This is a genomic window from Chelatococcus sp. GCM10030263 (genome assembly GCF_042666455.1).
Classification (GTDB): Bacteria; Pseudomonadota; Alphaproteobacteria; order Rhizobiales; family Beijerinckiaceae; genus Chelatococcus.
On the sequence record NZ_JBHTDB010000009.1, the window covers coordinates 282,487 to 335,862 of the forward strand.

A 53,376-nucleotide genomic window follows, 5' to 3' on the forward strand; every position below is an offset into this window, starting at 1 on the left:
AGCCGAATGGCTGATCAACAGCGTCGTCACGCCGGAAGTTCCTTCATTGCTCGATCTTGCAGCGGCGGAGCGTGCTGTCTATGCCACGCTTCTTCGCATTTACGGATAACAAGGAGCAATTACCGAGACTTTTCATTGAGTCGACTCCTGCCGCGCGGCTAATCCAATCTTGGAAAAATTATGTGCGTGATTCGCCTTTTCCACGGATCGCTGATCGGGGGCTGCCGACGTCATGCGTTTCAAGATCTTTTTTGCTCTAGCCTTGGCCGCGGCCGCCTTGAGTGGTTGCAACTTTAAACCGGTTCCGGATCCTGCGGTCTCCAGTCGCGATACGGAATGGATGGCGCTCATGCCGAAGGCGCCGGTCGATCCTCTCTTTGCGCGCTATGAGATCGACGACCCGACGGGCGAGCCGCCCGGCACCATCGTCATCAAGCAGAAGGAGCGGCAGCTCTACTACGTCCTGCCGAACAAGCGCGCGATCCGCTACGGCGTCGCCGTCGGCGACGAAGCCTACGGCTGGACGGGAACAGCCACTGTCGCCCGCAAGGCCGAGTGGCCCAACTGGAACCCGCCGGCCGAGATGAAAGCGCGCTGGCCCCATGTCCACTTCACGGCAGGCGGCCCCAACAATCCGCTCGGTGCTCGGGCCCTCTATCTCTATGACGACAAGGGGCACGATACGCTCTACCGCATCCACGGCACGAACGAGCCGGAGAAGATCGGGCAAGCTGTCTCATCCGGTTGCATCCGCATGCGCAACCTGGATGTCATAGACCTCTATAATCGTGTTCCGGCCGGCACCCGCGTGATCGTGATGTAGATCGCGCGGCGCCCGCGGCCGGGCGGCAGAATGCCGCCTCGCCGTCAGGGCGCAAAGCGCGAAGCCGGCCGGTGGTTCACAGTCGATCGCTTCGCCTCGATAGCATTCGAAGCGCCTGCGGGTCGTCCGACGGACGCCGCAGCGGCCACCGCCGGGATTCCGATGGAGCGGAAACCGGGCGTGCAGGAACTCGCCTGCGGCTGATGTCGGTCCTTCTCATGTCGTTCTGTCATAGCCAAACCTCCCACGGATCCATCCTCGACGGCCCACGCCGCCGATACACTTGATGGTCGCATAGCAAACCAGACAACCCCTTGACGGAGTTGCGGCAATCTGGTGGCAAACCTTTAGGCCCCAGGCTTTTTGTCTCTCGTGGATAATAAATTCTTATCGTGCTGCGGCTTGGCCATGCAGGATGCGGTGGCCCCGGCGGTTCGGCCTCGATCGCGTCAATTGTTCACGTCCCAGCTACCACGATCGGCTATAAAGGCCTGAGATCACACAAGGCCTTCTGGAGGCGAGAACAGGGCATGCGGCGCGTGAGGATCGAGGAGCCGGTGACGCGGGCGGCCGTTGCAAGCCGCAGGCTCGGCTGGTTCGCCCTGATGATGATGGTCATCGGGATCACCCTTCTGCGATCCGGCAAGATCGGCCTTCAGGATGCACTTGCGGTTCTTGCCGTCGCGCCCATCATTGCGCTCCTTGCCGTCCTTCTAGCCGTCGCCGCTTTCATGTGGATCTGGCGGGATGGATGCAGCGGGCTGCGCCAGGCCGTGGTTGGTCTCATGCTCGGGCTCCTCGTCCTCGCGGCGCCCGGCTTTCTCGTCTATGAGGGCGTTCACCAGCGCCGGCCCCACGACGTCACGACGGATCCGACCGATCCGCCGGCTTTTTCCCGCTCCCGCGCCGCACTGGAAGCCCGCCAGGGCATCGTGCCGTCCCAAAGCGCGAATGCCGTTCGGCCCGTTGCCTCATCGGACGACGTGCCGATCGAGCCGCTCGATCTTGATATGTCGCCGGTTGAGGCTCAGGAGGCCGCATTGCGCGTCGCACACGCGCTCGGCTGGAATGTCTTAGAAACCGTGCCGGCCGGTGGACGCCGCGGTATCGGCCATATCGACGCCGTCGATCACGCGCCTTGGCTCAACCTGCCGATCGACGTCACCGTGCGGCTGAAACCTCTGCCGCGCGGCGTGCGCGTCGATGTGCGAGCCGTTGTGCGTCACAGCGTGCAGGGCTTTGCGCTCGCTGCCGCGGAAAGCCCCGTCAGCCGTTTTTTGGATGGGCTCGCCGAAGAAGCGGAGCAGGCGGATGCCGGCCCAGCGAGCTGATGTCAACGGATGGTCAGCTTGAATTCGGGCGGTACAGCGCCGTGAGCGTCGGGGCGCCTTCGGCTAGGACGAGCCCGCGGGCCAGCAGATCCTCGATATGCGCGAAGACGGAGAGGGCCGCAGCCGGCCGCAGCGCCGGATTGAGCGTTTTGTAGAGCGCTGCGACGATGGCGGCGATGCTGCTGTCGCCGGCCTCGATCCGCCCGAGAATGGCGGCTTCCCTTTGTCGGCGATGCTGGATGAGCCCACGCAGGAAGCTCTGCGGATCGCGAACCGGCCCGCCGTGTCCGGGCCAGTAAATGGCGTCCGTGCGCGCCTGCAGGCGCGCGAGGGACGCCATATAGGCTGCCATCGAACCGTCCGGTGGAGCAACGACGGTCGTCGACCAGGCCATGACATGATCACCGGACAAAAGCGCCTTCGTTTCGGCCAGGGCGAAGGCGAGGTGATTGGCCGTGTGGCCCGGCGTGGCCACCGCCGTCAGCGTCCAATCCGGACCAGTGACCATATCGCCATCGGCCATCTCGACATCGGGGCGATAGTCTCGATCGACCCCCGATTCGGACGGCCGGCTTTCTCCTTCGAGCCATGACCGAAACGGCCGGTGCGGTCCGCAACCGACGATCGGTGCGCCTGTCGCTTCGCGGATGGCGACAGCCGCCGGCGAATGATCGCGATGGGTATGGGTGACTACGATATGCGTCACCCTCTCCCGATCGACGGCTTCAAGCAGTGCCGCGATATGCGCGTGAATGGCCGGCCCGGGATCGACGATCGCCACCTGTCCTCGGCCGACGATATAGCTGCAGGTGCCCTTGAACGTGAAAGGGCTGGGATTGGGAGCGACGATCCGGCGCAACTGCGGCGCGACCTCGTCGACGATGCCCGGATTGATCTCGATCTCCCCCTCGAAGGGTATGTCGCTCACGCTCGCATTCCTTGAGCTACTCACTGATTAGCCCGGCCGTGCACCATAGCAACAGCCGCTGGCGGGGTGAATTCTTCATTGCACGAACAAATGGTTAATTCTCGCGCCGGCTGCAACGCCTGTTGCATCCCTCGCCACGCGATCATGTTCCGTGTGGGTCCATGGTTCGTCAACTAGCGGTTGAAATTGCGGCCATTTGGGACGGAGGAGACCGGTGTCTTCGCCACCAGCGGTCGGCCGGGCGAGGATGAACGATGTCCAAAATGATGAAATTCGCCGGTTGCGTTGCGCTGATTCTGGGGACGGTCTACGCGGTGGTCATGGCGCTCGACGCGAGTTCCATGGACGCACAGGCTCAGAAGGCGGACGCCGACACGCCGGCAGCGCCAGTCAAGAAGCCGCCAAGACCGAAGCCGGCGGTGGCGAAGAAGCCACCGGCCAAGCCAAAACCTCCTGAAGCAGCGGAAGAGCAAGCTGCCCCGGCAGAAAGCCCGGCGCCAAGCAGCGTGGAGGCGGCGGCTCAGGCTCAGCCGAAGATTCCACTCTACGCCCAGCACGCGTTGCAGGCCGGCGCGCAGACCTGTGCGCCGATCGTCAACCATCTCGGCAATATCGCGGCGGACACGGACTACGGCGTCCAGTCCGTATGGAATCGGGAAGAGCCAAACCAGCACATGTTCTGGCAGCTGTTGGGGATGCACTATAAAGGTCGGCCGGGGCTCGACAAGGCGAGCAGTATTCTGATCGCCGCCCCCGTGACGCCCCAGAGTTGCGAAGGCGTTCTCGTCCAGGTCATCCCGAGTTCCCGCAGTTGCGGTGCCATCGAAGAGAGCTTGAGTAAGGAAGGGGGCAAGCCTGTCGACATTCTCGGGGGCGTGCACAACCTGCTTTCGGTGCGCGGTGAAAGGGTCATGCTTCTGCCCTCGGGACGCTCCTGCGTGATCGTCAGCATGACGGGAGCGCAGTCGCAGCCCACGTCGCAATAGTGTCGTGCCTGTACGTCTCTGCGGACTTTTTTCTAAGGGGCGCCCTGTCGGGCGCCCCGCCTTTTTTGGCTCGGCGCAAGAGAGTGCGGCGATCGGGGATCGGCCTTTCTGCGCAGAAAGCGCGCAGCGCCTGAGTCAAGAACAAAATCTATATCAACCGGCGCATAATTTGATTCCATTCGCGCTATGGTTGTGCGAATTTCAACGCGTTCCGTAGACGTATCTCCCACAACTCCAAAGGACAGAATTGGCACTCGCGCGCAATCATCGCGCGTGCCGATGCTGATCCCTTGGCTCGATAAGATTAATTTCATATTGACAAGATTACGTGACATATTCGTATCGGTTTAAATGTCTACTTATAATATCTCACAAAACATAATCTTCGGGGGTAAATTGCGATGTCTGCCATCTTCTGTGCCGTATTTGCATTGCTGTGAATGCCATCACTGTCCAGATTTTCTGCTCTCTCTCGCAATCAGCGAAGTGGCGTAGCAGGGCATGTCATGACAAATCAGGAAACAACCAGCGAATTAGGAAAAATAATAAATAGAAACTATTCTGAGTACGATAAGCCCTTCCGTGACGAGTTTTGCAATGATCTGCTCAGATCATCGTTCGAACCGCAGGAGGAGGGCCGGTTCTCAGCAAAAACCCAGGCGGCAATCTTCGATGATGGGCGTGTCATCAGCGCGACGTTGACGACTGGTGTCATCAAGCGAAATGCAAAGCTTGTCGCTTCGGAAGCCACGAACCTCATTGCCATCAATGTCGTTCGCGGCCAGGCGAGGCTCACCTGCGATGGCCGAATGATGATGATCGACCCGTTGTCGGTCGCTGTCGTTCATGCCGATTGTCCCTTCAACCTGGAAATTTTGCCGGGAACTGGGGAGACCACCATATCGTGGATCGAGCTCGCAAGCGTCGTGGATCTTCGTTCGATGATCCGCAGCAAGTCCGTGACGGTGAGTTCCAACGCGCTTAGCGAGTACATGACGTTCTTTGTGGAATTCTTTTTGAAATATGGTCACGGTGAAATATCACGTTATCTCGACCTTTCCATTCGCCAGAGCGTCGTCGAAATGTTGCGTGCCTTTCTGCGGGATCAGGTTGCCCGCGAGGACGGCAGCAACAAGGCGCGATTGGCAAACGAGATTATCGACTACATCAAGCAAAATCTCGAGTCCCATGATTTAGGGGCCGCGAAGATCTCGCGGAATTTCAATATTTCCCAGCGTAAATTGTACAAAATTTTCGAGGATTCGGGTTTATCGCTGCGCGACACGATCCTTCACTATCGGCTCGAAGCGGCTCGCAAGGAACTCGCTTCGACCACCGAAAAGAAGATCATCAATATCGCTTTCGACAGTGGTTTCAACGACGTTTCCACTTTCTACCGCAACTTCAAGCGCAAATACGGCTATTCGCCGCGTCATACGCCTTGAGGAGCACAACCGGCTGACGGGGGCGTTTGCCGCCTCCGGCGCTGTCCAGAACTGCGGGAGCCCGGTCGCGACAGCGTCCGGGCTCGCCTTTATGGATCGCCTGACAAGCTTGATCGGCTCAGCCGCCCTTCACCGCGCCGGCCGTCAGGCCGGCGACGATCTGGCGTTGGGCGAAGACCGTGAGCAGCAGCACCGGCAGGGTGACGATCAGCGCCGCCGCGGCGAGGGGGCCCCAGCTCAGTTGCTCGAAGGAAATCATATTGTAGACGGCGACCGGCAGGGTACGCGTCTCGCGCCCGGCGAGCACGATGCCGAAGACGAAATTGTTCCAGGAGAAGATGACCGCGAGAATGAAGGCCACCGTCACGCCCGGCTTGGCGATGGGCAGCGCCACGTGGCGGAACACCTGCCAGCGCGAGGCGCCGTCGATGGTGGCTGCTTCTTCCAGCTCCGGCGGCGTCGTCTCGAAATAGCCGATCATGATCCAGATGATGATCGGCACGGTGATGACGAGGTGGATGATGATCTGCGGCCAGAGCGTGCCCATGAGGCCGAGCCACTGAAACAGCAGGAAGAGCGGAATGAGGTAGGAAAGCCCGGGCGTCATGCGCGCGATCAGGATGATGATGGCCGAGCGGGTCGCCTTCATCCGCGCGATGCCATAGCCCGCCGGCACGCCGACGATGAGCCCGAGCAGCGTTGCCGTGCCGGTCACGATCAGGCTGTTCATGAAGAACCGCGGAAACCGGTTTGATTCAAACACCGCGGCATAGTTCTGCCAGGCGAAATGCTCGGGGATGAGGATGGGCGGATAGGCGGCGTTGTCGACCTCGTATTTGAGCGACAGCGACAGCATCCAGACGAAGAACAGGACCGCCGGCGAGACGATGATGACGACGGCCAGCATCAGAAGAGTGCGATCGAGAAGCGAGCGGATGTTCACAGCGCGCCTCCCACATCCGTCCATTTCGTGCGGTTGCGCAGCATGAGGAGGAGTGCCGCCAGCGCGACGACCAGGGCGAAGAACACGACCGCGATCGCCGAGCCATAGCCGATGTCGTAATAGGCGAAGGCGACGCTGTAGAGATAGAGATTGATGGTCTCCGAAGCGGTGCCGGGCCCCCCTTGGGTGATCGCATAGATGATGTCGAAGCTCTTCACCGCATCGATGGTGCGGATGATGGCTGCCACCATCATAAAGGGCGCGATCATCGGCAAGGTGATGTGGACGAACATCTGCCAGCGGCTCGCGCCGTCGATGAGGGCGCTCTCATAGGGCTCGGTCGGGATGGCCGCGAGCCCGCCGAGCAGGATCAGCATGACGAGCGGCGTCCATTGCCAGGTCTCGACCAGCACGAGCGAGGGAATGACCGTCGAGGGCGCAAACACCCATAGCTGTGGTGGCAAGCCGACGAGGGACAGGAGATAGTTCAATACCCCGAGCTGGGGGTGGAACATCATCGTCCAGACGAGGGCGATGGCGACCGGCGTCGCCATCATCGGCATGACGAAGACGCCGCGCAGAAAGCCGCGCAGCGGAAAGCGCGCGTGAAACACCACCGCCGAGATCGTGCCCAGAAGGAGCGGCAGCACGACGGCGAGCACGGTGTAGTAGAGCGTATGGACGGCAGCTTCCGCAAAGCGCGGATCGGTGGGAAGCCTCAGATAATTGGCGAGCCCGACGAAGCTGGACGTGCCGCCGATGGTCCATTGATGAAGGCTCATCCAGAGCGTGAAGGCCCATGGGAAGACGATCACTGCGCCGACGATGATCACCGCCGGCAGCACGAAGGGCCAATAGGACGTCACGCGCCAACGGCCCGTCATCGGACGAGCCGTCGGCGCCGCCGCTTTACCCATTGCAAACTCGGTCATGGGCCAAGATCAGGTGTGTTCGCTGCGCTCGAGCACGGGTTTGAACTGCTCCGTCGCCTTCTTCAGCTCGGCCGCCGGGTCGCCGCCGGACAAAGTGGCGGTCAGCGCCGTGCCGATGATGTCGCGGAATTCGGTGACGGGAATGACGACCGGGAGCCCGAGCCGGCTGATCTTGGCCGAACCCGCCACCGCGTCCACCCATGTGGCCGGCATCTTCACGCCGTTGCGCACCTCCTGATCGTTGAGAATTGAATTGCGGAAGGGCACGCCGCCGCCGGTCTGCAGAAGGCGAGCGCCCATCAGTTTGGAAATCGCCCACTGGCAGTAGAGATAGGCCGCTTCCTTCTTGGAGCTCGTCTCGACGACGCCGATGCCGTCGCCGAAAGTGGCCGAGGCCTGTGCCTTGGGGCCGGCTGGCATCACGCCATAGCCCACCTTGCCGACGATGCGCGACTTCGTCGGGTCCTCGAGCGGCGGGGCGAAGCCGACGCCGTCCAGCCACATGCCGACCTTGCCCTGCAGGAAGGCCGACTGGCATTCGGCCCAGTTGAAGCCGGCGATCCCGGGCGGCGCCGCCTTGGTGAGCAGGCGCTGATAGAGCTTGGCGCCCTCGACCGCTTCGGGCGAGTCGGTCGTCAGATTGCCCTGGGCATCCAGGAAGTCGCCGCCATAGCCCAGGAGGAAGCTCGACCACACCGGCACATTGGCGTTGCGCAGGCCGCGCGCCACAAAGCCGAATGTGCGCTCGGACGGGTCGGTGAGGGCCTCCGCGACGCGCACCAACTCCTCGAAATTCTTAGGATATTCAAGCCCCTTCTTCGCGAAGAGATCCTGGTTCCAATAGATGATCCAGTAATCGACCGAAAAAGGCAGCGAGCGCAGCGCCCCTTGCGGGTCCTTGGCATAGAGGAGGCCGGCCGAGGAGAAGTCGGCCTCGGTCAGGTCCGGCGCGGTGAGGTCCGGGTTCTTCAGAAAGGGCGTGAGATCGGCAAGCCAGCCTGCCTTCTCGAACTGCCGCTTCTGAACGTGATAACTCAGATGAACCACGTCGAAGCTCGGTCGGCCGGAGGTGAGCTCGATCACTGCCTTCTGGCGCTGCTGCTGTTCTGGAATCTGCTCGGATTCGACTTCGATGCCGGTGAGGTCGGTGAATTCCTTGGCGTATTTCTCAAGGAGATCGCCGCGCGGGCTCTTGATCAGATTGACCCCGAGCGTGGTGCCCGCAAACTTCTTCCATTGCGGATCGGCGAGCGCGGGAAGCCCAGCCATGCCGAGCGCGCCGGCGGCGAGCGTCCCGGTCAGCATGGTGCGGCGGGTCATGCCAGTGTCGATCATCGGTATCCTCCCCTTGCGATTAGCATTCTCGGCCGTCCCTTGGCGGGACCGTTTGCGCGTCAGGCCGCAGTGTCCCATTCCCCGTGGGAGATGCAACCAGCGCCATTCTTGTCGGTGCCGACAAGGCTTGCAAGCACAAATTCATCCGACTAACATGTTAGCATGTTGTGAGCGGAGATGAAGGTGAACGAGCCCAAGCGCTTTGGCCTTTCCGTGGCCCTGTCCACGCCCTTTGACGAGAGCGGACGGATCGACACGGGCCGGCTGGTGGAGCATGCGCGCTGGTGCCGGGCAGAGGGCTGCAGCAGCGTGACGCTCTTCGGCACGACCGGGGAGGGGGCCTCGATCAGCCTTGCCGAGCGCCATAACGTCTTTTCGGTTCTTGCGAGGGCGGGGATCGCCGGGCCCGAGATCGTCGGGGGCGTTGCGGTCACGTCGGTCGACGACGCGGTTGCGCAGGCGTCGATGGCCCTCGATCAGGACTGCCGGGCGGTTCTCCTGCCGCCGCCCTTTTTCTTCAAGGGCGTTGACGAGGAGGGCGTCTTCGCCTGGTATGCGGCGGTCGTCGAAGGGCTGGGCGCCCGTGCCCGGGACATCCTCCTCTATAATATTCCCTCGATGACAGCGGTCGCCATGCCGCTGACGCTGATCGAGCGTCTCTGTCAGGGCTTTCCGGAGGTTTTCATCGGCGTCAAAGACTCGTCCGGCGATTGGTCTTATACCGAGCGGCTGCTGGCCGCCCATCACGGCCGCGTGATCCTTGTGGGCGACGAGCGCTGCCTGGCGCAGGCCGTGCGCGCCGGCGCGCAAGGTGCGATCTCCGGACTCGCCAATCTCTGCCCGGACCTGCTCTTGCCTTTGGCGAACGAGGGGCGAGAGAACCCGCGCATCAATCGCCTAGTCGACGACATTATCGCTTATCCGGTGATGGCTGCCGTCAAGGCGCTGATCGCCCATCGCCGTGACGACGCCGGCTGGGTCGCCATGCGGCCGCCGCTGACGGAGCTTGCGGCCGCGGATCGTGCGGCGGTCGCCGATCGTTTCGACCGGATAATGGCGACGCCGGCCGCCTGAAAGGAGTTCTCCATGGAGCGCGCGGACGAAGCGCGTGAGCCGCCCAAGCTGCGAGAGAAGGCCTATGACAGCTTCACGCGCCATCTGCTGGCGAGTGCAGTTCGCCCTGGCCAGTTCATCTCGCAGCGTGAGCTGGTGGAACTGACCGGGCTGCCGCTCGGTGCCATTCGCGAACTCGTGCCCCGGCTCGAGGCCGAGGGCCTCATCAAGACGGTGCCGCAACGCGGCATGCAGATCGCCCATATCGACCTCAATCTCATCCGGGAGGCCTACCAGTTCCGGCTCTTTCTGGAGAAGGAGGCGATGGCCGTCTTCGTGGAGACGGCCGCGGCGGAGACGATTGCCGCCCTCAGGGCGCAGCACGAAGACATCCTGGCGCGTGCGGAGCAGGACACGACGCCCGCGCTCGTGGCCGAAGCGCAGAATGTGGACTGGGGCTTCCACGACACGATCATCGACGCCCTGGGCAACGAGATCATCGCCAAGGCCTATCGCGTGAATTCGATCAAGATCCGCCTTATTCGCCAGGAGCTCATCCGTATCGACGGGCTCGTCGCGCCGGTGATGAAAGAGCACCTGACCGTCATCGCGGCGATGGAAACGGGCGATCCCGCCCATGCGGCCGCGGCGCTCGCCAAACATATCGACAATGCGCGCAGCCGGGCTCTCGGCCTGCGCTGAAGACGTCCAGGCGCAAAGCGCCAGCCTCCGCCGAAACGATGGCCGAAGGCGGTATGTTGACACCCGATGGGCGAGTGCCCATCTACGGATGGCTTCGTCGGCCCGTGCCAAGCGCAGGAGGTCTTCCAGGCGTTGGACTTTGGCCAGTTTGCCCGGGAGATCTGCGTGAGGCCGTCAGGATTTTACTTGAGTTTGCTTGGACTGGCCGCTGCCGCCATCGCGGCTGGTGCATCAGTTCCGGCTTTTGCCCAGAGCGGCACCTCGGCCTATCAACCCGATGCGGCGGAGCAGCGCCTCCGGGACGATACGGCGTTGAGTGCATCCAAGGCGCGGCAGGCGCAGACGAAGCGCGACGCCGAATGGGATCGTCGTGCCAGAGCTGCGACGAGCGGCATCTGCACGGGCTGCGATACGCCGATGCGGGCCACGGTCACACCGCGCAAGCCCAACAGGGCGCGCTGAACGTCGCCTTCCAAGCGTGACCGGAACCGATCCCGTGGACCGGCTCCGGCGTGGCGTGCGGCTTCAGGCCTGCTGAAGATTGACCGCAGCTTCCTTGCCCGTCCGGCGATCGGCCTGGACCTCATAGGAAATCTTTTGACCTTCGGCGAGGCCGCGAAGCCCCGAGCGCTCCACCGCACTCACATGGACGAAAACGTCCTTGCCGCCGGCATCCGGCTGGATGAAGCCGTAGCCTTTTTGGTCGTTGAACCACTTAACTGTTCCGGTAGCCATAATGTCGTCCTTCTGCAGTCGCGGCGCCGAGTTGCGCCGGACTCGGTCCGAGAAATAGCTCGCACGGGCGACAATTCCAAATCATCAATCGAAAAAAATCGAGCCCGAGCGCTCATTTTTTTCTCGTCACAGGGCGGTTCTTCCGGCCCGGCCGATATAAAAAATCGTCATAAACCCAGAAAATCGGCAGAGAAAACAACAGATTGTTTTGCCTCGCCGATAACTGGTCAACGGCCGAGCTCACGCCACTCATAAAATCTGCGAAAGCCGGTGCCGGTCAGGGCGCCTCATCCGCGGTGATAGGCGATCCAGCGACCGACGCCCGCGAGGTCGAAGCCGAAACGCGCCCCAAGGTCCTCCGCCTCCTCGACCGTCATATGCCCGTCGAGCACCTCGCCGATCGCCCAGATGGTGAGGGAGCGCGTGCCGGAGCGGCAATGCGCCACCACCGGTCCCGGGCTCGCTGCGATCGCCTCTTGGTTCTGTCGCACGAGTGCTTCGTCGAAGCCGAGCCCGGCGAAGGGCACATGCCTATAGGTGAGCCCAAGCGCCTTGGCGGCCTCTGCCGCTTCCGCCGCGGCTGGCTGGCCCGGCTCCTCGCCATCCGGCCGGTTGTTGATGACGCCGGTCACGCCTTGCGCCTTGAGATCGGCGAGATCGTCCAAGCCGAGCTGCGGGGCGACCCAGAGCTTCTCATTGATCTGAACAGCTTTCATCGAGCGAACTCCACGCATGCCGCCGGACGCCAGGTCGCGGCTTCGGCCTTTGTCATGTGAGATAAGGGACGGCAGGGCCAAGATGCAATCGGACGGCTGCGCGCCGGGCAGGTGAGCGCTATCGCAAGCGCTTGCGCAACGCGCGCCTTTGCCCAACTTAGAGCATGATGACGAGCAGGCTACGTTCTTTCGGCAAGCCACCGATCTACGGCAAGCCACCTGCTTTCGGGGCCACACGACGGAGAGCGCGTTTTGATCGAAGAGCAACGCGCTCCGGATAGGGAAATGACGGGACCGACCATGCACAGCCACTCCATGCATCTTTGGCAGCATGAGCATGTTTTTCTCGGCGAGAGCCATGCCCGGCACGAGCGGCGCACCTGGTGGGTGGTCGGCCTGACGGCGGCGATGATGGTTGCCGAGATCGTCGGCGGCACGATCTTCGGATCCATGGCGCTTGTTGCCGACGGCTGGCACATGTCGACCCATGCGGCCGCGCTCGGCATCGCCGCGCTCGCCTATCGCTTCGCGCGCACCCATGCCCACGATCCGCGCTTTTCCTTCGGCACCGGCAAGGTGGGCGAACTCGCCGCCTTCGCGAGCGCCGTGGTGCTCGCCATCGTCGCCTTGCTGATCGGCTACGAAAGCCTGTTGCGCCTCGTCACGCCGGTTCACATCGACGTCGCCCAGGCGCTGCCGATCGCCGTGGTCGGGCTTTTCGTCAATCTGGCGAGCGCCTGGCTGCTGCATGACGATACCGGCCATGCCCATCACCACGGCCATGATCACGATCATCATCACGACGACGAGCAGGCCCATGGCCACGCCCACCGCGACCACGACACCAATCTGCGCGCCGCCTATGTGCACGTGCTCGCCGACGCACTGACCTCGGTACTGGCGATCGCCGCGCTGCTCGGCGGCCGCTTCTACGGCTTTTTCTGGCTCGACCCGCTGATGGGGCTCGTCGGGACCGTCGTCATCCTCGCTTGGTCCTGGAGCCTGATCCGTTCGGCGGGAGCCGTGCTGCTCGACGCGGTACCGAATGCCGCCCTGGCGCATGAGGTGCGCCGCCGGCTCGAGACAGGCGGGGACCGGGTAGCCGACCTCCATCTGTGGCGGCTGGGGCCGGGGCATACGGGCGTAATCGCCGCGATCGTCTCGGACCATCCACAGCCGCCCACGACCTATAAGGCCAAGCTCGACGGCCTCGAAGGTCTCGCGCATGTGACGATCGAGGTCGAGCCCTGCCCGGACCACGCTCAGCCCCGGCAGATGCCGGCGAATATCTAGCCCTTCGGGACCTCCGGGGGGGCGGCCGCCGCCTCGTGGCGAACGCGCTCCGCCTGCCGGGCGCGTTCCGCCTCGATGAAGCCCCAGGCGAGGCTGCGGTAGAGCGGTTGCGGCGCAACCAGCCGCGAGGTGCCATAGCCCAACATGGCGGCGATCATCAGCGGGATGACGTTGCCGTTGTTGCCCGTCATTTCCAGGATGATGACGAAGGCGGTCATCGGCGCCTGCACCACGCCGGCGAAATAGCCGGCCATGCCGAGCACCACCGCGAGCGAGATGGCATCGCTGCCGAGAACCTCGGCGACCATGCTGCCGAAGCCGGCGCCGACCGCAAGGGCCGGCGCGAAGATGCCGCCGGGAATGCCGGAGAGTGTGGACAGCAGCGAGGAGACGAGCTTGGCGAGCCAGAAGGTCGCGGGCAGCGCCTGGCCTTCCACCGCGCTCTTCGCCTGCTCGTAGCCGGTACCGAAGGTCGCCCCATTGGTCGCGACGCCGATGACGGCGACGGCGAGCCCGCAAAACCCGGCAATGAGCAGGCTGCGCTGCAGCGGATGGGTGGTGATGACCCGCCGCGCCCAGCGCGAGCCCGCAAGAATGGTGCCCGAGAACACGCCGCCGAAGAAGCCGCCGCCGATGCCGCAGACGGCGACCAGCAGCCAGTCGGCCTGCTGCACCACGGTCGCCTGGGTGGAGCCGAAATAGCTGTAATTGCCCACGAGCCCGAGCGAGGCGATGCCGGCGAGGATGACCGCCGTCAGCACGAGGCCGTTGGTGCGCTGCTCGAAGGCACGGCTCATCTCCTCGATGGCGAAGACGACGCCTGCGAGCGGCGTGTTGAAGGCGGCCGAGATGCCGGCCGCCGAGCCCGCCAGGATGAGCCCGCGCTCATGCGCGATCTCGCCGAAACGGGCGAGCCTGAGCATGATCGCCGCGCCGATCTGCACGGTCGGGCCCTCGCGGCCGATGGAGGCGCCGCAGGCGAGCCCGAGGAGCGTCAGCAGGATTTTTCCGGCGGCGATGGGCAGGGCGAGCAGGTGCTGGCGCTCGTCGTGGGTGCGCAGGTGCCGCGCCGCGATGGCCTGCGGAATGCCGCTGCCCTCCGAGCCCGGAAAGACCTTGCGCACCAGCCAGACCGAAACGACGAAGCCGATCGGGGTGAGAAGCAGCGGCGACCACCAGGCCTCCGAGCGCATGCCGTGAAACAAGAGCTGCGCCCAGTCGGCCGCCTTGGCGAAGACGACGCTGATGGCGCCGACGAGAATGGCCCCGACCCAGAACACCAGCCGGCGCCGCCAGGCATGGGGCGACAGCCACATGGCCCGCGGCAGGCGCAACTGCCTCTTCCAACTCACCGATCACGCCCCTTGTGCAAATGCGAAGGCTTGGCTCTACACGGCTTTTGCATGCGCTGCCACTCCGGATGGTTTCGCCTGCCTTGCATCGGTGTTATGTGTTGTCAGTGACAACACTGGAGAGGCGAACCATGGATGCCGTCGCCGAGGTCAGGCGCTTCAACCGCTTCTACACGCGCGTGATCGGGCTTTTGAACAAGCACCTGCCGGAGAGCGATGTCTCGCTCGCCGAGGCGCGGGTGCTCTACGAGCTCGCCAAGGGCGGGCAGGCGACGGCGGCCGAGATCACGCGCCGGCTCGCCATGGACAAGGCGCATGTGAGCCGCATCGTCGCGCGCTTCACCGCGCGCGGCTATCTCACGCGGCGCGTGAGCCCGGCGCACGGCAAGCAGCAGCTCCTGTCGCTGACGCCGGCCGGGCAGGCGGCCTTCGCCGCGCTGGAGCGCGGCACGGTCGCGCAGATCGAGGGCATCGTCGCGCCGCTCGGGGCGCAGTCCCGCGGCCGGCTCGTCAGCGCCATGCACGATATCGAAGGCCTGCTGGCCGGTGCCGCCGGCGGTGCCGGGCCGGTCACCCTGCGCGGCCTCGTGCCCGGCGATATCGGCTGGGTCATCCACCGCCAGGCCGTGCTCTACCATCGCGAATACGGCTGGGACTGGAGCTATGAGGGGCTCGCCGCCGCGATCCTCGCCCGCTTCGTCGCGGATTTCGCCCCCACGCGCGAGGACGCCTGGATCGCCGAGCGCGACGGCGCCATCACCGGCTCCGTCTTCCTCATGAAGACCGACGACCCGGCGATCGGCAAGCTCCGGCTCCTCTATGTGGAGCCTTCCGCGCGCGGCCTCGGGATCGGCCGCAAGCTGGTCGACACCTGCATCGCCCGGGCGCGAGAGCTCGGCTACAGCCGCCTGACGCTCTGGACCAACGACGTGCTCGTTGCGGCCCGGCGCATCTATCAGGCGGCCGGCTTCCGGCTGGTGCACGAGGCGCCGCACCGCGCCTTCGGCCACGATCTCGTCGAGCAGACCTGGGAGCTGAGCCTATAGGGCGCGGCGCGCATGCCGGCGTTACCTCGCCCCGCTTGCGGGGAGAGGTCGGGCGCATCGCGCCCGGGTGAGGGGGAATTCTCGCCATTTACGGCTCTATGCCCCCTCACCCTGTCCCTCTCCCCGCCGGGGAGAGGGGACGCAGACGCCGCGGGCCAGTGCCCCGCCTTCGAGCGAAAATGGCCCCCAAAAGCCGTAGCTCCATCCGCCCAATGACATCAACATCCCGCTTTCGGTCGCATGGCTTGAGCGGCGCCTGACGCGGGCGCACAATCCGCCTCGGCTGGGGCCAGAGGTGAACCCTCACGGGAGGATTACGCATGCAGACCCTGAGCCTGACCACATTGGCGGCGGGAACGGCGACCATCCCCGGTCCGGCGCTCGAAGCGCTCGTCATGCAGCTGCGCGGCCGCACGCTCCAGGCGGACGACATGGCCTATACGGATGCCTGCGCGATCTGGAATGCCATGATCGACCGCCGGCCCGGCCTCATCCTGCGCTGCGCGGGGGCGGCGGATGTCATCAATGCCGTGCGCTTTGCCCGCGACCACGACCTGCTCGTCGCCGTGCGCGGCGGCGGCCACAATATCGCCGGCAATGCCATCTGCGACGGCGGGCTGATGATCGACCTCTCGCAGATGAGGTCGGTGCGCGTCGATCCCACCGCCGAGCGCGCCTGGATCGAGCCCGGCGCGACGCTCGCCGATGTCGACAAGGAAACGCTCGCCTTCGGGATGGTGATCCCGACCGGCATCAATTCCACCACCGGCATCGCCGGCCTCACGCTCGGCGGCGGCTTCGGCTGGCTGACGCGCAAATTCGGCCTCACCATCGACAATCTGCTCTCGGTGGACGTGGTCACGGCCGATAGCGAGTTGCGGCGCGCCAGCGAGACGGAAAACCCCGATCTCTTCTGGGCGCTGCGCGGCGGCGGCGGCAATTTCGGCATCGTCACCGCCTTCGAGTTCAAGCTCAACCGCATGAACCCGCAGGTGCTGTCGGGCCTTGTCGTGCATCCCTTCGCGGATGCGGCGGCCGTGCTGCGCCGCTACCGGGAGGCGCTCGACAATGCGCCGGACGAGCTCACCTGCTGGACGGTGATGCGCAAGGCGCCCCCGCTGCCCTTCCTGCCGGCCGAGTGGCACGGCAAGGAGGTGCTGGTGCTCGCCATGTGCTATTGCGGCGATATGGCCGAGGGCGAGCGGGCAACCGCGGAGCTGCGCGCCATCGGCAACCCCATCGTGGATGTGGTGAGCCCGCACGACTTCCGCGCCTGGCAGCAGGCCTTTGACCCGCTGCTGACGCCCGGCGCCCGCAACTACTGGAAGAGCCACGATTTCACCGAACTGCCGGATGGCGCCATCGACACACTGCTGGAGGCGATCCGCAACCTGCCGGGGCCGGAATGCGAGGTTTTCGTCGGCCATGTCGGCGGCGCGGCCGGGCGCGTGGCACCCGACGCCACCGCCTTCCCGCAGCGCAACACTCATTTCGTCATGAATGTGCATACGCGCTGGCGCGAGCCGGCGATGGATGGGGCCTGCATCGGCTGGGCGCGCGCGCTCTTCGAGGCAATGAAGCCCTATGCGGCCGGCACGGCCTATATCAACTTCATGCCGGAGGACGAGACCGACCGCGTGCAGGCGGCCTATGGCGCCAATTACGCGCGGCTCGTGGATATCAAGCGGCGCTACGACCCCCAAAACATGTTCCGCATGAACCAGAACGTGGCGCCCATGGCGAGCAGCCAGGCAGCTTGAGTTTTTTGGGGGTAGAGGAGGGGGCCCGAACGGGCCCCCGGACGACGGGAGCCGCGGGAGGGGACGCCGCCGGCATTCATTGGCGCGTAGGTTGCTCGTAGCCACCGGGCGCTCTATGCTACCCGGTGAAGACGGCGAGGGGGCGCCTTGGACTCATATCTCGACATTGCGTTGGCGGTGCTGCGGTCAGAACGACGACCGTTAACTCCGCGTGCAATAATGGCCGCAGCGTATCGTGCGGGTATCGTATCATCGCGTCTATACGGAAAGACTCAGCACAAGACACTTGGTGCCCGTCTAAGCGAGGACATTGTCCGGCGACATGATCGTAGCGCTTTTTTCCGGACGGCCCCTGGTAGATACTTCCTACGGGAATTTCTGACCGACACGTCAATTCCGGAAGAGCACCGGCGCCCAGTGCCCACCCGTCGTCGTTTCCGCGAACTGGTCCTTGGTCCCGCGTTAGCCATTGATGAAAGGACACTTGCCAAACGGGTCTGCTCGAACGAGCCGATTGATCCGGAAGTGATCCTAGATCTTCTGCGCTCTAATCAATTTCGCTATGAAGATCCACGACGTTCGTCAGATCACAGCGTGTTTTGCAGATCGTTTGTTTGTGTGCAACGTAAGGGCGAGATCCTAACGTACAGGCTCGGCCGTTATCGGGAAGATCGGGACGCGTTTATTCACCGACGTTCTGCTGGTTTCTCAGCGCTAGTACATGACTTCGAGTTCACTCTGTTCAGTCAGTCTGATCTCGGGATTGTTGATTCCGGAATTCACGCCACAAAAATAGATCTCGACATTCCTGAACTGCCGAGCTCCGCTGCCGATCAGCAAACGGAAGGTTGGTTATCTCATTTCATATGGGTATCGGGCCCCGAGAGCAACGACCTCCTCGCGGTTGTGGCCTTCGAATGCCCATCGTGGTTCGAGCCGACCAAGCGCAGACTAGCCTTGAATGACGTGCGATGGCTTAGTCGACCTACGGCAGTTAATAATCTAGATGATTTTGACCCCTGGTCTAGGATGGTGCTCACGAGTGCCGCCAAAGGGCGCTTTTGGTCAGGAAAAGATCGTGCCGGTAGCGAGCAATTTGTTTCTCGATAAGGTAGAGAGCGACTATCTTCGGTCCCAAATTGATACCGGAGATAATGCCAAAATCAAAAATGCTCTCCAACGGCTGTGCAAACTCTACCGCGCCGGTCTTTTGGTCCGGCCCGACCAACGGATTGGGATCGTCAACTCAATTATCGGCACGGCGTATCGCCAAAGTATCGACGAGAAGGTGCGTCGATGGGTGCTGAATGCTCTTGCGCGTGTCGGGAGCGAGGACCAATGCATAGCGGTGGTTCAGCATCTGCTTCGGGCATGCTCTGATGAACCGCAGACGGTGGCATCCGGAATCGCGGCCGTATACAAGCTTTCTGTGAGGAGAAAGCCGGACGATGTGTTGCGCGGGCTAAGCTTTGACCCGAAAATGGTTACCCTTGCTGCATTGCAGCACGTTCGAGCAGATCAGCTCGATCTACGGGAGCTTCCCCTGGATGTTGACAAGGCTGGTCCAGATTTGTTGAAGCTCGCATTGATTGTTGTGGGATTAAATAGATCTCCCGAAAATCTTCTCAATCCAAGACACACGGATGCCGAGATGGTTCGCGTGTTGGGAGGACACGATGATGATGTCGTTTCGCAGTATAGTGTTGGGCTATTACTGAAAATGATAAGCTTGGTGCGTCGAATTTGGGTATAGATATAAGCCGTATCGAGGACCATCCAGCAAACGTTCGTGCGTGGGTTTTTCAGTTGCTTGCCATGGAAGCCAATAAAAGTAAATCGAACTGGGAGATCATTCGGCTGGGAATGTCGGATCCTTCTATCGAAGCTCGACGCGGGTTGGCAGTTGGACTTTTAGGAAATTTCATTGACATCTTTGAGGTATTGATTTTGGATTGGTTGGTCAATGAACCTGAGCTGGAAATACGCCAACTTCTCATTGAGCATCTCATCCGCAATGCCGATATGAGTGCTAACTACGAAAAATACGCGATTGAACTTTACGAAGCTGAAGCGCCCGGCTCATCTCTTCGACAACGTATGGAGGCGAGTGCCGTTCGGACGCCGCTGTATACGCGATTCAAGCAGATTGATGCCGGACCATTTGGTGATCTGTTCGGGGAGAGGAGCACTATAGTGGTAGAGAAGCAGTATAATATTGGTAGTATTCAGGGCGGTGCAATCAATGTGGGAGATGGGCAATCCACAAATCACGGGCCAACACAATCGCATTGGCTAAATGACCAAAGAAGTCAGGAGATCCAAGCGGATTTAGAAAAGCTGAAGGCGACGCTTATTGAATTGGAGATTGATCCAAGTCAGAAGGAAAAGGCGCTGACCTATGTTGCCGCAGCTAAACAAAATCCCTCGAAGGAGAGGCTGCAAACCGTGATCGACTTCGTCGATCAGCTTACCGGACTAGCTGAATCGACCAAAAAATTAGCGCCATACGTTTTGATGCTTCGGTCGTATTTTGGGGTTTAACGAAGCGCCCGGGTGGTTGAAACGTTAGCTAAACCTGCCGTCGGCCGCTTAGGGCGGAGATGTCCCGAGGACCCCCATGCTCAAAACCTACCACGGTAGCTGCCATTGCGGCCAGGTGCGGTTCGAGGCCGATATCGACCTCGCCGCCGGCACGGGCAAATGCAACTGCTCCATCTGCTGGAAGCGCCGCTATTGGGGCGCGGGGATCAAGCCCGAGGCTTTTCGGCTCATCCAAGGGGAGGGGGCGCTCGCCGACTATCAGTTCGGCACCGGCCAGGCGCATCATCGCTTCTGCCGCAGCTGCGGCGTCGCGACCTTCGGCGATGGCGACATTCCGGAGGTGGGCGGGGCCTATGTGTCCGTCAATCTGGCCGCGCTCGACGACCTCGACCCGGCGGAACTCGCGGAGGCCCCGGTGCGCACCATGGACGGGCGCCACGACAACTGGTTCAACGAACCGGCCGAGACGCGGCATTTGTGAGCGGCGTCATCCTGGGACGTCATGCCGGGGCGGGCCGCAGGCCCGAGACCGGCATCCAGAACCGATGTGGATCCCAACGAGGCTGGTCCGCAGATCCCGATCGAAAAAGCACAGCGTCCGTCCGATCGGGATGGCCGGGACAAGCCCGGCCATGATGGAGGAGGCTACAGAAGCGTCCCGCTCATCTGTTCACGGCATCGGCTCTGGATCCCGGACCCGGCCTCCGGCCGTTCCGGGATGACCGGATGCGCGGCTCGCGCGAACACGGGGCGCGCAGCCGAGCCTCCCACCGTCCGCCTGGGCCGCCAGCCTCCCCGGGCCGGCAGCCCGCCCCGGGCCGGCAGCCCGCCCCGGACGGCGGTCCGCCCCGGACGGCGGTCCGCCTCGGACCTTAGGGCACGACGACGGTGAGATAGGGCGCGGTGGGTTTCCCCGAGGCGCCGACCATCGGCGGCACGGCATTGCGGATGGGCTTCAGGCTCTTGAGATAGCCGGCGAGCGCGAAGGCGTCCTGATCGGTGAGCTTGCTGTAGGAGTGATAAGGCATCACCGGCACCAGCAGGCGCCCGTCCGGCCGCTCGCCGGTGCGCACGGCCTTGACGATATCCGCCTCGCTCCATTGGCCGAGCCCGGTCTCGCGGTCCGGCGTCAGGTTCGGCGGGTAGAAGATGCCGACGCCGGGGATCTGGAACCCGACATCCGAGCCGGCGAGCGCGCGCGTCATGTCCGGCTTGCCGAGCATGGTGCCCGGCGTGTGGCAGCCGGTGCAATCCATGATGGCGGCGAGATATTCGCCGCGCTTCAGCTTCTCCTGCGCCGCGGCCGGCTCGGCGAGCCCCAAGGCCGGCGCGCATAGCCCGGCAACGGCCGCGGCTTTCCTGACAATCGATCTCCACATGGTGAAGCCTCTCACGTCCCAAGGGCTCTGTCCGCAGGCGGCGCGTGGCCAGAGGCGCGCTGCCCGGACAGGCGCTGCGGTGACGCAGGGCGCCATCCGCAGCAGGCTTCTTTCTCCAGGATTGCGGCGTGGAATGCTGTGTCGGCGCGCACAGGATGTGGCCCGTGGAGAAGGCGGCCTAGATGGGCGGCAGCTTCAGCCAGCCGGTCAGCGCATTGAGCACGAGATTGACGGCGAGTGCCGCGAGAATGAGCCCCATGGTCCGGCGCAGGACATTGGCGCCGCCTGTGCCGATGAGCCGCTGCACTATGCTGCCGAGCAGGAAGATGGCGAGCATGCCGGCGAGCACGGCGACGAGGGCCGCGAGCGTCATGGCCTGGTGGCCCATGGAGAAGCGGTTGTTGTCCGTGAGCAGCACAATGGTGAGCATGGCGCCGGGGCCGGCGATGATCGGCGTCGCCAGCGGATAGACGGCGATGTCCATGACGGTCTGGCCCGAGGAGGCGGGCCCGGTCCCGTGCTTCGTCTCGCCTAGCACCATCGTGATGGCGAAGAGGAAGAGGATGATGCCGCCGGCTATCTGGAAGGAAAGCAGCGAGATGCCCATGGCCTGAAGCAGGAGCTGGCCGGCGAGGGCGAAGAAAACGAGAATGCCGAAGGCGATGAGGATGGCGATGACCGCCGCCCGGCGCTTCTCCCGGGCATCGAGCGCCGTGGTGACGCCGATGAAAAGCGGCAGATGGCCGATGGGGTCGAGCACCGCCCAGAGGGTGACGAGCTGGGTAAGAAAGAGCGATTGGTCATTCAGCATCGATGTCTCATGCGGAAGCCTTGAGGTGCCCGCGAGGGGCTGCCGACGGGATCGGCCCCGAGTGAGCGTTATTCGCGAAGCATTTTCAAGGAAAAATGCTGAGCCGACGACGTGGAGACCGCACGAGCGGCAGTAATGCCGCGTCTCACAGGGGCTTGGAAATGCGCAGTCGACGTAAAGCGCCGATAGGCCGCTGCGATAACGCTAGCAAATCGCCAATAGGGTGCTCTCGGCGTGGGGCTCGCGCGTCAGCGTTCGGCGGTGCGATCGTCCGGGCGATTTTGGCCGGGCAGCACGTTGACGGTTGCGGTCAGGCCGGCGATAAGGCGCGCATTCTCCGGCACTTTGTCGAAGGCGATGCGCACGGGCACGCGCTGCGCGAGCCGCACCCAGGTGAAGGTCGGGTTGATATTGGCGAGGAGGCCGGCGTTGCGTTCGCGGTCCTCGATGCCGCCGGCAATGCTCTCCACATGACCGGTGATCAGGCCGGACTGGCCCATGAGCTTGATGGAGGCGGCATCGCCTACATGGATGCGAGGCAGCTTCGTCTCCTCGAAATAGCCCTCGACGCGGAGCGAATCCGTGTCGACCAGCGCCGCCTGGGCCGAGCCCGCGGCCACATAGTCGCCGGGCCGCAGCGAGAAGTTGCTGACGATGCCGTTGACGGGGGCCTTCACCTCCGAGCGCTCCAGATTGAGCCGGGCGAGGTCGCGGCTGGCGAGCGCCTGGCGGTAATTGGCGTCGGCCTGCGCCTCGGCGGAGACGGCCTGCTCCTTCTGCTGTTCGGAGGCGAAATCGCCGAGCCGCTCGCGCCGCTCGCGGTCGCGATGCGCCTGGTCGAGGACCGCCTTGGTGCCCGCCACCGCCGCCTCCGCCTGGTCGAGGGCGATGGCGAAGCGCTGCCGGTCGACGCGGAACAACAGGTCGCCCTTCTTCACCACCTCGTTGTCGTGCACCAGCACCTCGCTGACGAGGCCGGAGACGTCGGGCGCCACGCCGACGACATCGGCGCGCACGCGCGCATCGCGCGTCCACGGCTCGTTCATATAGTGGTTCCACAGCTCCCGCCCGGCGAGGACCGCCCCGGCGACGACGACGAGGGTGACGAGCACACGCAACGCGACTTTGACAAACCTGTTCATGACCACAACCAGCGGGTGAAGGAAAACATCGCGCCGAGCAGGATGACGTAGAGCGCAACGTCGAAGAGGCCGCGATGCCAGACGAGGGCATAGGCACCCGTCCAGGCGAGCACCCGGCGCACGGCGATGCTCACGACATAGGTCACGAACATCAGCGCGAGAAGCCCGGGGATATAGACGCCATAGATATCGATTTCTTCAGGCATCGGCCTACTCCGCGGCGATCGGCAGCGCGGCCGAGGCGGGGCCGTCCTCGACATGCGGCGCAGGCGCATGCGGGAAGAGCGCACGGCGCAGGCCGACGAGCGCATCGACCGCCTCCCGGCCGCGGACGCCATCACCGCTCAAGCGCCAGAGCGCCTGGTCGATATCGGCGAGGAGGTCGGGCGACGGCGCGACCGCCCGGCCGGTCGCCAGCCGCTCTTGAAAGAGATGCGCGATGCCGGTGAGGACGGCGCCGACCGCCGCGGCATCGGATCTTGCGAGATGGCTGCCTTCGCGCTGCAGCACCAGAATATTGAAGCCCATGCGCACCTCGGCATAGCCGTCGACCTGGCCCAGATCGCGATCCTCGATCGCCGCGAGCCGCGGCACCAGCTGGGCAAGACGGTCCAGCATGCGGCCGGCGAGCTTCTCATGGTCGCTCAGCCGCGTGCCGGCCGCGGTCTCCGCGAGGTCCGCCCAGCCGGCCCGCACGAGGCGCCGCGCCGCGAGCTCCGCCCCGAAGGGCCGCGCGATCAAGGTCCACACCAGCGCGAAGCCCACGCCGCCGAGTGCTGCGATCGCCTCATTGGCGAAGGTCGTGAAATCCGCGCCATAGCGATTCTGCAAGGCGATGAAGGAGGCGGTGTTCACTGTCATCAGCATCGCCAAGAGGTTGAACTGCGGCCGCGGGATCAGCGTTCCCAGAATGAGGAAGGGAACGGCGAAAACGACGACGAGCATTTCGTAGCCGTGGATCGCCGGCAGGATGCCGAAAAGATAGACGAAAGACGCGAGGAGGCTGACGGCGCACCAGATGCACATGGAGAAGATGAAGGGGGCCGGCCGGTCCTGGGCGGCGAAGAACGACGAGGCGACGGCCGCCAACATCACGAAGCTCGCGCCGTTCTGCCAGCCGATCAGGATCCAGATGGCGCAGGCGACGAAAGTGGAGACGACGACCGAGCCCGCCGAGAACAGCATCAGGCCGTAGTCGTAATAGCGCGTGCTGGCGACCACCGGCCGGTCGACGAACTTCGGTCGCCAGCCGCGCGCCGGCCGGCCGTTGGCGATCTGCTCGTGGAGCGACAGGCAGTCCGCCCAGAGATCGACGATTTCCTTGAGCCGCGACAGCGCGCTCGACAGGATGAGATCGTGCCAGTCGAAGGAATGACCGGCCGGCTTGAGGGCGGCGATATCGGCGTGAAACGTCTGTGCTTGCGCGGCCGCCGCGGCGCCGCCCTTCAACCAGTCGGCGATGCGGCCAAGGAGCGGCGCGAGCCCCGAGGGCAGTCCTCTGCCGTCGGCTTTCAGCGCGTGCAGGCGGTCGGCGAGCGAGGAAAAGAGCGGCAGCAGCATCATCAGCCGGCCGCGCAATTGCCGCGCGTGCTGGTCGACGTCGCGCGCGCCTGCATCGTAGCTGAGCTGGCTGATCAGGAGGTCCAGGCCGGCGATATCGGTCGCGAGCTGTTGCCGTTTGAGCGGTGTTGCCGGCGTCGCGCCTTCGCCGCGCAGGATGTCCGCCGCCCAGGCTGCGGCATCGTCGAGCCAGCGCCTGATGCGTGTGCTGAGGAGCTTGCCGACGCTCATCGGAAAGACGCTGATATTGACGATGCTGGCACAGGTGATGCCGATGATGATTTCCTCGCTGCGGGCGAGGGCCGTGTCGAAGATCGTCTCGGGCGTGCCGATGCCCGGCAGCGCGATCAGCGGCAGCGAATAGCCGGCGAGCATGAAGACATAGCTGCGCGGCGTGCGGTCGAGCATCGAGATATAGAGCAGGGTGCCCGTCCAGAGCGCGACGGCGAGGCTCAGCAGTTCCGGGGAATTGACGAGCAGCGGCACGAAGAAGACGGAGGCGGCCGCCCCGATGAGGGTGCCAAGCGCGCGGTAGAGGCCCTTGGAGCTCGTCGCGCCGGCGAGCGGGTTGGCGACGACATAGACGGCCGCCATCGCCCAATAGGGGCGCGGCAGATCGAACCAGAGCGCGATATAGAGCGCCAGCATCGAGGCCAGAAAAGCCTTCGCGGAGAAGGCCCAATCCCGCCAGGACGGCAAGCTCATGACGAGGCCTCCGTCTCGGCTTCGGCAGGCTGCACCGAGCCGGCCGCCGCGGCGTCGGCGAAGGCCTGCAGCACGCGCAGCGCCGCCTCGAGATCCTCCTTGGCGACATCCGCGAGAATGCGCGCCCGGTGCTCGACGAGCAGCTCCTCGAGCCGCGCGGCGAAGCGCTCGCCGTCCTCCGTCAGCCACAGCGTCTTGGCGCGCCGGTCGGTCGGATCATCCTTGCGCACCACGAGGCCCGAGGCCTCGAGCTGGTCGAGCAGACGCACGAGCGAAGGCCCCTCGATGCCGACATAGCTCGCGAGCGCCACCTGCCGAATGCCGCCGCCGAGCCGCCCGATCCACAGGAGCGGCGCCGCAGAGGCCTCCGAGATATTGTGCGCAACAAGCACCTGATCGGTGAACCGGCGCCACAGCCGGCCCGTCTGCAGCAGGGCGGCCGTGAAGTTGCGGCGTAGCAGGTCCAGATCATTCATTTCTATTAATTAGCATTCGAATGAAATTTTGCATCCCGGCGACGCTGCGGCATTCTGGCGCCATGGTCACCGAGCAGAAGCTGTCCGCTCACTGGGCGGGGCCGAACCACACCCCGATCAGTGCGGCCAAGGCGACCAGCGCGAGAAAGCCGTTGACGATCATGAGGAGGGCCGGCGGAATGCGCCCAACGTCGGGCTTAGGGGGCGGCAGGCCGGGAAAAAGCTGCCGCCACACGGCCGCGCAGAAGCAGAAGGCGCTGAACAGCACGAGCAGCGTCCCGGTGGCGATGATCACCCAGTTTGGAACGAGGTCGGCGAGCAGCTTCTTGGCGCCAATGCCTGCGGCGAGCGAGCCGAGGCCGAGCTGCACCCAGGAGGCATAGGTGCGCTCCGCCGCGAGCACCGTGCGGTCGGCCGCCAATTCCGTCCGTCGATCTGCGCTTTCGTTGAGGTTAGACATGCCGCTCTCCTCCGACCGTGGAACAACGCATGGCGTGTTCTGCGGTTCGATCGGAGGTATGGGCAGCGGCACCGGAACGGCTAGGGGCCAGCCGATAGCAGGCTCGGTGCAAGCACCGGCGTGGGTGGCGTGGGGCGCTGATGGGCGGTGTGCTTGAGGCGACGAGGTATCCCCGCCGGCGATTGCGGGGAAGAAAATCCGTCAGACGCGGCGCCGGAGGCGGGCGATCATGCGCCGGACGGGGAACAGCTTGATCCAAAGCCAGTGAACCGGCCGCAGGATTTTCCTGTGCCAGGAAGCGACGAGCCGGAGTTCACCAAGCACCGCGCGGAGCTCGTTGTCCAGCGGGCCGCTCACCTCAGCAGGAAAGCCGCCGAGCCGGCGTTCAATCTCCGTTTTCGCCCGCGCCCGCTCCGCCTTCATGGCGGCTTTGAGCTCGCTGCTTTCAATTTCGGCTATTCTGCGGATCTCCCTCGCGCGCTGTTCCAGCACCGTCACGAGCTTCTGCAGGCGCTCGATCTCCCGGTCCTTCTCCTGCAGGGCCGCGAGCAAAGACTCGTATTGCGTCGTGCTGTCCTTAAAGGGGATAGGCTCGGACATCGACGGTTGCCTCATCATGCAGATTGAAAATATCGGCGACCCGCCGCACATACGACTGCCACGAATGCCGCTCACGTATCAAATCCGACGCGCCTTGCACCAGACGAGGGCCGAGACTGGGCTCATTGGCCAAGCGGACGATCGCGTCGCAATAGGCCTTTGCCATGTCGGCATCGCTGGCGAGCGACGGTAACAAGATGCCGGTCTCGCCGTCGATCACGAGTTCGGCGATCCCGCCCACATTTGGTGCGACGACGATCAGGCCCGCAGCCATGGCCTCCAGAAGGACATTCGGCAGCCCATCGCACCAGCTCGTGTAAACAAATGTCGAGTATTTGCTAAGCTGGAGCGAATGAAAGCCCTCATAAGCACCATGATAAGTGAGATTGGCAAAGCCGCGGAGTGCACCCGGATCGAAGTGACCGAAGACGGAAGTGCCATACGCATCTATGATCAATTCAGGCTTACGCGGATGTAGCGCAGCCGCAATCAGCGGCAGCAGGGTTGGACGTTTCTGCCGGTCCAATCTGGAGGCCCAGAGAATGTGGTCGCATGCATCTGCCGTTCGGGTCGGGATCGACGCTGGAGCTTCCACCGGAGCATAGAGACGCTGCCACTTTTCCCGGTGCAAGCCAATCCGATGCTGGTCTCGGTGAATTGTTGTGTCGTTATCGCTTACGATCCGCGAAATGTGTGGAAGATTGGCAGATATGATAGGTAGTGACGAATAGTGAACGACCATATGACCGTCTTCTATCTCTTCCTCGTCAAGGAAGCGATAGTACGTGACATCGCGGCCAGTGAGCGCCGACCCGAAACGCTTCAAAAACATGTCGCCGAATGTAGACGGCCGAACATGAATGCGGGCGTCGGGACAACTCGACTGAACGATTTTGAGCGCCAGCAGGCAGCGCTGCTCGAGAGATGTCGACGCACACAGATGGTGCAAATTCAGCACGGTCACGTTCGGCGGATATTTGCCCAGCGACGAGTGGCCGTCAAAATCCTCCCCGAGGATCACCAGTATTTCCCGGAAGGGATTGCGCTGGTACATCGCCTCCATAATGGCCAAAAGGTACCGTTCCGCTCCCCCGCGAGAGACGAACGGGCATAGAAACACCTCATCGAAGACGCGTCGTTCGAGGGCCCGGCAGATCGTGTGATAGGCCCGTCCGACGGCAAAGTCGGATTGAAGATTGGACCAGATCGGGGCGTGCTGGTATCGCCAGAGTTGTATCTCCGGCTCAATCGTCTGTGCCTTCTCTATCAGGACCTTCGTCTCGTCGGCGCCCAGGAAGTCCCGAGCCGCGCGATTGACCTCGTCCAGGGATATCTGCGGCGCCGGATCCCCGAGATACGGCTGGCATATTTTGAGGTATGTCGTCGGTTCGAACAATTTGGACGGCGGAATTTGACGGGTCGAAAGCGCATCCGCTTGGTTGAGCAGGCTGTCCGGACGTCTTCTGTAGAACAGGATCGTTCCCGGCACGACCTTCACATCGAGACCAGCCGCGACGCATTCGGCGTTGAAGTGCCAGTCTTCATAGGCATAGCCACGGCTCAATCGCAGGTCAGCATATTGAATGCGTTGAAAGACGCTGCGGTGAGCACATAGCCGGGATATGTAGGGGTGGAGATCTGCGAACGAGAATGGTGTTGCATCCGTTAAAGAACGGTATTGTGCTGTGTAAACTTCAGCCCCGAACATTAAAACGTATTCAGGGAAGACTAGAGTAGTTGGCCCGGACTCCGTACAAGTGCGATACAGACTCGTAAAATAGTTTTCGGAAACGAGGTCGTCCCCATCGGCAGTGAAGATAAACTCACCGGACGCTGCCTGAACACCGGCATTACGGGCAAGCCCCAGCGAGCCAAAGTCCGCTTCGATCACGTTCACCGTGGCATAGAGGCTGAGGTCGTGCTCGCGGAGAACCCTGCGCGTATCCGCGTCGGCGCGGTCGAGGACGGCGACGAGCTCCAGCCGCAACCCCGCCTGAGCGGCGAACCGGACCGCGTCGTCCATCGAAAGGAGCGTCCGCTTCAGGAAGACGGCCTCTCGATGCAGATTAAGGATGACAGCGGCGTCGATCTGCATTCCCTTAGGGGGGCTCATCGCGAGTAGCCATACCATTAGTGGACCTAGGGGTGTGCTAACGCCTCCTCTCGGCTCAGTCAACGTAATCACGCGAGTGAGGATGGCACTACCGGCTAAGAGGCCGAAGAAGAAGTCAGCTGCTCGTTACAATCTCGGCGTGACGACGGCAGTGACATCCGGCGGTGATTGGAATATGGCTGCGGACCTAGGGGAGACCGGGGCAAGCATGGACGAGGGCAGAGAGTGTCAGATCAAGCGGTCGGTCTCACAGGCACGCGAAGCGATCCGTTTCTCGGATTCCTATCGTCTCTGTCGGGCGAACACGTCCATTTTTATCCCAAGTCCGGCAATGCTGGCGACGGCTTTATAACCTATGCGACGTACCTTTTGTTCAAGCGGTACGGCATTACGGCCACGATCCACAAGCAGGGAGATGACGTTGAAGGGCAGACCGTTCTGATTGGTGGGGGGGGTAATCTTGTTCAAGGCCGGTATGGCGATGTCGCCGAACTTGTCCGGAGACTAGGAGCCAAGAACAACGTCGTCGTAATGCCGCACACAATCGTGGGCTTCGCCGATGTGCTGGCAGAGACGCATCGCAACCTCACGGTTTTCTGTCGGGAACGAGTTTCATACGATTTAGCCCTGGCCAACGGATCCAATCCGGCTTCGACCTATCTCTCCGAGGACATTGTCTTCTTTCTCGATGACGATCATTTCAAGGAGCATTTCCAGTCGGGTGAGGGAACCCTCACCGCAGTGCGGGAGGACGGCGAGACGTCGGGGACTTTTCCCGTACCTCCCGGAAATATCGATATCTCCATGTCATGGAACGGCGATCTCTGGACGTCCGAAGAATTTGCTCGACACTCGACCCATACCATGGCCGCCTATATCGCACCCCACGAGACCGTTCTCACCGACCGGCTCCACGTGGCCATTCTGTCGGCCTTTCTGCAAAAGCGCGTCTTCGTGATGCCGAATGCGTACTTCAAAAACCGTGCCATATTTGAGCACTCTCTCAAGCCACGATTTCCTAAAGTGCGGTTCGTGAACACGCTGCCGACAGTTGACGCGACGGTCGAGGAGATCTCCGCCACCGACAAGCTCCACCGCGCGCAGCAGGTAATTACGGAGTTGCAGAAAAATGCAGATGGGTTGCGGCAGGAAGAAATTCTGCTGCAGCGGAAAGCAGTTGTTCTGCAGCAGAACGTAGAGGAGCTTGAACGCGAGGTGGCGCGCTGCAAGGCTGAGATCGCTGCTAGGTCCGAGCACAGCAGGACTTATGAGGAGCGGGTCGCTCGCTTGCAGGCAGACCTCGATGAAACGTATGCGCAGAGAGAGCAACTCGCAGACCACGCGCGATTGCTTGATGAGCAGATTAGAGCGATCAAGGAATCGACGAGTTGGCGCGTCACAGGCCCGCTGCGAAAGGCAGCTCGCCTCATTCGCCGCAAGTAACGTCTTGATCGGAACCGGTGTCACGGCCCCTTCAGACCCGGGGCGTTATCAAAGCAAGACGTATGATACCCGTGCGGAGAGGACCGTAGCAACGCCCAAGAGTGTTCACGAAAGAGCCGGCTGCAGGTGCGCTTCCCGTTGGCGATTAGCCAACCTCCGGGGCACTGGTCAGCTTGTTCGTCGTATTGAGCCTATGCTAAGAACGCCGCCACATCTTCAGGAGATCTGAATGGCCGAATTGCCCGATCCGACAATTTTTCAGAACCACATCATCCGCGAACACGTTGCCGGTCTGAGCTTTGTCGACATCGGCGGGCTCTGGGGGACGGTCAACGAGAAGGTGACCTTGGCCTTAGCTGCTGGCGCTCGTTCCGCCACTATGGCTGACATGCAAACGCCTGGAAACGAGTGGTGGGCCAAATTCGAGCAACGCGCCAAGGACCTTGGCTACACGAACTATGATAGCAAGCACGTCAATTTGGACGACCCGCAGATTCAGGGGACTCTAGGACGTTTTGATTTCGTGCACTGCTCCGGCATCATTTATCATGTCCCGTCACCCGTCTACACGCTGGACCGGCTCGCGAGTGTAACGACGAAATACCTTCTTCTCGGCTCAATGGTTGTTCCGGAGAAAGTCGAAAATCAATTCGGCAGCCTCGACTTCACAGGTGGCCGGACCGTCTTTATCCCGGGAATGGATGATCAGGTGCGCGCTATCATGGCGGAGCACTTCACCCAGAGCGGCATCGAAATTATGCACTTCAACCGCGCTTACAGTGAGCCATTTCGCTTACCAGACGGAAGCGCGAACTACGGCCCCTGGTGGTGGCTATGGTCGCCAAGCATGATGATCAAGATGCTTGAAGCTTGCAATTTCCGGGTGATTGCTGACCATCCAGAATGGGGCGGCCGTTCTCATTATTTCTTCTGCGAGCGGGTTTAGTCGGAAACCCGCATTTGGGCGGGTGGCCAGTCGTAAAGGTATGTTTCGTCAAGGAAGCCGAACTGCTCGCCGCGATCGAGGCCAGTGCGGTTACCACAATTGAGCAGATCGACGAGGTGCGCCGGCGGCGAACTAGCCCAGCGTCACAGCCGCCGGATCGCAAGCTGGGCGCCTCGGTAGAGAATTTCGTACTTACCCGGAATAACGGTGAGGAAAGCCTCTATTGCGAGCTTTGGCCGCTCTCCTTTTAGGTCGAATTCATAATCATCCCAAAGCAGAATGCCTCCGGCCCCAAGGAGAGGCCAAGCGAGGGCACTGTCCGCAAGTACATCGACCTGCTCATGGCTCCCGTCGATATAGATGAAATCAAATCGGCGGGCTGCTTGCCCAAGCCGATCTAAGGCCGACACCGAGCGGGCGACGATCTTTTCCACGCGGTCCCCGAACTCTGCTACGTTTTGCGTGAATCGGTGCTCGGATTGCCTCGCAACGGCCAAATAGCGTTCGTCGCCAGGGTGAAAGCTGGGGTTGCCGGTAAACGGATCGACGCATGTCACGCGAGACCGTGGCAGATAATTCAGAAAGAAGACGGCAGAGCGGCCCTCCCAGCTGCCGATTTCAAGGATTTCAATCGCCTTGTCCTTGAGCGGCCCGAGCAGATCACGCCAAACCGGGAAATTGTGAGACGTCCAATCTGAGGTGAAATCCTTGTGGTCGAACCACCGGCCGGCGTCCCATTCGGTAACTGGATCTTGGGCGGCGGGGAGCCGCTCATTGTCGCCCGTCGCTGCCTCAGGACCGCGGCGCCGTTTGAACAAGGTCGAAAGCATATATTTCCCTCCGCGGACTACTCTCTTAGCGAGCCCCGCGGAACTTAGCTCGATTGATTAGCCCCGTCACCGCCTTACCGGGCGGTGCTTGGGATCGCCCGGATCGGTGATCTCAGGATGCCGAGACGGGAGATCCGGAAACGCAGGCGCCCCATGCCGAATTGTCCCCGCTTAAGCTCGCAATTACGGATGATGAGCTTGTAGTGCCCCGGCGGGCCCGTCAGAGAGATCAACACGACCGAGCCCTGCCGTGGGGGACACAGGAAGCGATTCCGGCCGCTCGACCGGTCCATCCACTGTCTTCGTCTAATGCGGCAGGTGTTTGCTTGGTCGGAGTGGCAGGATTCGAACCTGCGACCCCCTCGTCCCGAACGGCCAGTTTTCACCTGTAAGCCTTGCGCTTCCTAGGGATTGCGTTTCGTTTGAACCTCTTTTGTTCACGCTTGCCCAGGTAATTCATGGGCATTTCCTGGGCGCGTTCACGTCCCGTTTGCCTATCAGCGCCGACCACCGAAGGCGCCGGCCGCACCCTCCTGGAAGTCGGGATGGTGGTGACCGTACCCCTCTTGCAGCTGCTCGACGGTCATGCCAAGCGAGCCGGCGGCTTCCCATAGATCGGTGCCGGCGTGCATCTGCCAGGTGGCGGCCGTGTGTCGCATTACGTGCGGCACCACCTCCGGCCCAAGCCCGGCGTCGGCCACAATGCCTTCCCATCCGCTGCGGATCCTCCCCGCAAGGGGTGACCCGTCCGGCTTGTGGATGACGAAGACCGTGGCCTCATCCCGCCATCGATCCGCCTCGGCGTCGATGCGTGACCATCTCTGCAGATGCGGCATGAGGCGATGAGGCAGCCGGGCAGGGGGCCGACGCTTCTTCGTCTCCCGCTCTCCTACGCCGCGCCGATAGAGAACGCCTCTATCCAGGTCGATCCACCCCCCGGTCGTATTGGCGTGCCACTGGAGCCGCTCGATCGCTTTATGCCGGGTGCCCGTATAGACCCCGATCAGAAGGAAGCGGGCGATATGCCGGCGGCGTGTCCGCGTGACCTTGTCGCGGCGCTCAGGTCGCCATGCCCCTTGATCGCCGTCCCAGATAAAGCCGAGAGACGCGGCTAGCAGCCGGGCCACTTCCTGCCGAGTGAACCAGCGCTCACGCGGGGCGGATTTCTCCGGCAGCGTCACCTTCGGCACGAAGTCGAGGGTGAATTCCTTGTGATAGAGGTTGATCGCGGCTCGAAGGACCTCAAGCTCGCGCCGCGCCGTTGCGGGCGATATGCGCTTCTTGAGGGCCTCTTTGCTCTTCGCCTGCTTCAGCGGCTGCGATATCCGCCATGCGGTATAATCGCGGCAGCTCTGCCCCTTGACGGCGGCCAGGGTTTTATCGCCCCACCAGTCCATGAGGGTGTCTGCCATCCCGAGCATCTCCTCGAAGCGCTCCAGGGTTTCCGGGGACGCATCATCGGGCGGCTTCTTCTGCCGTGTGTAGAAGGTGATCAGGTCGCTGAGGTTGACCGTAGCGGGAGAACTTGCGCCGGTGGTCGGGTTGTGGAGGCTCCCGAGGTACTCTTCAAGGAAACGCGCAGCTCCCTCAACGTCTTCTTCCCTGCAGCCTGTGCTGATTTCCCGGCCTCGGTGGAGAATGACCCAGACGGTTGGGCGCCCGGCCCGCTCTCTGGGATAGAGGCGGGGAGGGGCGGCTTTGCGGCCCGGCATGGCGTGGTCATCTCCCTTATGGCGCGTGGCGTGGTCAGATCCTTGCCCGCCACGCGCGCAACTGCAAGCTCGCCTTTACGCACGGCCGTCCTAAGTGAGGATAGGGTGAGCGGGCCTGCCGGGAAGAACACGGCGACGGCCTCGGCCAGCGTCATCGGCTCATCGTCTGCCCAGTCTGCCGGTTTCGGTCGGGATGCGCTGCGGTCAGGCCGGCTCATCTCTCCCCCACGGCTGCTTGGCAAGGTAGGCCTTAAGCTCGACCCGCACGGTAGGATCGGTGGGGTTGGCATTCATGCCCCACCTCCGCAGTTTAGTACTGCATGCGCCCGGCGGATGTCGCCCATGGTCGTATCGAGCGTGATCCGCGCCTCGTTCTCCAGGTGCGGAGCAAGATGCGCCGGCACGAAAGGCCGGAGCGCGGCCTCCAGGTCCGCAATGCGCTCTGGAAGCCGGAGGCGCGCGGTCTTCTCTTCCCGGATGAGCTGCTTGATCCTCCGATAGATCCGCAGCCGCGCATGGATGCGGTGCTTCAGGGCACAGGTCGCCCTTATGCGCCAATCCTCGCCTCTTTCATGATAGAGATTTTCGTATTCGAGCTGGGTCTCAATCGTGATGATCGAGGTTTCCAGCTGGACGCGAAGATCCTCGGCTTCCGCGACGGTGGTGATGGTGTTGAAGTCCACGAACTCGTCGGCGGAAATCTGAAGCATCAGGGCACTCATTCCTGGACCATCTCCGGCGATCGGGGTGGCTGGGAACAGGCGGTGCTCGGATCCACCGAGCGGGTTGACGCGGTCACGCGCTCGATCAGTTCGCGCGTCGTCTCGGGGCCAAGCGAGCGAATGATCTCGAGGAACACCGCGGCCTGGGCGGCGGGGTCGGCGGGCAGCGTGTCAGGGAGGGGCCTATGCATCGGCTCGCCCCCATCCCTGAAGCCTGCGCAGTTCCGCGCATAGGTCGTGGAACTGACGTTCTCCCTCGCCTTCGCCGAGAAGGGCTGCACGGATGCCATCCTCGAAAGCATCAAGCTTCACGCGCAGATCGTCCATTGTCTCCGCGCGAGCCGTTTGGATGGCCAGTTCTGCGGCGGCAATACGGTCACACAGGACATCCACTACATCGTCGTCCTTCGGACGCGGGTATTCGTCAAACGCTCTGTTCGCCTCATCCAGCTCAACCTTGAGCTGGGCGAAGTCCGCGCGGCGCGCCACGCGCGCGGGACCCGCCGGCGCCTTTTTCTGGCGTTCGAGTGCCTCAAGCATGAGAGCCCCCCGCCAGGAGATCACGAACGATCGAATAGAGAACGGCATTGTTACCCGGGCGGCCGTCCTGAACGTCCCGCTGGAGGCGTTCTAGGAGGTCTTCCACCCCCCCGGTAAAATCGTCGAGCGCCACCGTGGCCTTGGCGGCAAGCCCCTCCAAGGTGCGCGCTGGCTTCTTGACGATCCGCAGCCTGATCGCGTCTCGGTGCACGCGGATGCCATCATAGATCGCCCACGCCTTAGCGAAGCCGGATCGCTCCTCCGCTTCGGCGACTGCCGCCTCATATCTGTCAATAGCTGAAAGGATCTCGTCAACGCGAGCGCGCGCTTGCGGTAGGCATCCCTGGGCCAGATTTCCCGGCTGCTCCATGAAGCGGGTGAGCTGTTCCCTGCTATGCAGATACCAATATTGCTTTCCGATCGGAGTAGCACATGCTCCATAGAGCCCGATGCCGACATCAAACCCTCTGACGTAAACCTCTTTGGGCTCGTCTTCCGGATATTCGGTTTGATCCTCTAGAGCAGATGCGGCATCGAAGGCGGTTGACGCTTCCGCATTCAGCTCCTGCCAAAGCCGCGAAAGTTCAATCAGCTCGGCATCCGGAGATACTGCCAACGGGGTGAAGGACTCGACATCACACGCGAGTGACCATGAGAGCCGCTCTCGTTCATCTGCGAGTGGCGAGATATCGGCGCCGTCGGGTGTCTTCAGCGTCAGATGCTTGACGAGAGCGGCTTTCGCCTTCATTGCGTCCAAGCCCTGCGCTGGCGCCTCGGACACGATCTCCGTTGCCTGGGCTTCAGCCTCGAAGAGGCGGTCTAGGTTACAACCCTCTTTATCGAGGTCGTTCCGATAGTCGAGGTTAAGGCCGATCGCCTCGCGCGCTGCGGCGATTATACGGCTATCGGGATTGCTATGTTCGGTAGGTGTCAGGGACAACATGGGTGTCCTCCATCGGCTGGCGATGGAGAACGGATATAACGATTTCGTTTACCATGTCAAACGAATTATCGTTTAACGGACGTTTACGGCCAACGATATATCCATTGCACTCGCGCGACGATCTCACCGACCGCCATTGCGTCGTCTGATCCCCACGGGAACTTCAACGTTTCCGAGAACCGTGAATCGTCCGAGTCGAATGTTAGCTCGGCGGCGCCTTCACCGACGAAAGAGAAACGCCGAAGCGTGCGCTCGATCGGCCCGCCCGGCGCCATAGCCCGTTCGAACACGACCAAGTCGCCGTCCCTGATGTTCGGACTGCGCATTGCAATAAGGGCGCCCACGGCAACGTCACCTTCCCTTGCAACCTTGTTCGCAGACGCGCCTCTAACGAGATAGCCAACCTGCTCGCCGGACATGGGATCAGAGAGTACCGGCAACGATGAAGTTTCCTCGTCGTCGATCTGTTTCGGATCCCGCCACACTCCAGCGGCCACTTCGCCTACGACGGGTATCCTTCCGGCAACGCTCGGGTGAAGAAGTCTCCCCGATCGCCCCATGTCCCAGGCAGCAGATATCATCGCATGGCGGGCACGCTCGCCGGCCGCCACTGTCTCCTCACCTAGAAGTGCTTCAGGAGAGACATCGAGCGCGCGAGCGATCTCCACGAGCTTGCGCGGCCGCAAAACAGCTCCGCTCTCGATCGAGGCAATGCCCGTCTGCGTCATGCCCGCCCTTTCAGCGAGTTCGGCCTGAGATATCTCGCGGAGGCTTCGCAGCCGTTTAATTCGGTCGCCAATCGTTTCCATAGCCTATGCCTATCTTCAAACGCCAGTTAGGTCATTGACGATTTTTCGGTTGCGCGGCAACGAACTTTCGGTATAACCCGAAATCATGGTGAACGAATCGTTAAGGCGGGCCTGTGAGATCGTCGGTGGCCAGACGGCGCTCGCGGACATTCTCGGGGTACGCCAATCCACTCTGAACTACTGGCTCACGGGGGCCAAGCGTGGAGTTCCGGGACACTACGTGCTGCCGATCGAGGCTGCCACCTACGGTGCCGTGTCGCGCCATCAGCTGCGACCCGACATCTACCCCGAACGCATCAACCGACGGACTGCTCGAAAGGCCTACCGCATCGGTCCTTCCGGCGCTAGGGATGGAGGTGCCCTGTGAACGAAGCTACTACTGAGTACACCCTTCATCACTGGCAAATCCCTGACTATCCAACGTCCGGCGTTTGGGAAGACGTTCTGCGCTGGGCGGTCTGCGTCGCCAACCCTGGAGATCGAGACCTCCGTTTCCTGTCGAGCCTACTTAGTTACGCGATCGAGAACGGGGGGCTTACTGAGAAGCAGGCGAAATATGCCACCCGCTCAGTCAACCGGATCCGATCACTTTGGGCTGAGGACAAGCTTGCGTTCCAGCGCAAGTCCGGACTCTCCGCTTCCGCGCAGTCGTCCTCCCTTCTCGACGCCAGGACGGAGGGTAACGCCTGATGCGGACGTATGGCGTGCTCTATCACGAGCATTATTCCGACCCCGAAATACGGGCGATGTCCGAGGACGCTCGGAACCTACTCGCCTATCTCAAGACATCGGCGCACACCACCATGATCGGCTGCTTTCGACTGCCGGATGGATACGTTTGCGAAGATCTTCAATGGTCCGTCGAAAGGGTATCGAAAGGGTTTGATGAACTGTCACGCAATGGTTTCGTGACCCGCGACGACACCTCCAAATGGATCGTCGTACATAGGTTCCTTGACGAAAACCCTTTGCCCAATCCCAATACCGCTAAAGCAGCGTTTAAGCTCTTCTGCCAGATCCCAAATGGCATCATAAGAGACTGTTTCGGCAACGCTTTCTGTCGTCATATAGGCCGGTTTCCCGAAGTCAGCGTAAACGGTTTCGAGACCATTCCGAAACTGTTAGCTCAACCGTATCGAAATCAGGAACAGGAACAGGACCAGGACCAGGACCAGAACCAGGACCAGTCCCTCCCCAGCCATGAAGAGCGAGACGTTACAGGAAGAGCTATCCGCTCCCGCGAGGGCTCGCCGGCCGGCGAGGTGGCGGCATGAGGCGGGCTCTCTTCGATCACCAGGTGAGCGCGATGCAGATGCTGCGAGCGTCTCTTGGCTCGGGACATCGTAGGCCGATGCTTCAGGCGCCGACCGGCTTCGGAAAGACGCTGCTCGCCGCAGCGATTGTCGAAGGCGCTATGAACAAGGGCAACCGCGTCGTGTTCTGTGTGTCGGCGGTTTCGTTGATCAATCAGACGGTGGAGGCGTTCTGGTACGATGGCATCAGGGATGTCGGCGTGATCCAAGCGGCCCATCCGATGACGGATTGGTCCCGACCGGTACAGGTCGCCAGCGTCCAGACCCTGCAGCGCCGGAAGCTGCTGGAAGCCGACGTGGTGGTGATCGACGAAGCCCACAACATGTTCGATTTCTACCGCCGGTGGATGGCCGACGAGGACTGGCAGAAGGTGCCGTTCATCGGGCTGAGCGCCACTCCCTGGGCCCGCGGACTCGGCAAGCACTTCGATGACCTCATTATCGCGGCCACGACGCAAGAGCTGATCGACAAGGGCTTCCTGTCGAAATTCAGGGTCTTCGCGCCGTCTCACCCGGATCTGTCGGGGGTGAAAACCGTTGCCGGCGACTACGACGAGGGCCAGCTCGCCGAAGCGATGGACCGCGGCACTCTCACCGCCGACATCGTCCAGACCTGGCTTGAGCGCGGAGAAGGCCGTCCGACGTTGTGCTTCGGTGTCGACCGTGCGCATGCGCGAAAGCTGCAGGATCGCTTTGAGGCGGCCGGCGTGCCGACCGGCTACATCGACGCGAACACGCCGACCGACGAGCGCGAGGCCATCCGGAAGCGGTTCCATGCCGGCGAGATCAAGGTCGTCTGCAACGTCGGGTGCCTCACCACGGGCATAGACTGGGATGTCCGCTGCATCATCCTCGCCCGGCCGACGAAGTCGGAAATGCTCTACGTCCAGATTATTGGGCGTGGTCTGCGGATCGCTGACGGAAAGGACGATTGCCTCATCCTCGACCACAGTGACACGACGCTGAAGCTCGGCTTCGTCACCGATATCCACCACGAGGCGCTGGACGACGGGAAGCCGAAGAAGTCGAGCGCAGGCGATCGTCCAGAACGGGACGAGCCGCTTCCGAAGGAATGCCCGAAATGCGCCTTCCTGAAGCCGGCGCGGGTCCATGTTTGCCCCAACTGCGGCTTTGCGCCGGAACGGCAATCGACGATCGAGTGTGCGCCCGGCGAGCTTGTCGAGCTGGCGTCCAAGGGCCGGGCAAAGAAGAAGCCCGAAGCGACGATGGACGAAAAAATCAGCTTCTACGCGCAGCTCAAGGGCCACGCTCTGAATAGGGGCTATGCACCGGGCTGGGCCTATTTCGCCTATGTCGAGAAGTTCGGCGTCCGTCCCAGAGACGCACGATTTGACGACGTGAAGCCCCAGCAGCCGGGGCTGACCGTCGCCAACTGGATCCGCTCCTACAACATTCGGCGCTCGATGGGCCGCAAGTTTGCAGCTCGAGGTGCAGCATGACGCGCCCCAGCTTGAAGGAAAGGGCTCGCGGGAAGTGGATGGGGATCCTGCCGCATTTGGGTGTCTCGCCGCAGTTCCTGACGAAGAAGCACGGCCCGTGCCCGATGTGCGGAGGAAAGGATCGCTTTCGCTTCGACAACAAGGATGGCAGGGGCACCTTCATCTGCTCGCACTGCGGTGCCGGCGACGGCGCCGACCTCGTCATGAAAGTGAACGGCTGCGATTTCCGGCAGGCGGCCGACAAGATCGAGGCGCTGCTCGGGGACATTCCAGCCGAAGAGCCATCGAAGCCGCGGGATGCCGAAGCGGATCGATCGGCGAAAATCCGGCTCTGGAAATCGTCGAGCCCGATATCGGCCGGCGACCATGTCGACCGCTATCTGGCGTCTCGTGGCATTGCCCTGCAGACGTTCCCGTCCTGTCTCCGCTCAATCGACGAGATGGCCTATACCGACGCGGACGATAAGCGCACCATGCACCCCGGTATGATTGCGGTCGTCAGTGGCCTCAATCCGGAAGAGCAGGGCACTCTTCACCGGACCTATCTCACTCTCGACGGTCGCAAAGCGCATGTCCCTCAGCCTCGCAAGCTTATGCCGGGACACTTCCCGAGCGGTGGCGCCATCCGCCTCGCCGAGCACGGTGACACGCTTGGGATAGCCGAGGGCATCGAGACGGCGCTTTCCGCATCGATCCTCTTCAACGTGCCTTGCTGGGCAGCGGTGGACGCGAGCCGCTTGGCCGCATGGCAGCCGCCGGAAGGCGTCACCCACGTGATCGTCTTCGGGGACCACGACGTCAGCTTCACGGGACAGGACGTGTCTTACACGCTCGCCCGGCGCCTCAAGGTCAAAAACTACAACGTGACCGTCGAGATACCGAAAGAGATGGGCACAGACTGGAATGATGTTCTTTGCACTGAAAGGGCAGCGGCTTGAAGACGGTTCACGACAGGAAGGCAAAGGCAGAGGCCACTGCGGCGCGGTGGGAGCGCAGCGCCGATCGGCACAGCGCGGCGGCTAAACGTGCCCGTGAAAAAGGGCAGCACGAGAAAGCGGCCAAGCACGAGGCGTTGCAGTCGAGGTCATTCCGGCTTCTGACCAAGGCGAAGCGCACGATTGCCCGCTTCGCGCCGTTGGCGGCGATGGCGAAGGAAGCCGAGCGGATCGCCGAAGCTGTCCAGGGAACGACATCCCGCTTGAACCGTGAGCGTCTCCTGGAGGACAAGGAAGCGCGCCGCAAGTTGCGCCTCGGTGTGGCTCGTCACGGCGGTAACGACAGGATCGAGATCGGCAGCAAGCTGGTCGTTGACCCCTATGAGCCTGACAAGACGTTGCGCGTTTCCGTCAACCTGCGCGAGAGCCCGCTCGAAACCTTGAAGGCCAGGCGCCGCATCAACGATGCCGAGTATGAGGCCGGACGATGGTTCCGCGGTGTCTATGAGCGCGCATCCATCGGCCCGCTCACCGCCATCGATCCGACAAAAGAGGCCGTTGACGGCGGCCGTTTCGCCGAGCCCTTGTCCGATGCCACGATGCGGGCCGCACAGGAGCTGCGCGGCACCGTCAGCGTGGTAGGGGCTCAAGGATACCTGCTCCTGTCGGCGATCGTTGGGCAGGGAAAGACGATCGACGAGGTTGCCTCGGTATGGGGAAGGACGGTCATTCAGGTGACCGACGGTCAGCAGCGTCGGCAGAAGTCGGCGGTGGCGATCGTCACGACGCGGCTGATCGAGGCGTTGCGCGATATCGCGACGCACAACGGAGCGACCGGGCCGAGGCGCGGACTGATGAGGGCAGCACGTGAACTCGGCCTCTACAGCGAAGGGCCCGCTTGACGGGGTGTCCCGAGAATGGCATAGTTTCTCTCGAATCCAGATGTGCGCCCGGATCGCTTGAATAGCGGCTCCGGGCGTTGTCGTTTTAACTGCCAACGAGCCGACGAATTTCGTCAGTGTAGTCAAGGCTTCGCCAATTTGGCGAACCCCCAGGGCTCCGGCTCTGGGGGATACGAGTTCGGTTGAAACTGCTACACCGATGGTCTGCGGTCTATGCGCTTCACGTCGTCCTTTGTGAGGCGCATTAGGAATTTCGCGTATTCGGCCTGAGCGTGCCGGACAGCCTTGTCTTTCAGATAGTCCTTATACCCCGGGAACACGGGATAATCGTTCACGCGGATCAGGGCGTCGAACTTCTGATCCAGCTCCTCCATGGTCAGTTGCTTGCCACGAAGAGCGGTCGATTCGGCATAGAGAAGGAACTGCTCGCAAAGGATGTGCAGGCGATAAAGTTCGTCATTGTCGAGGTAGTTCTTTCCGATGTTGATCTCGTCCCTCGTGGGCAGGTTTCCAGCCAAGGTCTGTAGCCCCATGTTGGGTTTCTTGTAATCTGCCCGATCGATGATGATCTGAGAAGCGGTGCTGCCGGTAATGGCGTAATGGAACTTGTCCTGCAGTCGTGCATAGAAGCGCCGGCAGGTTGGTGACGACGTGTCGTAGTCGGTAGCGCTGACCTTGAAGCACTCTCTGACTGAAGCGTATATGTTCTTCTCGTCAGAGCGGAGTCTGCGCACCTCGGCAGCCAGCTTGGCGAGAGCGGCCGGTGCGTCCTTGAGACGCCGTTCGTTTAGGGCATAGCCATCAACGAGATACGACCGGAGGGTCTGATTTGCCCATTGGCGGAAGCGCGTGGCTTTGGGCGAGCTGACCCGGTAGCCGACGGAGAGGATGGCATCTAGGTTGTAGTGCTGGACCTGGTACGCCTTACCGTCCGCCGCAGTATGTGCAAAAATTGCACATACTCGACTCTCTTCCAGTTCCTTGGATTCAAAGACATTTTTCAGGTGCTTCGTGATCACAGATCGATCGACCTCAAAGAGGTCCGCAATCTGCTGCTGTGTCGCCCAAACCGTCTCGGCGGTGATATCGATGTTGAATTCAATCTGTCGATCGCCGGTCGAAAAACGCACCAGTTCGAGCTCCAGCTGCTTGGCTACCTCGTTCGCGCGCTTTGTAGCCGCGCGAGCCTTCTTGTCCGGAATGTCTGTCATAGGGTGTTCCCCGAGCCTCCCCCGAAGCTGAATAGCCTTTTGTAAGGGCTTTGGGTGAGTTGGGCAACGGCAGCTTATGAGGCGCCCGGCCCGCACCGATCACCAGCGCACCACAAAATCATCTGCTTTCTCCGCGCTCATCGCACGGAAACGCTCTAACGAGAGCTCGGCTCGCCACATCAAACCAGTCCTCGTTTTCTTGCGTCGGATGACTATCCACGTAGGCTACGAAGATCTGAACCATTTCGACCAACGTGGACTGCGGCGGTGAGCAAATCCCGAAAAGCCGCTTGGCCTGTCCGTCCACGACGCGGCTGACCTGCTGGATTGCATCGAAACCGCCCCAGCACTGGCCGTTTTGGAATGTCAACGGAAATGAAACCCGGCCATTTGGGTGGCGCTCAGCATTGGCTACCCCGGTGCAGTACGATCGCATCTGAAGCGCTGTCGTGGCGTGCGCAGATGCTGCGACAAGTGCCACTGCACCGAACATGGCCGAAAAGAGTAGTTGACGCATGGCATTCCCCCAAAGCCTCCCTATTGAATTGGCATTGCACGGCCGCGGAGCCCATCGCAAACCCTGAGCGCACCACCGACCGCCCATGAAGCTGGGCTACGCCGAGCTTACCGAAGCTTGAGCGGTCGGTGGATACGATCAGGACTTCTTCGGCTGCAGCTGGTAGATCGTCCGAAGCAAGTTCATCTCGTACCGGATCTGCAAGAGCTCGTCAGCGATCTGCTCGGCAGCCAAGTAGATCCGGGATTCTGTGCTGTTGCGTCCCCGCTCCTTCCGGCGCTCCTGAAGCTCACTCTGCATCTGCTGGAAACTCTGGTGAAGCTGGCTGGCGTCCATTTGATGTCTCCTAAAGTTCTGACAACCGGCTGAACTCTAGGCGTCAAACCCAACGCACCGCCATCCCCAGTCGGGCCAGAAGGCTGCATACGCACATTTTTCACAATCAGGGCAAAACCAACGGCAACCCGCGACGAAACCGCCGTCGAGGCGGAAATCCAGCGCAAAGGCCTGAACGCCCCGCGCCTCACGCCCGGTCACATCGACGAGCAAATCGTTGGCGAGGCGTACCATGTGTTCCCTGGCACAACGCTGACGATCTGCGCGCTCGCCCTGCGCAACGGCTTCCATGTCACCGGCGAGAGCGCTGCGGCTTCCCCAGCGAACTTCGACGCGGATATCGGCCGCAAGATCGCCCGCGACAATGCCCGCAACAAGATCTGGGCTCTGTAGGGATACCTTCTGAAGTCGAAGCTCGCACTGTGTGGCAGCGCTGGAGTGGATGCCGCAGCCTAAAGCACACCACTGACCGCTCATGGCTCCGGGACTGAGCAGCCATGCCCAAGATCCAAACTCTCAAGCCCCTCGTCGGCAGGCTCCGTCCTCAGATCTCCACACCGAGAGAGATCCGGGACACACGTTATTCGCCCGACGCCCAGGTCCGCGGCTGGTACAAGTCCGCAGCTTGGCAGAAGCTCCGCCGCGATGTGTTCGCCCGTGATGGGTACATCTGCCAGCGCACCGGGCAGATCTGCAGTGGCAAGCACCCGGCACCGAACAGCCCGGTGGCGAACCACAAGACCCCGCATCGCGGCGATCCGGCGCTGTTCTGGGACATCAACAACATCGAGACGGTGACCAAGGCCGTCCATGACGGGGTGATCCAGGCCGAGGAGCACGCGGCGGACAGCGCCACCGAGCTCGGCTGGCCCCAGGGGGGGTAGGTCGAACCTCGAAGTCGGCTTGGCCTTGGACCCACGGCCCCCTCACGTGCAGATTTTTTTCTCGCTCCTCTGAAACGGGATTCAAACGGCATGACGAAATCGACCGGTGTCGGCCGTGGCGGATGCCGTCCTGGCGCTGGACGCAAGCGGAAGGCCACGGGCACCCAGAAGCGCGAGCCTCGGCAGCTACCCGCGCAAGACGCAACTGTGGCCGACGTGGAAGCATTGGCGCGGACCTTCACGGCAGTCGCTGTGCGGGCGTTGGCCGAAATAGCACTAAACGGCGAGAAGGAAGCCGCTCGCGTGGCCGCTGCGAACGCTTTGCTGGACCGCGGACACGGGAAGCCTGCTTCGGCCGTGCCGGGTGGGGCCGACGGCAAGAAGCAGAAGCGGCAAGAAGCTGCCAAGCAGGCCGCAGCGAGCGGGGGCAAGTTCGCGCCGCGGTCTGGTCCGCGCCTGGCGGTGAATAACAGCTAATGCCCGACTGGAGCACGGCTTGCCCAGACTGGGAGCGAAGGATTGTTGCTCGCCAGAGCCTTATTCCGTTCTCACCGCTCTTTCCTAGCGAGGCGGATCACGCGCTGACGGTGTTCAAGGCGCTAAAGGTGGTGGACCTTCCAGGTAAGCCAAGCTTTGGTGATGTGTGTGACCAGTGGGTGTTCGATTACGTCGCGGCGATTTTTGGTGCCAACAATCCGGAGACCGGGGAACAGCTTATTACCGAGTTCTTTTTGCTGATCAGCAAGAAGAACACGAAGTCTACCATTGCCGCGGGCATTATGCTCACCGCCCTAATCCTGAACTGGCGCGAGGACGAGGAGCTCCTGATCCTGGCGCCGACCATTGAGGTGGCGCAGAACAGTTACAAACCCGCTGCTTCGATGGTCCGCAACGATCCTGAGCTAGAGGAATTGTTCCACGTCCAGGATCATATCCGTACCATCACCCACCGGGTGACGAAGGCGGCGCTCAAGGTTGTCGCGGCCGACACCGACACCGTTTCCGGCAAGAAGTCGGGCCGCATCCTCATTGACGAGCTTTGGGTGTTCGGCAAGCGCCAGAACGCCGACACGATGCTCCAAGAGGCGACCGGCGGCATGGTTTCGAGGCCGGAAGGCTTCGTGATCTACCTTTCCACGCAGAGTGATGAACCGCCGGCAGGCGTATTCAAGGATAAATTGGATTATGCCCGCAAGGTGCGGGACGGCGAGATCGAAGACAAGAAGTTCCTGCCGGTGCTCTACGAGTTCCCGCAGCACATGGTTGTCAACCAGGCTTATGAGGAGCCTGCGAACTTCTACGTCACCAACCCAAATCTGGGCCGCTCGGTGCGGCAGGACTGGCTGGTACGTCAGCTCGGCATCGCGCGAGAAGGCGGAAAGGGTACACAAACCTTCCTCGCCAAACACCTGAACGTAGAGATCGGCATGAACCTCCGGGCCAATCGGTGGCCTGGCGCAGCTTTTTGGCCAGCGCGTGAAGATAGGAGCATCGGCCGAACCCTCGCCGACCTCAATGCTTTCCTAGATCTATGCGAGATCGTCGTGCCGGGCATCGACGGCGGCGGCCTCGATGATCTGTTCGGCTTGGCGCTTGTCGGGCGTGAGAAGCATAGCCGGGATTGGATCCTTTGGACGCATGCGTGGTGCCACAGGGGAGTTCTGGAGCTCCGGAAGTCGATCGCCGCGCGGTTGAGCGATTTCGAAAAGGCCGGCGAGCTGACGATCGTGGACGACGAGCTCCAGGACATCTCGGCCATTGTGGAGATCGTCGCCGACGTGAAGAGCCGCGGGCTGCTAGGTCCGGTCGCGGTTGATCCAGCCGGGCTTGGCGAGATGATTGAGGCGCTCGCGGAAATTGGCGTGACCCAGGAGGCGGGCCTGCTCGTCGGCGCGCCGCAGGGCTACGCGATGATGAACGCCATCAAAACCGCCGAGCGGAAATTGGCGAACGGCACGCTTCGGCATGGCGGCTCGTCGCTGATGGCGTGGTGCGTGTCCAATATCAAGATCGAGCCGACCGCCACCGCGATACGCGCGACCAAGCAGAATGCCGGCGATGCCAAGATCGATCCGGCGATGGCGATGTTCGACGCCGTGACGGTGATGATCAGAAATCCCGAGCCGGCGCGGTCGCCTGACTATCAGCTCTTCTTCGTATAGGCGGGTCGCCGCCGGGAGATCCCATCATGAACCGGGCCTATTCCATCCTGACCGTGAAAGCGGTCGAGGACGAGCAGCGTGTTATCCGCGGCACCGCCACGACACCTGCTCCCGACCGGGTCGGCGACATCGTCGACCCCCTTGGCGTCACGTTTAAGAACCCGCTGCCACTCCTGCATCAACATGATAGCGAGCGGCCGGTCGGAACTGTGCAGTTCGAGGCTCCGACGAAGGACGGCATCACCTTCGAAGCTCGGCTGCCGAAGATCGATCAGCCCGGCCCGCTCAAGGACCGCGTCGACACCGCATGGGGCGAACTGAAGGCAGGCCTCGTCCGCGCCGTCTCCATTGGCTTCCGTGCGCTCGAATACGCATTTCTCGACAGCGGCGGCATCCGTTTCACCGAGACAGAGGTGCTCGAGCTGTCGCTCGTAACCATCCCGGCGAATGCTGACGCCAAGATTTCAGTCGTCAAGTCGATCGACGCCCCCTTGCTCGCCGCGACCGGCAAAGAGCCCAAGGCGGATGATCGGCCTGCACCTCCCGGCGCTTCGGGAAATACCCGCAAATCCATCAACTTGCGCCCGAAGGAGGGCAGAGACATGAAGACGCTCGCCGAGCAGATCACTGCTCTGGAGGCCAAGCGCGCGGCCAATGCCGCCCGCATGGAAGAGATCCTTTCCAAGTCGGCCGAAGAGGGCCGTTCCACGGATGAGGCCGAACAGGAAGAATTCGACACGCTCACCGGTGAGGTCGACACGATCGACGCCGACCTGAAGCGCTTCCGTGCCTTGCAGAAGGCGAAGGCGGCCACCGCCAAGCCGGTTGGCGACGTGCGAACTGTAGAGGACGGCGCTGCCGTGCGCTCCGGCGTGACGATCAAGGCGCCAAAGCCCGAGCCTGGCATTCGCTTCGCGCGTTATGCCCGGTGCCTGGGCTTGGCCCGGAAGGGCGGCCGTGACCTGATGTCGGTGGTCGAGGAGCAGTATGGTTCGCGCGATCCCGATCTCGTCGGCATCGTGAAGGCGGCCGTCACGGCGGTGAACACCACGACCGACGCCGCGCTGATCGGCAACGAAGGCGGCTTCGGCGATTTCGTGGAGTACTTGCGGCCCATGACCATCGTCGGGCGATTCGGCAACGGCGGCATCCCCGCGTTGCGCCGAGTGCCGTTCCGTGTCCCGTTGATCCGTCAGACCGGCGGCTCGACCGGATATTGGGTCGGCGAAGGCGCGGCCAAACCGCTCACGAAGCCGTCCTGGGGCCGTACGGAACTGGGGCCGCTGAAGGCTGCGAACATCGCCGTGGCGACGATGGAAGCCCTTCGCGATAGCTCGCCGTCGGCGGAGACGCTCCTGCGCGACGACTTGGCGGCTGCCGTTGCGGCGGCGATCGACACCGCCTTTATCGATCCGGCCAATGCCGGGACGAACGGCGTGAAGCCGGCCTCGATCACTAACGGGCTGACTGCCATCCCTTCGTCCGGCAATGACGCGGCCGCAATCCGCGCCGATGTGAAGGCGGCCATGGCTGCTTTCGTCACCGCGAGCAACCCGCTTTCGTCCGGCGTGTGGATCATGTCGGCGACCACAGCTCTGGCGCTGTCGATGATGCGGACGGCGCTCGATCAGCCCGAGTTCGCCGGCATCACGATGAACGGCGGCACGTTCTTCCAGCTTCCGGTGATCACGTCGGAATATGTCGACGGCTATGTCGTTCTCGCGAACGCCAGCGACATCTGGTTCGCGGACGACGGTGGTGTTGCCGTGGACATGTCGACCGAAGCCTCGCTGGAGATGGCCGACAACCCGACCGGCTCGTCTGTGACGCCGACGGCCGCACAGCTGGTCTCCATGTTCCAGACGAACAGCGTGGCGTTCCGCGCCGAGCGGACGCTCAACTGGGCGCGGCGCCGCGACACCGGTATTGCGGTGATCACCGGCGTTGCCTGGGGCGATCCGGAGGTGGAAGCCGGCGGCTAAAGCCTGATTTTTCATTCAATCGGACAGTCGGTCGCGGGCAACTGCGGCCGGCTTCTTCATGGAGGACACCATGAAAAGAACGATGATCGCCAACCGCGCGATGACCTACGGCACGCGCCGGCTGAAGGCCAAGGACGAATTTGCGGCCTCCGCGCGGGACGCTCGCCTCCTCAATGCGATCGGCCGGGCGCATTTTGCCGACCAGGACCAGGCTGCGCAGCAAAGGGCGCGTGAGGAGGAGCTTCACGAGCTCCGGGCGCAATATCAGGATGTTATCGGCAAGAAACCCTATCACGGCTGGGATGCTGAAACGCTGCGCGAGAAGATCGCCGAGGCGAAGGGTTGAAGATGATCGCCGGCACCCTTGTCGCTCTCCAGATCGCCTTCGCAGGTCTTCTCCTCACGGGGATTTATATGCTCTGCGGGCTGCCGTGGGTGCTGATTGCCGGCGCGTTTCTCTGCCTTTGCGCCTACATGAATCTCTACTTGAGGATGATGAGCGGTGGCTGAGAGGATCCTTCTGCCGGCGCTCACTGGCGCTCTGTTCCCGACTGCGCGAAAGGCCGCGAGCCTGTCGCCAGTGAGCTCTAACCGTGGCTGGTGGAGCATCCTGGAGAGCTTCGCGGGCGCGTGGCAGCGCAACGTTGAGGTCAAGGCGGATTCCGTTCTCAGCTATCACGCCGTCTTTGCATGCCAGACGCTGATCGCGTCCGACATCGCCAAGCTGCGCGTGAAGCTCGTGCAATTCGACGACCAGTCGAAGGTCTGGTCGGAGATCAAGAACTCGGCCTATTCGCCGGTGCTGCGCAAGCCGAATGATTTTCAGAACCGTATCCAGTTCTTCGAGAACTGGGTGCTGTCGAAGCTTCAGACCGGTAATGCCTACGTCCTGAAGAGCCGCGACAACCGCAACGTCGTGACCGGCCTTTACGTGCTCAATCCCCGACTGGTAACGCCGCTCGTCGCCGATGACGGATCGGTCTTCTACCAGCTCCAGGCTGACAATCTCGTCGGGCTTGAACAGAGCGTGACGGTGCCGGCCAGCGAGATCATCCACGATCGGTTCAACTGCTTCTTTCACCCGCTCGTTGGCCTCTCACCGATCTTCGCGAATGGTCTTGCCGCTACGCAGGGTCTCGCGATCCAGGAGAATTCGACCGGCTTCTTTCAAGGCGGCTCGACCACGCCGGGCATCCTCACGGCGCCAGGCGCGATCGCGGACGAGACAGCGAAGCGCCTGAAGGAGCACTGGGAGGCGAACTACACCGGCAAGAATGCTGGCAAGGTGGCGGTCCTCGGTGATGGCCTCCGCTTTGAGAGCATGTCGGTTAAGGCCGTCGACGCTCAATTGATCGAGCAGTTGAAATGGTCCGCAGAGGTTGTGTGCTCCACCTATCACGTCCCACCTTACAAAATCGGTATCGGCCAGATGCCGACTTACAACAACGTGCAGGCACTCAACACCGAGTACTACAGCCAGTGCCTGCAGGTTCTGATCGAAGCTATCGAGCTTTGCCTCGACGAGGGGCTCGCCACGGGCGACACGCTCGGCACCGAGTTCGACGTCGAGAACCTCCTGCGCATGGATAGCGTGACGCAGATGGAGGTCCTGGACAAAGCGAAGTCCATTATGACCCCGGACGAGCAGCGCAAGAAGCTCGACTTGCCGCCGGTGGCGGGCGGTGACGTTGTGTATCGGCAGCAGCAGGACTTCTCCCTTGCGGCACTGGCGAAGCGCGACGCGAGGGATGATCCCTTCGCCAAGGCGTCGCCGTCGGCAGAGCCGGCCGCGCCGAGCGCAAACGACAATCTTGCCGAAGCCGCGCGCCTGGCGCTTGCCGAAATCACAAAGGGGCTCGCCTGATGTTCGATGGCAAGGCGTTTGGTGCCGAGATCGTCGGCGCCGTAAAGACGCACGTCGAAAAGGCGCTCGCGCCTATCCTCACGCGGCTCGCAGTCTTGGAGGCGCGTCAGCCCGAGCGTGGTGAGAAGGGTGACCGCGGCGAGCAAGGTGTTCCTGGCCTTCCCGGAGAGCCGGGTGAGCCCGGTCTTAAGGGTGATCCCGGCGATCCAGGCCCGCCCGGAGAGAAGGGCGAGCCTGGCGCTATCGGCCCGCAGGGCGACAAGGGCGACAAGGGTGACAAGGGCGATCCGGGTGAGTCAGGTGCTCCCGGCCCTGCTGGCGAGAAAGGCGATCCGGGTGAGCCGGGTCGTGATGGTGAGCCCGGCATTGACGGCAATGATGGCGTCGGCCTCGCTGGCGCGCTCATCAATCAGCGCGGCGAGCTCGTCGTCACCCTCTCCGACGGGTCCATGAAGGAACTCGGTCCTGTGGTCGGTCGCGATGGTGCTCCCGGCGAGAAGGGACAGGACGGCAGAGACGGTCTGGATGGCCTGGGCTTTGACGATCTCGAGATGACCTATGACGGCGAGCGCAGCTTTGCCTTCCGTTTCGTCCGTGGCGAGCAGGCGAAGGAATTCGCCTTCGACGTGCCGGTCATGATCTATCGCGGCGTCTTCAAGGAAGGGGAGGCCTACAAGCGCGGGGACACCGTGACCTGGGGCGGCTCTCTGTGGCACTGCGATGGCGAGACCGCCGATAAGCCCGGTGAAGGGCAGAAGGGCTGGCACCTCGCCGTCAAGCGCGGGCGCGATGGAAAAGATGCCGCCGTTAAGGAAGCGACGCCGCACCAGCCGTTGCGTGTGGGTGTGCCCAAGAAAGACGGGAGGGCGTGATGGATCTCGTCTCCCTCGAAACAGCCAAGCGTCATCTCAATATCGACTTCACCGATCGTGATGCCGACCTCGATCTCAAGATCGAGCAGGCCAGCCATATCGTCGTCGACTATCTGAAGAAGCCCGACAATGGCTGGACTGAGGAAACGGTCCCGCCGCTCGTTCAGGCGGCGGTCCTTCTCGTCCTCGCCGACCTATATGAGCACCGCGGCGACGACGGCAAGAGCGATCCGATCTCGCCGGCCGTGGAAAACATCCTCCGCCGCTATCGCGATCCTGCATTGGCTTGAGGAGAGCAGCGATGCCTTGGGTTCGCTTCACCGCCGATTTCGACTGGTATCCGCCCGAGAGGAAGGGCCGGTGGTGCCGGGCCTATAAGGCCGGCACCGTGGCCTATGTCACCACGGCTTGTGCCGAGGCCGCGACGGCCGCCGGCAAGGCGGAGCGTTGCGACAAACCGAAGGATAAGACGCATGGCCGCCGGTGATCTGCGCGAGCGCTTCGCCTTCGACGAGCGCGAGGAGACGACCGACGATGTCGGCAACACGGTCGGCAGTTGGGTCGAGCGCTTCGTCACGGCCGCGCGCGTCCGGCCGCTCAAGGGGGGCGAGGCGGTGATGGCCGATCGCCTGCAGGGGCGCCAGCCCGTCGTGATCACCATTCGCTATTTCCAGGCGGCGGCGGCCGTCACACCCGCCTGGCGCGCGCGCGATGCCCGCAGCGGGCGGCTCTACAACATAACGGCCGTCGCCAATATGGACGAGCACCGCCGCTATCTCGATCTGCTCGCGACCACGGGAGAAGCGGATGGCTAAGGTTGCCGGCCTCGATCGCTTGCGGCGCAAGCTCGCGGTGTTGCCTGATGCCGCCAAGGATGAGATCCGCAAGGCGCTGGTGGCTGGCGCCGAGGAGATCGTCGCCCTCGCCAAGTCGCTTGTGCCGGTCGAGAGCGGCGGTCTGCGCAACAGCATCGGCTGGACATGGGGCGATGCGCCGAAAGGCAGCATCGCCCTGGCGAGCGCCGGCACGGGTGATCTGCGCATCACTGTCTATGCCGGCAATGACCATGCCTATTATGCCCGCTGGGTCGAGTTCGGCACCGTCAAGATGGCGGCGAAGCCCTACTTCTTTCCGGCTTACCGGTCGCTGCGCCGGCGCGTGCGCTCTCGCATTACGCGCGGCGTGAAAGGCGCGGTTAAACGCGTCGCATCGGGATCATGATCATGGAATTGACGCATGCGCTCCAGGCTGCGGCCGTCGCGGCGCTGAAGGCCGATGCCGCACTCGCGGCGCTCATCGCCGGCCGCGTCTTCGATCGCGTCGAGCCGAATGCCGTCTTTCCTTACGTCAACCTGACCGGCTTTCAGCTCGTGCAGGACGATGCCGATTGCGTCGATGGCGCCGAGGTCTTTTTTGACGTGCATGTTTGGTCGCAGGCCGTTGCGCGCACCGAGGCGGCGGAGATCGCCGGTGCCGTGCGGTCTGTTCTGCACGGCGCCGACCTCGTGCTGCCCGGCTTCGACCTCCTGCTCATCGAGCACCGGGACACGCGCTACCTGCGCGATCCCGACGGCGTGATCAATCACGCCGTCGTCACCGTCCGGGCGCTCGTCGACGCGCAATACAGTTAGGCTAGCTGTACCAGTCCAGCTTGAAGCCCCATCTGCCGACGTCATAGGCGAAGGCAATGCCCCAATAGAATACGAAGTAGGACCCGCCGGCGAGTAGCGTGGCCGAGCTGAATTGTTCCAGTCTGCCGGGGTGCCGCGCCGACCAGTTCGTCAGCCGGTTGGAGAACGGCACGATCAGCACCAGGAACAGCAGGA

General features: G+C 62.6%; 63 protein-coding genes and 1 pseudogene (2 of these 64 cut by a window edge). 36 read left to right on the plus strand and 28 right to left on the minus strand.

Features of this window, described 5'->3' with window-relative positions; translation table 11 throughout:
* A protein-coding gene (locus ACFQU1_RS20155) for a histone deacetylase family protein (RefSeq protein ID WP_378136012.1) crosses the window boundary here: on the minus strand, positions 1 to 30 show its 5' portion. It extends 900 nt beyond the left edge of the window; the window shows 30 of its 930 coding nt (coding positions 1-30); its start codon is at positions 28 to 30; its stop codon lies off the left edge, out of view.
* Positions 31 to 232: 202 nt separating this feature from the next.
* On the opposite strand from ACFQU1_RS20155, the gene ACFQU1_RS20160 reads away from it, so the two are divergent.
* Both ACFQU1_RS20160 and ACFQU1_RS20165 read left to right on the plus strand, forming a co-directional pair.
* On the plus strand, positions 233 to 823 hold the full coding sequence (locus ACFQU1_RS20160) for a L,D-transpeptidase (protein WP_378136014.1): 591 nt from the start codon (positions 233 to 235) through the stop codon (positions 821 to 823).
* 530 nt (positions 824 to 1,353) lie between these two features.
* Positions 1,354 to 2,154 carry a DUF1499 domain-containing protein gene (locus ACFQU1_RS20165; RefSeq protein ID WP_378136016.1) on the plus strand — a complete coding sequence of 267 codons (801 nt, stop codon included), beginning with the start codon at positions 1,354 to 1,356 and terminating at the stop codon, positions 2,152 to 2,154.
* A gap of 13 nt (positions 2,155 to 2,167) precedes the next feature.
* Here ACFQU1_RS20165 and ACFQU1_RS20170 read toward each other — a convergent pair whose 3' ends face one another.
* Positions 2,168 to 3,082, minus strand: coding sequence for an MBL fold metallo-hydrolase (locus tag ACFQU1_RS20170; protein ID WP_378136018.1), 915 nt, complete (start codon positions 3,080 to 3,082; stop codon positions 2,168 to 2,170).
* 254 nt (positions 3,083 to 3,336) lie between these two features.
* Here ACFQU1_RS20170 and ACFQU1_RS20175 point away from each other — a divergent pair, with 254 nt between their 5' ends.
* Positions 3,337 to 4,068, plus strand: coding sequence for a hypothetical protein (locus ACFQU1_RS20175; RefSeq protein WP_378136020.1), 732 nt, complete (start codon positions 3,337 to 3,339; stop codon positions 4,066 to 4,068).
* A 506-nt stretch (positions 4,069 to 4,574) separates the two neighbouring features.
* Positions 4,575 to 5,513: a helix-turn-helix domain-containing protein gene (locus ACFQU1_RS20180; RefSeq protein ID WP_378136022.1), complete on the plus strand. Its 939-nt coding sequence runs from the start codon at positions 4,575 to 4,577 to the stop codon at positions 5,511 to 5,513.
* Positions 5,514 to 5,631: 118 nt separating this feature from the next.
* Here the strand turns inward: ACFQU1_RS20180 and ACFQU1_RS20185 are convergent, their stop codons facing one another.
* From ACFQU1_RS20185 to ACFQU1_RS20195, 3 genes are read right to left on the minus strand one after another with little or no spacing between them, the layout of a single operon-like run.
* Positions 5,632 to 6,420, minus strand: a complete 789-nt coding sequence (locus ACFQU1_RS20185; protein ID WP_378136791.1) for a carbohydrate ABC transporter permease — start codon at positions 6,418 to 6,420, stop codon at positions 5,632 to 5,634.
* Between the two features lie 32 nt (positions 6,421 to 6,452).
* Positions 6,453 to 7,373 carry a carbohydrate ABC transporter permease gene (locus tag ACFQU1_RS20190; RefSeq protein ID WP_378136793.1) on the minus strand — a complete coding sequence of 307 codons (921 nt, stop codon included), beginning with the start codon at positions 7,371 to 7,373 and terminating at the stop codon, positions 6,453 to 6,455.
* A 24-nt stretch (positions 7,374 to 7,397) separates the two neighbouring features.
* Positions 7,398 to 8,723 (minus strand): ABC transporter substrate-binding protein, encoded by a 1,326-nt coding sequence (locus ACFQU1_RS20195; protein ID WP_378136024.1) that lies wholly within the window; start codon positions 8,721 to 8,723, stop codon positions 7,398 to 7,400.
* A 183-nt stretch (positions 8,724 to 8,906) separates the two neighbouring features.
* Between ACFQU1_RS20195 and ACFQU1_RS20200 the strand changes: the two genes are divergently transcribed.
* The 3 genes from ACFQU1_RS20200 to ACFQU1_RS20210 all read left to right on the plus strand — a co-directional run bounded on the left by ACFQU1_RS20200 (position 8,907) and on the right by ACFQU1_RS20210 (position 10,940).
* The gene (locus ACFQU1_RS20200) at positions 8,907 to 9,797 is read left to right on the plus strand and encodes a dihydrodipicolinate synthase family protein (protein WP_378136026.1); all 891 of its coding nucleotides are present in this window, start codon (positions 8,907 to 8,909) and stop codon (positions 9,795 to 9,797) included.
* A 12-nt stretch (positions 9,798 to 9,809) separates the two neighbouring features.
* On the plus strand, positions 9,810 to 10,478 hold the full coding sequence (locus ACFQU1_RS20205) for a GntR family transcriptional regulator (RefSeq protein WP_378136028.1): 669 nt from the start codon (positions 9,810 to 9,812) through the stop codon (positions 10,476 to 10,478).
* A gap of 186 nt (positions 10,479 to 10,664) precedes the next feature.
* Positions 10,665 to 10,940: a hypothetical protein gene (locus ACFQU1_RS20210; protein ID WP_378136031.1), complete on the plus strand. Its 276-nt coding sequence runs from the start codon at positions 10,665 to 10,667 to the stop codon at positions 10,938 to 10,940.
* Between the two features lie 63 nt (positions 10,941 to 11,003).
* Here ACFQU1_RS20210 and ACFQU1_RS20215 read toward each other — a convergent pair whose 3' ends face one another.
* Together ACFQU1_RS20215 and ACFQU1_RS20220 are read right to left on the minus strand one after the other, a co-directional pair.
* Positions 11,004 to 11,213, minus strand: a complete 210-nt coding sequence (locus ACFQU1_RS20215) for a cold-shock protein (protein WP_378136033.1) — start codon at positions 11,211 to 11,213, stop codon at positions 11,004 to 11,006.
* Between the two features lie 287 nt (positions 11,214 to 11,500).
* Complete coding sequence (locus tag ACFQU1_RS20220; protein WP_378136035.1) at positions 11,501 to 11,929, minus strand: TIGR01244 family sulfur transferase; 429 nt, start codon at positions 11,927 to 11,929, stop codon at positions 11,501 to 11,503.
* Positions 11,930 to 12,229: 300 nt separating this feature from the next.
* Between ACFQU1_RS20220 and dmeF the strand changes: the two genes are divergently transcribed.
* Positions 12,230 to 13,222: a CDF family Co(II)/Ni(II) efflux transporter DmeF gene (dmeF, locus tag ACFQU1_RS20225; protein ID WP_378136795.1), complete on the plus strand. Its 993-nt coding sequence runs from the start codon at positions 12,230 to 12,232 to the stop codon at positions 13,220 to 13,222.
* Here the strand turns inward: dmeF and ACFQU1_RS20230 are convergent.
* Positions 13,219 to 14,538, minus strand: coding sequence for a chloride channel protein (locus tag ACFQU1_RS20230; protein WP_378136797.1), 1,320 nt, complete (start codon positions 14,536 to 14,538; stop codon positions 13,219 to 13,221). The two genes, dmeF and ACFQU1_RS20230, sit on opposite strands and share 4 nt — an antisense overlap.
* A gap of 167 nt (positions 14,539 to 14,705) precedes the next feature.
* On the opposite strand from ACFQU1_RS20230, the gene ACFQU1_RS20235 reads away from it, so the two are divergent.
* From ACFQU1_RS20235 to ACFQU1_RS20265, 7 genes and pseudogenes are all read left to right on the plus strand, one after another.
* A complete protein-coding gene (locus ACFQU1_RS20235) occupies positions 14,706 to 15,620 on the plus strand; it encodes a GNAT family N-acetyltransferase (RefSeq protein WP_378136037.1) in 915 nt (304 codons plus the stop codon).
* Positions 15,621 to 15,940: 320 nt separating this feature from the next.
* Positions 15,941 to 17,380, plus strand: a complete 1,440-nt coding sequence (locus ACFQU1_RS20240) for an FAD-binding oxidoreductase (RefSeq protein ID WP_378136039.1) — start codon at positions 15,941 to 15,943, stop codon at positions 17,378 to 17,380.
* A gap of 147 nt (positions 17,381 to 17,527) precedes the next feature.
* A pseudogene (locus ACFQU1_RS20245) lies at positions 17,528 to 17,746 on the plus strand (winged helix-turn-helix domain-containing protein); the annotation flags it as partial.
* Positions 17,747 to 17,797: 51 nt separating this feature from the next.
* Entirely contained in the window at positions 17,798 to 18,490 is a 693-nt protein-coding gene (locus tag ACFQU1_RS20250) for a hypothetical protein (protein ID WP_378136838.1), read from the plus strand.
* A complete protein-coding gene (locus ACFQU1_RS20255; RefSeq protein WP_378136840.1) occupies positions 18,423 to 19,133 on the plus strand; it encodes a hypothetical protein in 711 nt (236 codons plus the stop codon). Before ACFQU1_RS20250 ends, ACFQU1_RS20255 begins: the two co-directional genes overlap by 68 nt.
* Positions 19,124 to 19,921, plus strand: coding sequence for a hypothetical protein (locus ACFQU1_RS20260; protein WP_378136041.1), 798 nt, complete (start codon positions 19,124 to 19,126; stop codon positions 19,919 to 19,921). The genes ACFQU1_RS20255 and ACFQU1_RS20260 overlap by 10 nt, the downstream gene beginning before the upstream one ends.
* A 76-nt stretch (positions 19,922 to 19,997) precedes the next feature.
* A complete protein-coding gene (locus ACFQU1_RS20265; RefSeq protein WP_378136043.1) occupies positions 19,998 to 20,402 on the plus strand; it encodes a GFA family protein in 405 nt (134 codons plus the stop codon).
* Positions 20,403 to 20,793: 391 nt separating this feature from the next.
* On the opposite strand, the gene ACFQU1_RS20270 is transcribed toward ACFQU1_RS20265, so the two are convergent.
* The 9 genes from ACFQU1_RS20270 to ACFQU1_RS20310 all read right to left on the minus strand — a co-directional run bounded on the left by ACFQU1_RS20270 (position 20,794) and on the right by ACFQU1_RS20310 (position 29,149).
* Entirely contained in the window at positions 20,794 to 21,300 is a 507-nt protein-coding gene (locus tag ACFQU1_RS20270) for a c-type cytochrome (RefSeq protein WP_378136045.1), read from the minus strand.
* A 178-nt stretch (positions 21,301 to 21,478) separates the two neighbouring features.
* Entirely contained in the window at positions 21,479 to 22,111 is a 633-nt protein-coding gene (locus ACFQU1_RS20275) for a MarC family protein (protein WP_378136047.1), read from the minus strand.
* Between the two features lie 248 nt (positions 22,112 to 22,359).
* Entirely contained in the window at positions 22,360 to 23,253 is an 894-nt protein-coding gene (locus ACFQU1_RS20280) for an efflux RND transporter periplasmic adaptor subunit (RefSeq protein WP_378136049.1), read from the minus strand.
* Entirely contained in the window at positions 23,250 to 23,459 is a 210-nt protein-coding gene (locus ACFQU1_RS20285) for a DUF1656 domain-containing protein (protein WP_378136051.1), read from the minus strand. Before ACFQU1_RS20285 ends, ACFQU1_RS20280 begins: the two co-directional genes overlap by 4 nt.
* A 4-nt stretch (positions 23,460 to 23,463) precedes the next feature.
* Complete coding sequence (locus tag ACFQU1_RS20290) at positions 23,464 to 25,518, minus strand: FUSC family protein (protein ID WP_378136053.1); 2,055 nt, start codon at positions 25,516 to 25,518, stop codon at positions 23,464 to 23,466.
* Positions 25,515 to 25,994, minus strand: a complete 480-nt coding sequence (locus tag ACFQU1_RS20295) for a MarR family winged helix-turn-helix transcriptional regulator (protein ID WP_378136055.1) — start codon at positions 25,992 to 25,994, stop codon at positions 25,515 to 25,517. Before ACFQU1_RS20295 ends, ACFQU1_RS20290 begins: the two co-directional genes overlap by 4 nt.
* Positions 25,995 to 26,082: 88 nt before the next feature.
* A complete protein-coding gene (locus tag ACFQU1_RS20300; RefSeq protein WP_378136057.1) occupies positions 26,083 to 26,454 on the minus strand; it encodes a DUF202 domain-containing protein in 372 nt (123 codons plus the stop codon).
* A 201-nt stretch (positions 26,455 to 26,655) separates the two neighbouring features.
* On the minus strand, positions 26,656 to 27,006 hold the full coding sequence (locus ACFQU1_RS20305; RefSeq protein WP_378136059.1) for a hypothetical protein: 351 nt from the start codon (positions 27,004 to 27,006) through the stop codon (positions 26,656 to 26,658).
* A gap of 25 nt (positions 27,007 to 27,031) precedes the next feature.
* Positions 27,032 to 29,149: a glycosyltransferase gene (locus ACFQU1_RS20310; RefSeq protein ID WP_378136061.1), complete on the minus strand. Its 2,118-nt coding sequence runs from the start codon at positions 29,147 to 29,149 to the stop codon at positions 27,032 to 27,034.
* A 243-nt stretch (positions 29,150 to 29,392) separates the two neighbouring features.
* Here ACFQU1_RS20310 and ACFQU1_RS20315 point away from each other — a divergent pair, with 243 nt between their 5' ends.
* Together ACFQU1_RS20315 and ACFQU1_RS20320 are read left to right on the plus strand one after the other, a co-directional pair.
* Positions 29,393 to 30,610 (plus strand): polysaccharide pyruvyl transferase family protein, encoded by a 1,218-nt coding sequence (locus tag ACFQU1_RS20315; protein WP_378136063.1) that lies wholly within the window; start codon positions 29,393 to 29,395, stop codon positions 30,608 to 30,610.
* Between the two features lie 229 nt (positions 30,611 to 30,839).
* Positions 30,840 to 31,556: a hypothetical protein gene (locus ACFQU1_RS20320; RefSeq protein ID WP_378136065.1), complete on the plus strand. Its 717-nt coding sequence runs from the start codon at positions 30,840 to 30,842 to the stop codon at positions 31,554 to 31,556.
* 143 nt (positions 31,557 to 31,699) lie between these two features.
* On the opposite strand, the gene ACFQU1_RS20325 is transcribed toward ACFQU1_RS20320, so the two are convergent.
* From ACFQU1_RS20325 to ACFQU1_RS20355, 7 genes are all read right to left on the minus strand, one after another.
* Positions 31,700 to 32,386 (minus strand): class I SAM-dependent methyltransferase, encoded by a 687-nt coding sequence (locus ACFQU1_RS20325; RefSeq protein ID WP_378136067.1) that lies wholly within the window; start codon positions 32,384 to 32,386, stop codon positions 31,700 to 31,702.
* Positions 32,387 to 32,883: 497 nt separating this feature from the next.
* Complete coding sequence (locus ACFQU1_RS20330; protein ID WP_378136068.1) at positions 32,884 to 34,098, minus strand: tyrosine-type recombinase/integrase; 1,215 nt, start codon at positions 34,096 to 34,098, stop codon at positions 32,884 to 32,886.
* Between the two features lie 290 nt (positions 34,099 to 34,388).
* Complete coding sequence (locus ACFQU1_RS20335) at positions 34,389 to 34,808, minus strand: hypothetical protein (RefSeq protein ID WP_378136069.1); 420 nt, start codon at positions 34,806 to 34,808, stop codon at positions 34,389 to 34,391.
* A gap of 8 nt (positions 34,809 to 34,816) precedes the next feature.
* The gene (locus tag ACFQU1_RS20340; protein ID WP_378136070.1) at positions 34,817 to 35,011 is read right to left on the minus strand and encodes a hypothetical protein; all 195 of its coding nucleotides are present in this window, start codon (positions 35,009 to 35,011) and stop codon (positions 34,817 to 34,819) included.
* Positions 35,004 to 35,360: a hypothetical protein gene (locus ACFQU1_RS20345; protein ID WP_378136071.1), complete on the minus strand. Its 357-nt coding sequence runs from the start codon at positions 35,358 to 35,360 to the stop codon at positions 35,004 to 35,006. The genes ACFQU1_RS20340 and ACFQU1_RS20345 overlap by 8 nt, the downstream gene beginning before the upstream one ends.
* The gene (locus ACFQU1_RS20350) at positions 35,353 to 36,303 is read right to left on the minus strand and encodes a hypothetical protein (RefSeq protein WP_378136072.1); all 951 of its coding nucleotides are present in this window, start codon (positions 36,301 to 36,303) and stop codon (positions 35,353 to 35,355) included. The genes ACFQU1_RS20345 and ACFQU1_RS20350 overlap by 8 nt, the downstream gene beginning before the upstream one ends.
* Positions 36,304 to 36,386: 83 nt before the next feature.
* Entirely contained in the window at positions 36,387 to 37,112 is a 726-nt protein-coding gene (locus tag ACFQU1_RS20355; protein ID WP_378136073.1) for a helix-turn-helix domain-containing protein, read from the minus strand.
* 85 nt (positions 37,113 to 37,197) lie between these two features.
* On the opposite strand from ACFQU1_RS20355, the gene ACFQU1_RS20360 reads away from it, so the two are divergent.
* The 5 genes from ACFQU1_RS20360 (at position 37,198) to ACFQU1_RS20380 (ending at position 41,722) form a co-directional block, all read left to right on the plus strand.
* On the plus strand, positions 37,198 to 37,479 hold the full coding sequence (locus tag ACFQU1_RS20360; RefSeq protein WP_378136075.1) for a helix-turn-helix domain-containing protein: 282 nt from the start codon (positions 37,198 to 37,200) through the stop codon (positions 37,477 to 37,479).
* A gap of 337 nt (positions 37,480 to 37,816) precedes the next feature.
* Entirely contained in the window at positions 37,817 to 38,386 is a 570-nt protein-coding gene (locus ACFQU1_RS20365; protein WP_378136077.1) for a hypothetical protein, read from the plus strand.
* Complete coding sequence (locus ACFQU1_RS20370; RefSeq protein WP_378136079.1) at positions 38,383 to 39,885, plus strand: DEAD/DEAH box helicase; 1,503 nt, start codon at positions 38,383 to 38,385, stop codon at positions 39,883 to 39,885. The genes ACFQU1_RS20365 and ACFQU1_RS20370 overlap by 4 nt, the downstream gene beginning before the upstream one ends.
* The gene (locus tag ACFQU1_RS20375) at positions 39,882 to 40,823 is read left to right on the plus strand and encodes a toprim domain-containing protein (RefSeq protein WP_378136081.1); all 942 of its coding nucleotides are present in this window, start codon (positions 39,882 to 39,884) and stop codon (positions 40,821 to 40,823) included. Before ACFQU1_RS20370 ends, ACFQU1_RS20375 begins: the two co-directional genes overlap by 4 nt.
* Positions 40,820 to 41,722 (plus strand): hypothetical protein, encoded by a 903-nt coding sequence (locus ACFQU1_RS20380; protein ID WP_378136083.1) that lies wholly within the window; start codon positions 40,820 to 40,822, stop codon positions 41,720 to 41,722. Before ACFQU1_RS20375 ends, ACFQU1_RS20380 begins: the two co-directional genes overlap by 4 nt.
* Before the next feature lie 191 nt (positions 41,723 to 41,913).
* Here the strand turns inward: ACFQU1_RS20380 and rhuM are convergent, their stop codons facing one another.
* From rhuM to ACFQU1_RS20395, 3 genes are all read right to left on the minus strand, one after another.
* Positions 41,914 to 42,933: a RhuM family protein gene (gene rhuM, locus ACFQU1_RS20385; RefSeq protein WP_378136085.1), complete on the minus strand. Its 1,020-nt coding sequence runs from the start codon at positions 42,931 to 42,933 to the stop codon at positions 41,914 to 41,916.
* 118 nt (positions 42,934 to 43,051) lie between these two features.
* Entirely contained in the window at positions 43,052 to 43,450 is a 399-nt protein-coding gene (locus tag ACFQU1_RS20390) for a Rap1a/Tai family immunity protein (protein ID WP_378136087.1), read from the minus strand.
* Between the two features lie 138 nt (positions 43,451 to 43,588).
* Positions 43,589 to 43,786, minus strand: a complete 198-nt coding sequence (locus ACFQU1_RS20395; protein ID WP_378136089.1) for a hypothetical protein — start codon at positions 43,784 to 43,786, stop codon at positions 43,589 to 43,591.
* Positions 43,787 to 43,957: 171 nt separating this feature from the next.
* On the opposite strand from ACFQU1_RS20395, the gene ACFQU1_RS20400 reads away from it, so the two are divergent.
* From ACFQU1_RS20400 to ACFQU1_RS20465, 14 genes are all read left to right on the plus strand, one after another.
* Entirely contained in the window at positions 43,958 to 44,179 is a 222-nt protein-coding gene (locus ACFQU1_RS20400) for a Gp49 family protein (protein WP_378136799.1), read from the plus strand.
* 104 nt (positions 44,180 to 44,283) lie between these two features.
* Complete coding sequence (locus ACFQU1_RS20405) at positions 44,284 to 44,670, plus strand: HNH endonuclease (protein ID WP_378136091.1); 387 nt, start codon at positions 44,284 to 44,286, stop codon at positions 44,668 to 44,670.
* A 90-nt stretch (positions 44,671 to 44,760) separates the two neighbouring features.
* Positions 44,761 to 45,147, plus strand: a complete 387-nt coding sequence (locus tag ACFQU1_RS20410) for a hypothetical protein (protein WP_378136093.1) — start codon at positions 44,761 to 44,763, stop codon at positions 45,145 to 45,147.
* On the plus strand, positions 45,147 to 46,832 hold the full coding sequence (locus ACFQU1_RS20415; RefSeq protein ID WP_378136095.1) for a terminase large subunit: 1,686 nt from the start codon (positions 45,147 to 45,149) through the stop codon (positions 46,830 to 46,832). The genes ACFQU1_RS20410 and ACFQU1_RS20415 overlap by 1 nt, the downstream gene beginning before the upstream one ends.
* Positions 46,833 to 46,858: 26 nt before the next feature.
* Positions 46,859 to 48,814: a phage major capsid protein gene (locus ACFQU1_RS20420; protein ID WP_378136097.1), complete on the plus strand. Its 1,956-nt coding sequence runs from the start codon at positions 46,859 to 46,861 to the stop codon at positions 48,812 to 48,814.
* A 70-nt stretch (positions 48,815 to 48,884) separates the two neighbouring features.
* Complete coding sequence (locus tag ACFQU1_RS20425; RefSeq protein ID WP_378136099.1) at positions 48,885 to 49,160, plus strand: hypothetical protein; 276 nt, start codon at positions 48,885 to 48,887, stop codon at positions 49,158 to 49,160.
* 2 nt (positions 49,161 to 49,162) lie between these two features.
* Positions 49,163 to 49,324 (plus strand): hypothetical protein, encoded by a 162-nt coding sequence (locus ACFQU1_RS20430; protein WP_378136101.1) that lies wholly within the window; start codon positions 49,163 to 49,165, stop codon positions 49,322 to 49,324.
* Positions 49,317 to 50,678 (plus strand): phage portal protein, encoded by a 1,362-nt coding sequence (locus ACFQU1_RS20435; RefSeq protein WP_378136103.1) that lies wholly within the window; start codon positions 49,317 to 49,319, stop codon positions 50,676 to 50,678. Before ACFQU1_RS20430 ends, ACFQU1_RS20435 begins: the two co-directional genes overlap by 8 nt.
* Positions 50,678 to 51,550 carry a hypothetical protein gene (locus ACFQU1_RS20440; RefSeq protein WP_378136105.1) on the plus strand — a complete coding sequence of 291 codons (873 nt, stop codon included), beginning with the start codon at positions 50,678 to 50,680 and terminating at the stop codon, positions 51,548 to 51,550. The genes ACFQU1_RS20435 and ACFQU1_RS20440 overlap by 1 nt, the downstream gene beginning before the upstream one ends.
* Positions 51,550 to 51,840 carry a head-tail connector protein gene (locus ACFQU1_RS20445; protein ID WP_378136107.1) on the plus strand — a complete coding sequence of 97 codons (291 nt, stop codon included), beginning with the start codon at positions 51,550 to 51,552 and terminating at the stop codon, positions 51,838 to 51,840. Before ACFQU1_RS20440 ends, ACFQU1_RS20445 begins: the two co-directional genes overlap by 1 nt.
* An 11-nt stretch (positions 51,841 to 51,851) precedes the next feature.
* A complete protein-coding gene (locus ACFQU1_RS20450; protein ID WP_378136109.1) occupies positions 51,852 to 52,037 on the plus strand; it encodes a hypothetical protein in 186 nt (61 codons plus the stop codon).
* Positions 52,024 to 52,365: a phage head closure protein gene (locus ACFQU1_RS20455; RefSeq protein WP_378136111.1), complete on the plus strand. Its 342-nt coding sequence runs from the start codon at positions 52,024 to 52,026 to the stop codon at positions 52,363 to 52,365. Before ACFQU1_RS20450 ends, ACFQU1_RS20455 begins: the two co-directional genes overlap by 14 nt.
* The gene (locus ACFQU1_RS20460) at positions 52,358 to 52,771 is read left to right on the plus strand and encodes an HK97-gp10 family putative phage morphogenesis protein (protein ID WP_378136113.1); all 414 of its coding nucleotides are present in this window, start codon (positions 52,358 to 52,360) and stop codon (positions 52,769 to 52,771) included. Before ACFQU1_RS20455 ends, ACFQU1_RS20460 begins: the two co-directional genes overlap by 8 nt.
* A 2-nt stretch (positions 52,772 to 52,773) precedes the next feature.
* The gene (locus tag ACFQU1_RS20465) at positions 52,774 to 53,181 is read left to right on the plus strand and encodes a DUF3168 domain-containing protein (protein ID WP_378136115.1); all 408 of its coding nucleotides are present in this window, start codon (positions 52,774 to 52,776) and stop codon (positions 53,179 to 53,181) included.
* A gap of 1 nt (position 53,182) precedes the next feature.
* Here ACFQU1_RS20465 and ACFQU1_RS20470 read toward each other — a convergent pair whose 3' ends face one another.
* A protein-coding gene (locus tag ACFQU1_RS20470) for a hypothetical protein (RefSeq protein ID WP_378136117.1) crosses the window boundary here: on the minus strand, positions 53,183 to 53,376 show its end. 766 nt of this gene lie beyond the right edge of the window; the window shows 194 of its 960 coding nt (coding positions 767-960); its start codon lies beyond the right edge, outside the window — the gene reads right to left on this strand; it ends in the stop codon at positions 53,183 to 53,185.

Excerpts from the sequence above, each read along its gene's own strand:
- ACFQU1_RS20450 (WP_378136109.1), top strand. The coding sequence starts at position 51,852 with ATGCCTTGGGTTCGCTTCACCGCCGATTTCGACTGGTATCCGCCCGAG.
- ACFQU1_RS20290 (WP_378136053.1), bottom strand. The coding sequence starts at position 25,518 with ATGAGCTTGCCGTCCTGGCGGGATTGGGCCTTCTCCGCGAAGGCTTTT.
- ACFQU1_RS20455 (WP_378136111.1), top strand. The coding sequence starts at position 52,024 with ATGGCCGCCGGTGATCTGCGCGAGCGCTTCGCCTTCGACGAGCGCGAG.
- ACFQU1_RS20345 (WP_378136071.1), bottom strand. The coding sequence starts at position 35,360 with ATGCTTGAGGCACTCGAACGCCAGAAAAAGGCGCCGGCGGGTCCCGCG.
- ACFQU1_RS20230 (WP_378136797.1), bottom strand. The coding sequence starts at position 14,538 with ATGTGGCTGTCGCCCCATGCCTGGCGGCGCCGGCTGGTGTTCTGGGTC.
- ACFQU1_RS20335 (WP_378136069.1), bottom strand. The coding sequence starts at position 34,808 with ATGCTTCAGATTTCCGCCGACGAGTTCGTGGACTTCAACACCATCACC.
- ACFQU1_RS20275 (WP_378136047.1), bottom strand. The coding sequence starts at position 22,111 with ATGCTGAATGACCAATCGCTCTTTCTTACCCAGCTCGTCACCCTCTGG.
- ACFQU1_RS20420 (WP_378136097.1), top strand. The coding sequence starts at position 46,859 with ATGAACCGGGCCTATTCCATCCTGACCGTGAAAGCGGTCGAGGACGAG.
- ACFQU1_RS20355 (WP_378136073.1), bottom strand. The coding sequence starts at position 37,112 with ATGGAAACGATTGGCGACCGAATTAAACGGCTGCGAAGCCTCCGCGAG.
- ACFQU1_RS20440 (WP_378136105.1), top strand. The coding sequence starts at position 50,678 with ATGTTCGATGGCAAGGCGTTTGGTGCCGAGATCGTCGGCGCCGTAAAG.
- ACFQU1_RS20195 (WP_378136024.1), bottom strand. The coding sequence starts at position 8,723 with ATGATCGACACTGGCATGACCCGCCGCACCATGCTGACCGGGACGCTC.
- ACFQU1_RS20180 (WP_378136022.1), top strand. The coding sequence starts at position 4,575 with ATGACAAATCAGGAAACAACCAGCGAATTAGGAAAAATAATAAATAGA.
- ACFQU1_RS20160 (WP_378136014.1), top strand. The coding sequence starts at position 233 with ATGCGTTTCAAGATCTTTTTTGCTCTAGCCTTGGCCGCGGCCGCCTTG.
- ACFQU1_RS20445 (WP_378136107.1), top strand. The coding sequence starts at position 51,550 with ATGGATCTCGTCTCCCTCGAAACAGCCAAGCGTCATCTCAATATCGAC.
- ACFQU1_RS20430 (WP_378136101.1), top strand. The coding sequence starts at position 49,163 with ATGATCGCCGGCACCCTTGTCGCTCTCCAGATCGCCTTCGCAGGTCTT.
- ACFQU1_RS20215 (WP_378136033.1), bottom strand. The coding sequence starts at position 11,213 with ATGGCTACCGGAACAGTTAAGTGGTTCAACGACCAAAAAGGCTACGGC.
- ACFQU1_RS20410 (WP_378136093.1), top strand. The coding sequence starts at position 44,761 with ATGACGAAATCGACCGGTGTCGGCCGTGGCGGATGCCGTCCTGGCGCT.
- ACFQU1_RS20360 (WP_378136075.1), top strand. The coding sequence starts at position 37,198 with ATGGTGAACGAATCGTTAAGGCGGGCCTGTGAGATCGTCGGTGGCCAG.
- ACFQU1_RS20190 (WP_378136793.1), bottom strand. The coding sequence starts at position 7,373 with ATGGGTAAAGCGGCGGCGCCGACGGCTCGTCCGATGACGGGCCGTTGG.
- ACFQU1_RS20310 (WP_378136061.1), bottom strand. The coding sequence starts at position 29,149 with ATGCAGATCGACGCCGCTGTCATCCTTAATCTGCATCGAGAGGCCGTC.
- ACFQU1_RS20185 (WP_378136791.1), bottom strand. The coding sequence starts at position 6,420 with ATGCTGGCCGTCGTCATCATCGTCTCGCCGGCGGTCCTGTTCTTCGTC.
- ACFQU1_RS20285 (WP_378136051.1), bottom strand. The coding sequence starts at position 23,459 with ATGCCTGAAGAAATCGATATCTATGGCGTCTATATCCCCGGGCTTCTC.
- ACFQU1_RS20325 (WP_378136067.1), bottom strand. The coding sequence starts at position 32,386 with ATGCTTTCGACCTTGTTCAAACGGCGCCGCGGTCCTGAGGCAGCGACG.
- ACFQU1_RS20375 (WP_378136081.1), top strand. The coding sequence starts at position 39,882 with ATGACGCGCCCCAGCTTGAAGGAAAGGGCTCGCGGGAAGTGGATGGGG.
- ACFQU1_RS20415 (WP_378136095.1), top strand. The coding sequence starts at position 45,147 with ATGCCCGACTGGAGCACGGCTTGCCCAGACTGGGAGCGAAGGATTGTT.
- ACFQU1_RS20425 (WP_378136099.1), top strand. The coding sequence starts at position 48,885 with ATGAAAAGAACGATGATCGCCAACCGCGCGATGACCTACGGCACGCGC.
- ACFQU1_RS20320 (WP_378136065.1), top strand. The coding sequence starts at position 30,840 with ATGGCCGAATTGCCCGATCCGACAATTTTTCAGAACCACATCATCCGC.
- ACFQU1_RS20175 (WP_378136020.1), top strand. The coding sequence starts at position 3,337 with ATGTCCAAAATGATGAAATTCGCCGGTTGCGTTGCGCTGATTCTGGGG.
- ACFQU1_RS20465 (WP_378136115.1), top strand. The coding sequence starts at position 52,774 with ATGGAATTGACGCATGCGCTCCAGGCTGCGGCCGTCGCGGCGCTGAAG.
- ACFQU1_RS20405 (WP_378136091.1), top strand. The coding sequence starts at position 44,284 with ATGCCCAAGATCCAAACTCTCAAGCCCCTCGTCGGCAGGCTCCGTCCT.
- ACFQU1_RS20265 (WP_378136043.1), top strand. The coding sequence starts at position 19,998 with ATGCTCAAAACCTACCACGGTAGCTGCCATTGCGGCCAGGTGCGGTTC.
- ACFQU1_RS20205 (WP_378136028.1), top strand. The coding sequence starts at position 9,810 with ATGGAGCGCGCGGACGAAGCGCGTGAGCCGCCCAAGCTGCGAGAGAAG.
- ACFQU1_RS20165 (WP_378136016.1), top strand. The coding sequence starts at position 1,354 with ATGCGGCGCGTGAGGATCGAGGAGCCGGTGACGCGGGCGGCCGTTGCA.
- ACFQU1_RS20460 (WP_378136113.1), top strand. The coding sequence starts at position 52,358 with ATGGCTAAGGTTGCCGGCCTCGATCGCTTGCGGCGCAAGCTCGCGGTG.
- ACFQU1_RS20330 (WP_378136068.1), bottom strand. The coding sequence starts at position 34,098 with ATGCCGGGCCGCAAAGCCGCCCCTCCCCGCCTCTATCCCAGAGAGCGG.
- ACFQU1_RS20270 (WP_378136045.1), bottom strand. The coding sequence starts at position 21,300 with ATGTGGAGATCGATTGTCAGGAAAGCCGCGGCCGTTGCCGGGCTATGC.
- ACFQU1_RS20235 (WP_378136037.1), top strand. The coding sequence starts at position 14,706 with ATGGATGCCGTCGCCGAGGTCAGGCGCTTCAACCGCTTCTACACGCGC.
- ACFQU1_RS20350 (WP_378136072.1), bottom strand. The coding sequence starts at position 36,303 with ATGTTGTCCCTGACACCTACCGAACATAGCAATCCCGATAGCCGTATA.
- ACFQU1_RS20240 (WP_378136039.1), top strand. The coding sequence starts at position 15,941 with ATGCAGACCCTGAGCCTGACCACATTGGCGGCGGGAACGGCGACCATC.
- ACFQU1_RS20300 (WP_378136057.1), bottom strand. The coding sequence starts at position 26,454 with ATGTCTAACCTCAACGAAAGCGCAGATCGACGGACGGAATTGGCGGCC.
- ACFQU1_RS20295 (WP_378136055.1), bottom strand. The coding sequence starts at position 25,994 with ATGAATGATCTGGACCTGCTACGCCGCAACTTCACGGCCGCCCTGCTG.
- ACFQU1_RS20280 (WP_378136049.1), bottom strand. The coding sequence starts at position 23,253 with ATGAACAGGTTTGTCAAAGTCGCGTTGCGTGTGCTCGTCACCCTCGTC.
- ACFQU1_RS20220 (WP_378136035.1), bottom strand. The coding sequence starts at position 11,929 with ATGAAAGCTGTTCAGATCAATGAGAAGCTCTGGGTCGCCCCGCAGCTC.
- dmeF (WP_378136795.1), top strand. The coding sequence starts at position 12,230 with ATGCACAGCCACTCCATGCATCTTTGGCAGCATGAGCATGTTTTTCTC.
- ACFQU1_RS20340 (WP_378136070.1), bottom strand. The coding sequence starts at position 35,011 with ATGCATAGGCCCCTCCCTGACACGCTGCCCGCCGACCCCGCCGCCCAG.
- ACFQU1_RS20390 (WP_378136087.1), bottom strand. The coding sequence starts at position 43,450 with ATGCGTCAACTACTCTTTTCGGCCATGTTCGGTGCAGTGGCACTTGTC.
- ACFQU1_RS20395 (WP_378136089.1), bottom strand. The coding sequence starts at position 43,786 with ATGGACGCCAGCCAGCTTCACCAGAGTTTCCAGCAGATGCAGAGTGAG.
- ACFQU1_RS20370 (WP_378136079.1), top strand. The coding sequence starts at position 38,383 with ATGAGGCGGGCTCTCTTCGATCACCAGGTGAGCGCGATGCAGATGCTG.
- rhuM (WP_378136085.1), bottom strand. The coding sequence starts at position 42,933 with ATGACAGACATTCCGGACAAGAAGGCTCGCGCGGCTACAAAGCGCGCG.